The organism is Ruegeria sp. N4 (assembly GCF_056531425.1).
The window spans coordinates 57,283-113,231 of sequence record NZ_JBQFLT010000014.1; the positions used below are offsets into that span (position 1 = coordinate 57,283).

Annotated in this window: 57 protein-coding genes and 1 pseudogene (2 of these 58 only partly in view); 35 read left to right on the top strand and 23 right to left on the bottom strand. The window is 59.6% G+C overall.

The annotated features are described in order from the left end of the window. On the bottom strand, window positions 1-55 hold the start of the coding sequence (locus ACR0LW_RS18410; protein ID WP_170453322.1) for an SCO family protein. Its footprint begins 572 nt before the window's first position; the window shows 55 of its 627 coding nt (coding positions 1-55); the start codon lies at window positions 53-55; the stop codon falls past the left edge of the window. 90 nt (window positions 56-145) lie between these two features. On the opposite strand from ACR0LW_RS18410, the gene regB reads away from it, so the two are divergent. From regB to ACR0LW_RS18460, 10 genes and pseudogenes are all read left to right on the top strand, one after another. After that, on the top strand, window positions 146-1,543 hold the full coding sequence (gene regB, locus ACR0LW_RS18415) for a sensor histidine kinase RegB (RefSeq protein ID WP_170520841.1): 1,398 nt from the start codon (window positions 146-148) through the stop codon (window positions 1,541-1,543). Between the two features lie 68 nt (window positions 1,544-1,611). Beyond that, the gene (locus tag ACR0LW_RS18420; protein ID WP_480883819.1) at window positions 1,612-3,120 is read left to right on the top strand and encodes a PAS-domain containing protein; all 1,509 of its coding nucleotides are present in this window, start codon (window positions 1,612-1,614) and stop codon (window positions 3,118-3,120) included. A gap of 41 nt (window positions 3,121-3,161) precedes the next feature. Further along, entirely contained in the window at window positions 3,162-3,635 is a 474-nt protein-coding gene (gene tsaE, locus ACR0LW_RS18425; RefSeq protein ID WP_480583213.1) for a tRNA (adenosine(37)-N6)-threonylcarbamoyltransferase complex ATPase subunit type 1 TsaE, read from the top strand. Next, complete coding sequence (locus tag ACR0LW_RS18430) at window positions 3,632-4,636, top strand: aminoglycoside phosphotransferase family protein (RefSeq protein ID WP_480883822.1); 1,005 nt, start codon at window positions 3,632-3,634, stop codon at window positions 4,634-4,636. Before tsaE ends, ACR0LW_RS18430 begins: the two co-directional genes overlap by 4 nt. Continuing rightward, window positions 4,633-5,319 carry a nucleotidyltransferase family protein gene (locus ACR0LW_RS18435; RefSeq protein WP_480883824.1) on the top strand — a complete coding sequence of 229 codons (687 nt, stop codon included), beginning with the start codon at window positions 4,633-4,635 and terminating at the stop codon, window positions 5,317-5,319. The genes ACR0LW_RS18430 and ACR0LW_RS18435 overlap by 4 nt, the downstream gene beginning before the upstream one ends. Then, the gene (addB, locus tag ACR0LW_RS18440) at window positions 5,312-8,236 is read left to right on the top strand and encodes a double-strand break repair protein AddB (protein WP_480883826.1); all 2,925 of its coding nucleotides are present in this window, start codon (window positions 5,312-5,314) and stop codon (window positions 8,234-8,236) included. The genes ACR0LW_RS18435 and addB overlap by 8 nt, the downstream gene beginning before the upstream one ends. After that, window positions 8,233-11,592: a double-strand break repair helicase AddA gene (gene addA, locus ACR0LW_RS18445; RefSeq protein WP_480883828.1), complete on the top strand. Its 3,360-nt coding sequence runs from the start codon at window positions 8,233-8,235 to the stop codon at window positions 11,590-11,592. Before addB ends, addA begins: the two co-directional genes overlap by 4 nt. Before the next feature lie 42 nt (window positions 11,593-11,634). Further along, a pseudogene (gene trxA, locus ACR0LW_RS18450) lies at window positions 11,635-11,973 on the top strand (thioredoxin); the annotation flags it as partial. 75 nt (window positions 11,974-12,048) lie between these two features. Further along, window positions 12,049-12,399 (top strand): Lin0512 family protein, encoded by a 351-nt coding sequence (locus ACR0LW_RS18455; RefSeq protein ID WP_480883830.1) that lies wholly within the window; start codon window positions 12,049-12,051, stop codon window positions 12,397-12,399. After that, window positions 12,396-12,758 carry a Lin0512 family protein gene (locus ACR0LW_RS18460; protein WP_480883832.1) on the top strand — a complete coding sequence of 121 codons (363 nt, stop codon included), beginning with the start codon at window positions 12,396-12,398 and terminating at the stop codon, window positions 12,756-12,758. The genes ACR0LW_RS18455 and ACR0LW_RS18460 overlap by 4 nt, the downstream gene beginning before the upstream one ends. 61 nt (window positions 12,759-12,819) lie before the next feature. Here ACR0LW_RS18460 and ACR0LW_RS18465 read toward each other — a convergent pair whose 3' ends face one another. Next, complete coding sequence (locus ACR0LW_RS18465) at window positions 12,820-13,014, bottom strand: DUF1127 domain-containing protein (protein ID WP_170453333.1); 195 nt, start codon at window positions 13,012-13,014, stop codon at window positions 12,820-12,822. A gap of 197 nt (window positions 13,015-13,211) precedes the next feature. Between ACR0LW_RS18465 and hslV the strand changes: the two genes are divergently transcribed. Continuing rightward, complete coding sequence (gene hslV / locus ACR0LW_RS18470; protein ID WP_170453334.1) at window positions 13,212-13,769, top strand: ATP-dependent protease subunit HslV; 558 nt, start codon at window positions 13,212-13,214, stop codon at window positions 13,767-13,769. On the opposite strand, the gene ACR0LW_RS18475 is transcribed toward hslV, so the two are convergent. Further along, window positions 13,761-15,002, bottom strand: coding sequence for an MFS transporter (locus tag ACR0LW_RS18475; protein WP_480883834.1), 1,242 nt, complete (start codon window positions 15,000-15,002; stop codon window positions 13,761-13,763). The genes hslV and ACR0LW_RS18475 overlap by 9 nt on opposite strands. Before the next feature lie 105 nt (window positions 15,003-15,107). Further along, complete coding sequence (locus ACR0LW_RS18480) at window positions 15,108-15,506, bottom strand: DM13 domain-containing protein (RefSeq protein ID WP_480883836.1); 399 nt, start codon at window positions 15,504-15,506, stop codon at window positions 15,108-15,110. 203 nt (window positions 15,507-15,709) lie between these two features. Here ACR0LW_RS18480 and hslU point away from each other — a divergent pair, with 203 nt between their 5' ends. The 3 genes from hslU to ACR0LW_RS18495 all read left to right on the top strand — a co-directional run bounded on the left by hslU (window position 15,710) and on the right by ACR0LW_RS18495 (window position 19,431). Next, window positions 15,710-17,017, top strand: coding sequence for an ATP-dependent protease ATPase subunit HslU (gene hslU, locus ACR0LW_RS18485; protein WP_170453337.1), 1,308 nt, complete (start codon window positions 15,710-15,712; stop codon window positions 17,015-17,017). A 96-nt stretch (window positions 17,018-17,113) separates the two neighbouring features. Next, window positions 17,114-18,214 (top strand): alpha/beta hydrolase, encoded by a 1,101-nt coding sequence (locus ACR0LW_RS18490; RefSeq protein WP_480883838.1) that lies wholly within the window; start codon window positions 17,114-17,116, stop codon window positions 18,212-18,214. Next, window positions 18,211-19,431 (top strand): MFS transporter, encoded by a 1,221-nt coding sequence (locus tag ACR0LW_RS18495; protein ID WP_480883840.1) that lies wholly within the window; start codon window positions 18,211-18,213, stop codon window positions 19,429-19,431. The genes ACR0LW_RS18490 and ACR0LW_RS18495 overlap by 4 nt, the downstream gene beginning before the upstream one ends. On the opposite strand, the gene ACR0LW_RS18500 is transcribed toward ACR0LW_RS18495, so the two are convergent. From ACR0LW_RS18500 to ACR0LW_RS18510, 3 genes are read right to left on the bottom strand one after another with little or no spacing between them, the layout of a single operon-like run. After that, window positions 19,428-20,015 carry a Smr/MutS family protein gene (locus ACR0LW_RS18500; protein ID WP_480883842.1) on the bottom strand — a complete coding sequence of 196 codons (588 nt, stop codon included), beginning with the start codon at window positions 20,013-20,015 and terminating at the stop codon, window positions 19,428-19,430. The two genes, ACR0LW_RS18495 and ACR0LW_RS18500, sit on opposite strands and share 4 nt — an antisense overlap. Beyond that, complete coding sequence (gene mltA, locus ACR0LW_RS18505; protein WP_480883844.1) at window positions 20,015-21,055, bottom strand: murein transglycosylase A; 1,041 nt, start codon at window positions 21,053-21,055, stop codon at window positions 20,015-20,017. The genes ACR0LW_RS18500 and mltA overlap by 1 nt, the downstream gene beginning before the upstream one ends. Next, window positions 21,052-21,711 (bottom strand): Tim44/TimA family putative adaptor protein, encoded by a 660-nt coding sequence (locus ACR0LW_RS18510; RefSeq protein ID WP_170453342.1) that lies wholly within the window; start codon window positions 21,709-21,711, stop codon window positions 21,052-21,054. The genes mltA and ACR0LW_RS18510 overlap by 4 nt, the downstream gene beginning before the upstream one ends. A 108-nt stretch (window positions 21,712-21,819) precedes the next feature. Here ACR0LW_RS18510 and ACR0LW_RS18515 point away from each other — a divergent pair, with 108 nt between their 5' ends. Next, window positions 21,820-22,320, top strand: a complete 501-nt coding sequence (locus ACR0LW_RS18515) for an FxsA family protein (protein WP_480626471.1) — start codon at window positions 21,820-21,822, stop codon at window positions 22,318-22,320. Between the two features lie 54 nt (window positions 22,321-22,374). Next, window positions 22,375-22,875 carry a protein-export chaperone SecB gene (secB, locus tag ACR0LW_RS18520; protein WP_170453344.1) on the top strand — a complete coding sequence of 167 codons (501 nt, stop codon included), beginning with the start codon at window positions 22,375-22,377 and terminating at the stop codon, window positions 22,873-22,875. 24 nt (window positions 22,876-22,899) lie between these two features. Here the strand turns inward: secB and dnaQ are convergent, their stop codons facing one another. From dnaQ to ACR0LW_RS18540, 4 genes are read right to left on the bottom strand one after another with little or no spacing between them, the layout of a single operon-like run. Further along, window positions 22,900-23,622: a DNA polymerase III subunit epsilon gene (gene dnaQ, locus ACR0LW_RS18525; RefSeq protein ID WP_480883848.1), complete on the bottom strand. Its 723-nt coding sequence runs from the start codon at window positions 23,620-23,622 to the stop codon at window positions 22,900-22,902. Beyond that, the gene (gene coaE / locus ACR0LW_RS18530; protein ID WP_480883850.1) at window positions 23,615-24,208 is read right to left on the bottom strand and encodes a dephospho-CoA kinase; all 594 of its coding nucleotides are present in this window, start codon (window positions 24,206-24,208) and stop codon (window positions 23,615-23,617) included. Before coaE ends, dnaQ begins: the two co-directional genes overlap by 8 nt. After that, window positions 24,205-25,038, bottom strand: a complete 834-nt coding sequence (locus ACR0LW_RS18535) for a shikimate dehydrogenase (protein WP_480883852.1) — start codon at window positions 25,036-25,038, stop codon at window positions 24,205-24,207. The genes coaE and ACR0LW_RS18535 overlap by 4 nt, the downstream gene beginning before the upstream one ends. Next, window positions 25,035-25,634, bottom strand: coding sequence for a Maf family protein (locus tag ACR0LW_RS18540; RefSeq protein ID WP_480883854.1), 600 nt, complete (start codon window positions 25,632-25,634; stop codon window positions 25,035-25,037). Before ACR0LW_RS18540 ends, ACR0LW_RS18535 begins: the two co-directional genes overlap by 4 nt. 404 nt (window positions 25,635-26,038) lie before the next feature. Between ACR0LW_RS18540 and ACR0LW_RS18545 the strand changes: the two genes are divergently transcribed. From ACR0LW_RS18545 to ACR0LW_RS18575, 7 genes are all read left to right on the top strand, one after another. Further along, the gene (locus ACR0LW_RS18545) at window positions 26,039-26,488 is read left to right on the top strand and encodes a CopD family protein (protein ID WP_480780826.1); all 450 of its coding nucleotides are present in this window, start codon (window positions 26,039-26,041) and stop codon (window positions 26,486-26,488) included. Between the two features lie 122 nt (window positions 26,489-26,610). After that, complete coding sequence (gene rho, locus ACR0LW_RS18550) at window positions 26,611-27,882, top strand: transcription termination factor Rho (protein ID WP_170520887.1); 1,272 nt, start codon at window positions 26,611-26,613, stop codon at window positions 27,880-27,882. A 30-nt stretch (window positions 27,883-27,912) separates the two neighbouring features. Beyond that, a complete protein-coding gene (gene mnmE, locus ACR0LW_RS18555) occupies window positions 27,913-29,199 on the top strand; it encodes a tRNA uridine-5-carboxymethylaminomethyl(34) synthesis GTPase MnmE (protein WP_480883857.1) in 1,287 nt (428 codons plus the stop codon). Between the two features lie 12 nt (window positions 29,200-29,211). Continuing rightward, window positions 29,212-31,080 carry a tRNA uridine-5-carboxymethylaminomethyl(34) synthesis enzyme MnmG gene (mnmG, locus tag ACR0LW_RS18560; protein ID WP_480883859.1) on the top strand — a complete coding sequence of 623 codons (1,869 nt, stop codon included), beginning with the start codon at window positions 29,212-29,214 and terminating at the stop codon, window positions 31,078-31,080. Beyond that, window positions 31,077-31,697, top strand: coding sequence for a 16S rRNA (guanine(527)-N(7))-methyltransferase RsmG (rsmG, locus tag ACR0LW_RS18565; RefSeq protein WP_480883861.1), 621 nt, complete (start codon window positions 31,077-31,079; stop codon window positions 31,695-31,697). The genes mnmG and rsmG overlap by 4 nt, the downstream gene beginning before the upstream one ends. Beyond that, complete coding sequence (locus ACR0LW_RS18570) at window positions 31,690-32,493, top strand: AAA family ATPase (protein WP_170453354.1); 804 nt, start codon at window positions 31,690-31,692, stop codon at window positions 32,491-32,493. Before rsmG ends, ACR0LW_RS18570 begins: the two co-directional genes overlap by 8 nt. Window positions 32,494-32,513: 20 nt before the next feature. Continuing rightward, a complete protein-coding gene (locus ACR0LW_RS18575) occupies window positions 32,514-33,410 on the top strand; it encodes a ParB/RepB/Spo0J family partition protein (RefSeq protein ID WP_480883864.1) in 897 nt (298 codons plus the stop codon). Here the strand turns inward: ACR0LW_RS18575 and ACR0LW_RS18580 are convergent. From ACR0LW_RS18580 to rph, 4 genes are read right to left on the bottom strand one after another with little or no spacing between them, the layout of a single operon-like run. Next, window positions 33,400-33,753, bottom strand: a complete 354-nt coding sequence (locus ACR0LW_RS18580) for a YbaN family protein (RefSeq protein ID WP_170520898.1) — start codon at window positions 33,751-33,753, stop codon at window positions 33,400-33,402. The genes ACR0LW_RS18575 and ACR0LW_RS18580 overlap by 11 nt on opposite strands. 3 nt (window positions 33,754-33,756) lie before the next feature. Further along, complete coding sequence (gene hemW / locus ACR0LW_RS18585; RefSeq protein ID WP_480883866.1) at window positions 33,757-34,911, bottom strand: radical SAM family heme chaperone HemW; 1,155 nt, start codon at window positions 34,909-34,911, stop codon at window positions 33,757-33,759. Beyond that, window positions 34,901-35,515: an RdgB/HAM1 family non-canonical purine NTP pyrophosphatase gene (gene rdgB, locus ACR0LW_RS18590; RefSeq protein ID WP_480883868.1), complete on the bottom strand. Its 615-nt coding sequence runs from the start codon at window positions 35,513-35,515 to the stop codon at window positions 34,901-34,903. The genes hemW and rdgB overlap by 11 nt, the downstream gene beginning before the upstream one ends. Next, window positions 35,512-36,225 (bottom strand): ribonuclease PH, encoded by a 714-nt coding sequence (rph, locus tag ACR0LW_RS18595; RefSeq protein ID WP_480883870.1) that lies wholly within the window; start codon window positions 36,223-36,225, stop codon window positions 35,512-35,514. Before rph ends, rdgB begins: the two co-directional genes overlap by 4 nt. Before the next feature lie 112 nt (window positions 36,226-36,337). On the opposite strand from rph, the gene hrcA reads away from it, so the two are divergent. Beyond that, complete coding sequence (hrcA, locus tag ACR0LW_RS18600; protein WP_480883873.1) at window positions 36,338-37,402, top strand: heat-inducible transcriptional repressor HrcA; 1,065 nt, start codon at window positions 36,338-36,340, stop codon at window positions 37,400-37,402. 10 nt (window positions 37,403-37,412) lie between these two features. After that, complete coding sequence (locus ACR0LW_RS18605; RefSeq protein ID WP_170453361.1) at window positions 37,413-37,976, top strand: nucleotide exchange factor GrpE; 564 nt, start codon at window positions 37,413-37,415, stop codon at window positions 37,974-37,976. 58 nt (window positions 37,977-38,034) lie between these two features. Here the strand turns inward: ACR0LW_RS18605 and mutS are convergent, their stop codons facing one another. Beyond that, window positions 38,035-40,650, bottom strand: coding sequence for a DNA mismatch repair protein MutS (gene mutS / locus ACR0LW_RS18610; protein WP_170453689.1), 2,616 nt, complete (start codon window positions 40,648-40,650; stop codon window positions 38,035-38,037). 161 nt (window positions 40,651-40,811) lie between these two features. Between mutS and ACR0LW_RS18615 the strand changes: the two genes are divergently transcribed. After that, window positions 40,812-43,067: an NADP-dependent malic enzyme gene (locus tag ACR0LW_RS18615; protein ID WP_480883929.1), complete on the top strand. Its 2,256-nt coding sequence runs from the start codon at window positions 40,812-40,814 to the stop codon at window positions 43,065-43,067. Window positions 43,068-43,070: 3 nt separating this feature from the next. Then, complete coding sequence (locus ACR0LW_RS18620) at window positions 43,071-43,943, top strand: ribokinase (protein WP_480583289.1); 873 nt, start codon at window positions 43,071-43,073, stop codon at window positions 43,941-43,943. Here the strand turns inward: ACR0LW_RS18620 and msrA are convergent. Both msrA and ACR0LW_RS18630 read right to left on the bottom strand, forming a co-directional pair. Beyond that, window positions 43,940-44,611 carry a peptide-methionine (S)-S-oxide reductase MsrA gene (gene msrA, locus ACR0LW_RS18625; protein WP_480883876.1) on the bottom strand — a complete coding sequence of 224 codons (672 nt, stop codon included), beginning with the start codon at window positions 44,609-44,611 and terminating at the stop codon, window positions 43,940-43,942. The two genes, ACR0LW_RS18620 and msrA, sit on opposite strands and share 4 nt — an antisense overlap. A gap of 100 nt (window positions 44,612-44,711) precedes the next feature. Beyond that, window positions 44,712-45,461 (bottom strand): creatininase family protein, encoded by a 750-nt coding sequence (locus ACR0LW_RS18630; RefSeq protein WP_480883878.1) that lies wholly within the window; start codon window positions 45,459-45,461, stop codon window positions 44,712-44,714. Between the two features lie 55 nt (window positions 45,462-45,516). Between ACR0LW_RS18630 and ACR0LW_RS18635 the strand changes: the two genes are divergently transcribed. After that, window positions 45,517-46,125, top strand: a complete 609-nt coding sequence (locus tag ACR0LW_RS18635; RefSeq protein ID WP_480883880.1) for a helix-turn-helix domain-containing protein — start codon at window positions 45,517-45,519, stop codon at window positions 46,123-46,125. A 33-nt stretch (window positions 46,126-46,158) separates the two neighbouring features. Here ACR0LW_RS18635 and ACR0LW_RS18640 read toward each other — a convergent pair whose 3' ends face one another. Further along, window positions 46,159-46,929 (bottom strand): transporter substrate-binding domain-containing protein, encoded by a 771-nt coding sequence (locus ACR0LW_RS18640; RefSeq protein WP_480883882.1) that lies wholly within the window; start codon window positions 46,927-46,929, stop codon window positions 46,159-46,161. A 121-nt stretch (window positions 46,930-47,050) separates the two neighbouring features. Here ACR0LW_RS18640 and ACR0LW_RS18645 point away from each other — a divergent pair, with 121 nt between their 5' ends. From ACR0LW_RS18645 to ACR0LW_RS18660, 4 genes are read left to right on the top strand one after another with little or no spacing between them, the layout of a single operon-like run. Continuing rightward, window positions 47,051-47,791: an amino acid ABC transporter ATP-binding protein gene (locus tag ACR0LW_RS18645; protein WP_480883884.1), complete on the top strand. Its 741-nt coding sequence runs from the start codon at window positions 47,051-47,053 to the stop codon at window positions 47,789-47,791. A gap of 9 nt (window positions 47,792-47,800) precedes the next feature. Continuing rightward, window positions 47,801-48,562, top strand: a complete 762-nt coding sequence (locus ACR0LW_RS18650) for an amino acid ABC transporter permease (protein ID WP_170520919.1) — start codon at window positions 47,801-47,803, stop codon at window positions 48,560-48,562. A 14-nt stretch (window positions 48,563-48,576) separates the two neighbouring features. Further along, window positions 48,577-48,912 carry a carboxymuconolactone decarboxylase family protein gene (locus ACR0LW_RS18655; RefSeq protein WP_170453370.1) on the top strand — a complete coding sequence of 112 codons (336 nt, stop codon included), beginning with the start codon at window positions 48,577-48,579 and terminating at the stop codon, window positions 48,910-48,912. A 5-nt stretch (window positions 48,913-48,917) separates the two neighbouring features. After that, entirely contained in the window at window positions 48,918-49,970 is a 1,053-nt protein-coding gene (locus ACR0LW_RS18660; protein WP_480883887.1) for an aromatic ring-hydroxylating dioxygenase subunit alpha, read from the top strand. Here ACR0LW_RS18660 and ACR0LW_RS18665 read toward each other — a convergent pair. Continuing rightward, window positions 49,959-51,065, bottom strand: coding sequence for a hypothetical protein (locus ACR0LW_RS18665; RefSeq protein WP_480883889.1), 1,107 nt, complete (start codon window positions 51,063-51,065; stop codon window positions 49,959-49,961). The genes ACR0LW_RS18660 and ACR0LW_RS18665 overlap by 12 nt on opposite strands. A 139-nt stretch (window positions 51,066-51,204) precedes the next feature. Here ACR0LW_RS18665 and ACR0LW_RS18670 point away from each other — a divergent pair, with 139 nt between their 5' ends. Next, entirely contained in the window at window positions 51,205-51,786 is a 582-nt protein-coding gene (locus ACR0LW_RS18670; protein WP_170631544.1) for a peroxidase-related enzyme, read from the top strand. 17 nt (window positions 51,787-51,803) lie between these two features. On the opposite strand, the gene ACR0LW_RS18675 is transcribed toward ACR0LW_RS18670, so the two are convergent. Together ACR0LW_RS18675 and ACR0LW_RS18680 are read right to left on the bottom strand one after the other, a co-directional pair. Beyond that, entirely contained in the window at window positions 51,804-52,085 is a 282-nt protein-coding gene (locus tag ACR0LW_RS18675; RefSeq protein ID WP_170520927.1) for an SCP2 sterol-binding domain-containing protein, read from the bottom strand. Between the two features lie 153 nt (window positions 52,086-52,238). Further along, entirely contained in the window at window positions 52,239-53,465 is a 1,227-nt protein-coding gene (locus ACR0LW_RS18680; protein WP_170520929.1) for an argininosuccinate synthase, read from the bottom strand. Window positions 53,466-53,754: 289 nt separating this feature from the next. Here ACR0LW_RS18680 and ACR0LW_RS18685 point away from each other — a divergent pair, with 289 nt between their 5' ends. Together ACR0LW_RS18685 and ilvA are read left to right on the top strand one after the other, a co-directional pair. After that, window positions 53,755-54,375: a threonine dehydratase gene (locus ACR0LW_RS18685; protein WP_480883892.1), complete on the top strand. Its 621-nt coding sequence runs from the start codon at window positions 53,755-53,757 to the stop codon at window positions 54,373-54,375. A 58-nt stretch (window positions 54,376-54,433) separates the two neighbouring features. Further along, on the top strand, window positions 54,434-55,660 hold the full coding sequence (gene ilvA, locus ACR0LW_RS18690; RefSeq protein WP_480872942.1) for a threonine ammonia-lyase IlvA: 1,227 nt from the start codon (window positions 54,434-54,436) through the stop codon (window positions 55,658-55,660). Here the strand turns inward: ilvA and ACR0LW_RS18695 are convergent. Then, on the bottom strand, window positions 55,657-55,949 hold the 3' portion of the coding sequence (locus ACR0LW_RS18695) for an Hpt domain-containing protein (RefSeq protein ID WP_480883894.1). 37 nt of this gene lie beyond the right edge of the window; the window shows 293 of its 330 coding nt (coding positions 38-330); its start codon lies beyond the right edge, outside the window; the stop codon is at window positions 55,657-55,659. The genes ilvA and ACR0LW_RS18695 overlap by 4 nt on opposite strands.

Below are 55,949 nucleotides of genomic sequence, written 5' to 3' on the forward strand. Positions count from 1 at the left end.
CCCCAAGGCCAATAGCCAGAACAACGGTTGCGAGAACAGCATACAGGCGGGTCATGGCGATTATCCGTGCGCAAGGGGTTGTTGAACGTTTTGGCCGGGACACCTATCAAGATGAACAGCCGATGCAACAGGACATAATCGACCGATGGCAGATTCCAACCAGACGTTTTGGCGCGGCCAGGAGCGCAGCAGCTGGATCCGGCTGCGCACGCTGATCCTGCTGCGTTGGGTGGCCATCGTGGGACAGATCACCGCGATCACCGTGGCCCAGCAAACCTATCATGTGCAGCTTGAGGTCGGGCTGTGCTATCTGGCCATCGGTGTTTCGGTCATGGGCAACCTGACCGCGATTTTCCTGTTCCCGCAGAACAAGCGCTTGACCGAGTTCGAAAACTTCCTGATGGTGCTGTTCGACCTGATGCAACTGGCGTTTCTGCTGTACCTGACCGGCGGTCTGAACAATCCGTTTGCCCTTCTGTTGCTGGGGCCCGTCACGATCTCGGCCAATGTCATGAGCACGCGGTCCACTTTGATCGTTGGTGGCGTTGCCATCATACTCGCCACCTTGCTGGCCGAATTTCACCTGCCCCTGCGCACCGATATCGGGCTGATTCTGCGCATTCCGGATATTCTTCTGTTCGGCAACTGGGCCGCGATCCTGATCGCCATCGTGTTCATCGGCGCTTATTCGCACCGCGTCAGTTCCGAGGTGCAATCCATGTCCGAGGCGCTGTCGGCCACCCATATGGCGCTGGCGCGTGAGCAGAAACTGACCGATCTGGGCGGTGTGGTTGCCGCTGCCGCACACGAATTGGGCACGCCACTGGCCACGATCAAACTGACCAGTTCCGAGTTGATCGAAGAGCTGGATGACCGACCCGATCTGAAAGAAGACGCCGCGTTGATCCGCGAACAGGCCGACCGCTGCCGCGATATCCTGCGCGATATGGGCCGGGCCGGGAAGGATGACCTGCATCTGCGGCAGGCCCCGATCTCGACCGTGGTGCATGAGGCCGCGGAACCGCATATCGAGCGCGGCAAGATGGTTCACTTCACCGAAGGCCCGGCACAGGATGGGGACGTGCAACAGCCCTCGATCCTGCGCAAACCCGAGATCATTCATGGCCTGCGCAACCTGATCCAGAACGCGGTGGATTTCTCGCGCGCCAATGTCTGGGTCGAGGCGCATTGGACCACGGATCAGATCACTGTCAGCATCATGGATGACGGTCGCGGCTACCCCTCACACTTGATTGGGCGGATCGGGGATCCGTTCATGCGCCGTCGCCGGGCCGAGACCGATCAGCGCGCCCGCCCGGAATACGAAGGGATGGGGCTGGGCCTGTTCATCGCCAAGACCCTGCTGGAACGCAGCGGGGCCGAACTGGAATTTGCCAACGGATCGGACCCCTATCAGCACCTGTCCGACAATCCCGCCCACAAGGGCGCGATTGTGCGGGTGTCCTGGCCGCGCAAGCTGATTGACGCGCAAAAGGGCGACACGCCGGTGCCTTCGGGCAGCAACCAGCACATCCAGGTCTGAATTAACAGACCGTTAACCAATCAGAGCCATAGTCTGATCCCAGCATTTGTTCTGGCATGGGGTTTTCTATGGCTGACTGGATCATCCTGGCCACAATCAGCCTTGTATCGTGCTGTCTGGCCATTCAATGGCTGCTTCCGCGCCGCGCGCGCCGGGATGACAGCTATGGGATGTTTTCGAACGCCTCGCTGTTTGACGCGGTGTTTCTGTTCGACGGGGACCGGCTGATCAGCCATTCCGATATCGCGCTGGCAGGGTTCGAGCAGGTGGGGGATTGGGACGGGCTGCGCCGCTTGTTGCAGCGGGACTTCCCCAACTTTCCGGAAACGCCGGATATCGTGCGCGATCAGGGCAATCTGGTGGTCTCTGCCATCGATTGCACGGTTGAGCGAGAGGTTCTGTGCGAATGGATCGACGGAATCGTACGGGTGCAGTTGCACGAACCTGCGAAATCATCCGAAAGCCAACTGCGCGATCCGAACGATCCGATCCGTCTGGCGATGGATCAGGCCCCCTATCCGGTCTGGCTTTGGGGCCACAAAAACCGGGTTACGTGGTGCAACGCCGCTTATATCGCGCTGGCCCGCAAGGCGCGCGGTCAGGATGTAGATCTGACTGCGCCGCTGTTTCCGACCCAAAAGGGTGACCCAAGACCCGCCGGGAAAACCCGCATCCCGATTGATGTTGTCGGCAGCGACAGTCAGTTATGGTTCGACCTGACCCAGATCGAACATGACGAGGGCTGCCTGTGCTATGCCATGGACGTCAACGCGATTGTCGAGGCGGAAACCGCCCAGCGCAAATTCGTGCAGACGATGACCAAGACCTTTGCTCAGCTGTCCATCGGTCTGGCCATCTTTGACCGCAACCGTCAGCTGGCCCTGTTCAACCCGGCCCTGATCGACCTGACCACCCTGCCCCCGGATTTCCTAAGCTGCCGTCCCAGCCTGTCCAGTTTCTTTGACCGGCTGCGGGATCAGCATATGATGCCGGAACCCAAAAATTACCGGTCTTGGCGCAAGCAGATGAACGATCTGCTCGAGGCGGCAGAGGATGGGAATTATCAGGAAACCTGGTCGCTGCCGTCCGGCTCGGTCTATTCCGTCAGCGGCCGTCCACACCCCGATGGGGCCGTCGCCTTTCTGTTCGAAGATATTACAGCCGAAATCACCCTGACCCGCCGGTTCCGTGCGGAAATGGACCTGATGCAATCGATTCTGGACAAGCTGGCAGATGCCATTGCCGTCTTTGCGGATGATGGCACGCTGGCGCTGACCAACTACGCCTATCAAAAGCTTTGGGGCGATGCCGAGGATGCAGGATTCCACAGCGACTCGGTCATGGATGTGACCCGCAAATGGCAGGAGCGTTGTGTTGCCACGCCCATTCTGGGCGAGATCCGGGATTTCGTTGAAATGCGCGACAACCGGGCCGAATGGTCGGCTGAGATTGGGATGCGCGACGGCACCAAGCTGGATTGCACGGTAACCCCAATGCAGAACGGCGCGACCATTGTGCGCTTTGCCTGTGACGCCGCCGTGCTGGACCGAACTCCAATCCAGCAAATCAGCGCCTGAACCGGGTTGCAGCCGCGCGGGCGCGAGGCCATTGTGGCGCCATGACGACGCCGCCTGTTTCCCTTACCCTGACATCCCCGGACGACACCGCCGATTTTGCCACCCGATTGGGCAACACCCTCGGCCCCGGGGATATTGTGCTGCTTGAAGGACCCATTGGCAGCGGCAAGACGCATTTCGCCCGCAGCCTGATCCAGTCGCTGATGCAGGTGCCCGAGGATGTGCCCTCACCCACATTCACTCTGGTTCAGGCCTATGACACGCAGGCCGGTGAGGTCTGGCATTGCGATCTTTACCGGCTGAGCATGGTCGAAGAGGTCGAAGAACTGGGTCTGATCGACGCGTTTGAAACCGCGATCTGCTTGGTTGAATGGCCCGATAAACTGGGCCCTCTGACGCCGCAATCCGCGTTAAGTCTTGTGTTCGAAACAGACCCTAACGCGGAAGAAACCCGCCACCTGACGCTTAAATGGTCCGACCCGAAATGGTCGCAAAAACTGGAGACGACCACATGACCAACCGGGCCATACTGACCGAGGCGCTGATCGCGCAGACCCCATGGGCCGGGGCCCGCCGCGCGCCTTTGGCCGGGGATGCCTCGAACCGCAGCTATGAGCGTCTGACCGATCCCGCGACCGGTCGCACCGCCGTTCTGATGGATGCGCCGCCCGAAAAAGGCGAAGACGTCAATGCGTTTGTGCGGGTGGCAGAATACCTGCGCTCGGTCGGGCTGAACGCCCCCGAGATCTACGCCGAAGACGCCGAGTTTGGCATTCTGCTGCTGGAGGATCTGGGCGATGACCTGTTCGCCCGCGTTCTGGACAAAGACCCCGGCAAGGAACGCAAATTGTATGAGGCCGCGACCGATGTGCTGCTTCACCTGCACAATGCGCCCTCGCTGTCTTTACCGTCCTACGACCCGGCGCTGATGACCGAGCTGTCATCGCTGTCTTTCACCAAATATGCCCAAGGTATTCAGGGACACCACGACACCGATGCGCTGGCTCGGTTCGAAAGCCGGTTTTCCGATATTCTGCACCGCGAAACGTCCGGAACAAAAGTGGTGGTTCTGCGCGACTACCACGCCGAGAACCTGATCTGGATGCCGGATCGTGACGGGGTGCAGCGGGTCGGGTTGCTGGACTTCCAGCTCGCGATGCTGGGGCACCCCGCCTATGATCTGGTGTCCTTGCTGCAGGATGTCCGCCGGTCGGTTTCGGTGGGGACCGAGATGCAGATGATCAACCGCTATGTTGCGGCCTCGGGCATGAATGATCACGATTTCCGCACCGCTTACAGCGTTCTGGGCGCGCAACGAAACCTGCGTATTCTAGGCGGGTTTGCACGGCTGGCCACGGATTATGGAAAACCGCATTATGTCGACCTGATCCCGGCCACCTGGTCGCACCTAATGCGCGATCTGGAACATCCCGCCCTGCTTTCAGTTGCGGATGTGGTGCGGGAGGCACTGCCCGATCCGACTGCAGAAAATCTGGCGAGGCTGAGGGCGGTATGACCAATGCTCCGACAGCGGTCATGATGTTTGCCGCCGGGTTTGGAACCCGCATGGGCGCGTTGACCAAAGACCGGCCCAAACCCTTGATCGAAGTGGCAGGGAAACCTCTGATCGATCACGCTTTGGACCATGTGGAAGGTTTAAATCCCGAACGCGTGGTCGTAAACCTGCACTACCATGCCGATCAGCTTGCGGCGCATCTGACGCCCAAGGGGGTGCTGCTATCGCGGGAAGAGCCCGAGATTCTGGAAACCGGTGGCGGGTTGCGTGCCGCCCTGCCCCTGCTGGCGTCAAACCCGGTCTTCACCCTGAACACCGACGCCATCTGGGCCGGGCCGAACCCATTGACCTTGCTGCAAAACGCGTGGGATCCGCAAAGGATGGATGCCCTGCTGATGTGCATCCCCATTGCCCGCACGGTGGGTCACAACGGCACCGGCGATTTCACCGCGGATGCCGAAGGCCGGATCACACGCGGGCCGGGCCTGGTTTATGGCGGCGCGCAGATCATCAAAACGGATCGCTTGGCTGAGTTTTCGGAACAGGCGTTCTCTCTCAACCTGCTTTGGAACCGGATGCAGGACCAAAATCGGCTATTTGCAACCGAATACCCCGGTCGATGGTGCGATGTCGGACGACCCGAGGGGATTGCGCTGGCCGAAGGGTTGCTAGCCGATGTTTGAACCCAGCGCCCTGCCCCGCGTATTCGCCGTTCCGCCCGGCACCGACTTTCCCAAGGCGCTGTTCGACGGGCTGCACCAACGCTGCGATGGCCCGCCCGAGGCGCTGGCGCGGGTGCAACTGGTGGTCAATACCCGCCGCATGGCGCGCCGCGTGCGGGACCTGTTCGATCAGGGCCCGCCCTGCCTGCTGCCCCGCCTGTCTCTGGTGACCGATCTGGGGGAAAGCGTCGATCTGGCGCAGATCCCGCCCGCCATTCCGCCCCTGCGGCGGCGGTTGGAACTGACGCAGCTGATCTCGAAACTGTTAGAACAACAGCCCGATCTGGCTGCGCGCGCCTCGCTGTTTGATCTGTCTGACAGTCTGGCGGCGCTGATTGATGAGATGCAGGGCGAAGGTGTCTCACCCGACGCAATCCGGCAATTGGATGTCAGCGACATATCTGGCCATTGGGCGCGGGCACAGGCGTTTATCGGCATCGCAGATCATTTTGTCGACGCAGGCGATCAGGCGATGGATGCGCAGGCCCGCCAACGTCGGGTGGTCGAGAACCTGATTGCCCGCTGGCAGGACGCGCCGCCTGAGCATCCCGTAGTCCTAGCCGGATCGACCGGATCGCGCGGTACGACGCTGATGCTGATGCAGGCCGTTGCGCGCTTGCCGCAGGGCGCGTTGATCCTGCCGGGTTATGATTTTGACCAGCCGGATGCCGTTTGGGATCGTCTGGATGAGGCGCTGACCTCAGAGGATCATCCGCAATACCGCTTCCGCAAGCTGATGCACGCGCTGGAACTGACCCCCGATCAGATTCAGCCCTGGACGGACAAGCAACCACCGTCACCCGCGCGTAACCGGTTGGTTTCGCTCGCTTTGCGCCCTGCCCCGATCACCGACGCCTGGATGTCCGAAGGCCCGCAACTGGCGGATCTGGACCGTGCGACCAAGGACCTGACACTGATCGAGGCGGACTCGCCCCGGTCCGAGGCGTTGGCCATCGCCCTGCGCCTGCGACAAGCGGCGGAAACCGGCCAGACCGCCGCCCTGATCACGCCGGATCGGATGCTGACCCGTCAGGTCAGCGCGGCGCTGGACCGTTGGAACATCCTGCCCGATGACAGCGCAGGCCTACCCTTGCAACTGTCGCCTCCGGGCCGGTTCCTGCGCCATGTCGCGGGGTTGTTTGCCCGTCGGCTGGATGGTGAGGCTTTGCTGACCCTGCTGAAACACCCGCTTTGTCATGATGGAGCCGAGCGTGGCGCGCATCTGCTGCACACCCGCGATCTGGAACTGGATCTGCGCCGCAATGGCCCCCCGTTTCCCGATCATGCCAGCCTGACAACCTCGGCCATTCGCACCGACGCACCTGCGGATTGGCTGAATTGGGTCGGAACGCATTTCTGCGATCAGCAAATCACCGGTGAACGCCCGCTGACCGACTGGGTTGATCGCTTGCGGAAGTTGGCTGAGGCCATTTCAGCCGGCAGCGCAGGCGAACAAGGCACGCTCTGGGACAAGAACGCGGGACAAAAGGCGCTGGCCGTTCTGACCGCCCTGCAGGATGAGGCGCACCATGGCGGGCCCATGACCGCCCATGATTTCGCCGACTTGCTTGGTGCGCTTTTAGCCGGGGAAGAGGTCCGCGACCGCGATGCCCCGCATCCCAAAATCATGATCTGGGGAACGCTTGAGGCCCGCGTGCAGGGGGCCGATCTGCTGATACTGGGCGGTCTGAACGAGGGCAGCTGGCCCGAGGCCCCTGCGCCCGACCCCTGGCTGAACCGTCAGATGCGCGACAAGGCGGGGCTGTTGCTGCCCGAGCGCCGGATCGGCCTTTCGGCGCATGATTTCCAGCAGGCCATCGGCGCGCCCGAGGTCTGCCTGACCCGCGCCACCCGCTCGGACGATGCGGAAACCGTGCCGTCGCGGTGGCTGAACCGCCTGACCAACCTGCTGCAGGGTTTGCCCGATCAGGGAGGCCGAGAGGCTCTGAAAGACATGCGCGCGCGGGGTCAAACATACCTAAGCTGGGCGAAAACGCTGGAACAGGCCCCCCGGATCGATGCGGCGCAACGCCCGTCCCCGCGCCCTCCGGTCGCGGCGCGGCCTCGGCGTCTGTCGGTGACCGAGATCAAGCGACTGATCCGCGATCCCTATGCGATCTACGCCAAGCATGTGCTGCGGCTGAAACCGCTGGACCCGCTGGTGCAGGCCCCCGATGCCGTGCTGCGCGGGATCGTGATCCACGAAATCCTCGAACATTTCGTCAAGGACAGCGTGTTGGACACCGCCTTGCTGACCCGCGAGAATTTCCTGAAACGCGCGCAGGATTTGCTGGAAACCCATGTTGCCTGGCCGACCGCGCGCAAATTGTGGCTGGCACGGCTGGAACGGATTGCCGACGCTTTCCTGTCCGCCGAAACCACACGCCGGGGCGATGGTGGGCCGGTGGCCTTTGAGGCCGCGATGAAGCTGGTGCTTGCGCCGTTGGATTTCACCATTGTCGGGCGCGCTGATCGGATCGACCGCAACAGCCGGGGCGCGTTGCGGATCATCGATTACAAAACCGGCGCGCCGCCGACCGAAAGCCAGCAGGCCAAGTTCGACAAACAACTGCTGATCGAGGCCGCCATGGCCGAGCAGGGCGCTATCGAAGGGATCGACCCCGTCAGCGTGGCCGAGGCGATCTTTATCGGCATGGGCGGCACCTACAAAGAGGTCGCCGCACCGCTGAACAAGGAACCCGCCGACAAGGTTCTGGCCGAGCTGAAAGAGCTGATTTCGGCCTATTTAGAGCCTTATCAGGGCTTTTCATCTCGCCGGATGCTGCACAAGGACACCGACATTGGCGACTATGACCATCTGGCCCGGTTCGGCGAATGGGATCGCACCGCCGAAACCCGCCCTGAGGACCTGACATGACCCCCCGCAACGACGCGACCGAGCGGCAGGTGCAGGCCGCGCGCCCCGATGCTTCGACCTGGCTGGCGGCCAATGCGGGGTCGGGCAAAACGCGGGTGTTGACCGACCGCGTGGCGCGGCTGTTGCTGGACGGGGTGCAGCCGCAGCATATCCTATGCCTGACCTACACGAAGGCCGCCGCCAGCGAGATGCAGAACCGACTGTTCAAGCGGTTGGGAGAATGGGCGATGCTGGGCGACGCATCGCTGTTGCAACAACTGACCGATCTGGGTGTCGAGGGCGTAATTGATCCCAACCGGCTGGCGCAGGCACGCACCCTGTTTGCCCGCGCGATTGAAACGCCGGGCGGGCTGAAGATCCAGACCATCCACTCGTTTTGCGCCTCGCTGCTGCGTCGATTTCCTTTGGAGGCCGGTGTCAGCCCGCAATTCACCGAGATGGAAGACCGCGCCGCCGCCTTGTTGCGCGAAGAAATCATTGAGGATTTCGCCGAAGGCCCCCAAGCCGGGTTTATCGAGGATGTTGCACGCTTCGTCACCGATACAGATTTTGACAAGGTGACAGCAGCGGTTGCGCAACGGCGCAACCTGTTCGCACAGCCGTTACAACACACCGACCTGTTGCAGCGTTTTGGGCTGTCCGAAGGGTTCGACGAAGACCAGTTGCTGGCCCAGGTGTTTCTGGGTGGCGAGGTCGAGCTGATTCAATCCATGTTGCCCGCGCTGATCGAAAGCGGCGGCAACAACGCCAAGGCGGCGGCGAAACTCTCTGGCTTCACCGAGGCGCGGTTGACACATCTGCCCATGCTTGAGGCTGTGTTTCTGACCGGCAAAGGCGCAAAAGAACCCTTTACCGCCAAGATCAACGGCTTCCCGACCAAGGCCCTGCGCGAAGGCGCGTTGGCTGACCGGATGCCGCAACTCGAAGCGTTGATGTTGCGGGTCGAGGCCGCGCGCGAACAGCGCCTCGCACTGGTGGCCTCGCAGAAAACGGCCGTTCTGCATCGCTTTGCCGCCGCTTTCCTGCCGGAATACGAGCGGCGCAAGCAGCTGCGCGGTTGGCTGGATTTCGACGACCTGATCCTGCGCGCACGACAGGTTTTGAACGACCCGGCGGTGGCCGAATGGGTGCTGTACCGACTCGATGGTGGCATCGACCATATTCTGGTGGATGAGGCGCAGGATACCAGCCCGGATCAATGGGATGTGGTCGAAAAGCTGGCTCAGGAATTCACCAGCGGGGAGGGGGCCCGATCCGGAGTCGAACGCACGATTTTCGTGGTCGGGGACAAGAAACAGTCGATCTACTCGTTTCAGGGCGCGGACCCGCAAGCCTTTGATCGGATGCAGGCTGAGTTTGGGCGAAAGCTGACAGAATCAGGCTCTAAACTTTGGGATTCTACGCTGGAATACTCGTTCCGATCCTCCAGCGCGATCCTGTCGCTGGTCGATATTCTGTTCGAAAACCGCACCGATGCGGGGTTTCACAAGGACAGCCAACACCGCGCGTTCAAGGCGGATCTGCCGGGGCGCGTCGATCTGTGGCCGGTGGTCGAAAAGGTCGAAGATGACGAGGATGGCGACTGGACCGACCCCGTTGACCGGCCCGGTTCGCGCCACCACACCGTCATTCTGGCCGAGCAGGTGGCAGGGTCGATCAAGCGCATGATCGAGCAGGGTGAGACGGTCCCCGAAGATGGCGAAACGCCCGGTACGTTTGTCCGCCGCAAAGTACGGCCGGGTGATTTCCTGATCCTGGTCCAGCGCCGCTCAGACCTGTTTGCCGAGATCATTCGCGCCTGCAAGGCCCAGGGCCTGCCCATTGCCGGGGCTGATCGCCTGAAAGTCGGCGCTGAGCTGGCGGTCAAGGACCTGGCCGCGCTGCTGAGTTTCCTTGCCACACCCGAGGACAGCTTGTCGCTGGCCACCGTCCTGAAATCACCGATGTTCGGATGGAGCGAACAGGCGTTGTTCGATCTGGCCCATCGGCGGAAAGAGAAATTCCTGTGGGCCGCGCTGCGCAACCGGGCCGAGGAATTTCCTGAAACGCTGGCCATGCTCAACGACCTGCGCGGGCAGATCGATTTCCTGCGCCCTTATGACCTGATCGAACGCATTCTGACCCGCCATGACGGGCGGCGAAAGCTGTTGGGGCGGTTGGGGGCCGAGGCCGAGGATGGGATCAACGCGCTGCTATCGCAGGCTTTGGCTTATGAGCGCACGGATATTCCCAGCCTGACCGGGTTTCTGGTCTGGATGCAGACCGACGATCTGGAAATCAAACGGCAGATGAGCGGTGTGGGCGACATGATCCGGGTGATGACGGTGCATGGCTCAAAAGGGTTGGAAGCGCCCATCGTGATCCTGCCAGATACCGGAAAACGGCAGGCCCCGCGCGATGCCGAGATCATGGTCGCGGATGGAACGCCGTTGTGGAAGGTGCCTGCGGATGTGTCGCCCAAGCTGATCTCTCAGGCACGGGATGAGGCCCGAAGCCGCGAGGAAAACGAACGGCTACGCCTGCTCTATGTGGCTCTAACACGGGCTGAAAAGTGGTTGATCGTGGCGGCCGCGGGGGATGTCGGCAAGGATGGGACCAGTTGGTACCAGATGGTCGAGACCGCGATGGAACGGGCAGGGGCGACCCAGCTTGAAGGTTCGGGCAAGCGGCGATTGGCGCATGGGGATTGGGATGCCCTGCCATGCGTTGAACACCACGCCGCGCCGGAAACGGCGTATGATCTGCCCGCGTTCTGCGCGCAAGCCGCCCCAGATGCACCGCAGATCGAGGAAGCCATCAGCCCGTCGGAACTGGGCGGGGCAAAGGCGCTACCCGGTGATGCCGGTCAGGATGAAGAGGCCGCAAAGCTGCGCGGCACTCGGCTGCATCTGTTGCTGGAGCACCTGCCCGGTACCGCACAGGACACATGGGCACAGCTTTGCGCCCGGCTTCTGCCCGGTATGCACGACGCGGATCGAACCGAGTTGCTGAACGAAGCCGTGGCCGTTCTGACGGCGGCCCCCCTCAGCCCAGTGTTCGCCCCGGATATTTTGGCCGAGGTGCCCGTGTCCGCCGACCTGAACGGGCAGCGGATGCACGGTGTTATTGACCGGCTGATCGTGACGGAAACAGAGGTGCATGTGATTGATTTCAAATCAAATGCCACCGTTCCGGATAGTGCCGAGTCCTGCCCCGAGGGCCTGCTGCGCCAGATGGGGGCCTATGCGCAGGCGCTGGCGCAGATCTATCCTCACAAGACCGTCCGCACGGCGATCCTTTGGACCCGAACGGCGGACCTGATGTGGCTGCCACACGATCTTGTGACGGATGCACTGGCCCGCACCCAGATATCTTGACCTTACCCGAACCGGCACCTACGTTCTGTTCCCGAGTTTACCCCATTCAGGAGACAGAATATGTCGACCGTTGCCGTTACCGACGATACCTTTGATGCCGAAGTCAAGAACTCGGCTGTTCCCGTAGTTGTGGACTTTTGGGCCGAATGGTGCGGCCCCTGCAAACAGATCGGCCCCGCGCTGGAAGAACTGGCTGCCGAATATGGCGACAAGGTGAAAATCGCCAAGGTGGACGTGGACAGCAACCCCAACGCCGCCGCCGCCATGGGCGTCCGTGGCATCCCGGCGCTGTTCATCTTCAAGGACGGTCAGGTCGTTTCGAACCGCGCGGGCGCGGCACCGAAGGCGGCGCTGCAAAGCTGGATCGAAGAATCCATCTGATCCGGTTGGGATTGATGAAAGATCAAAGGCGCCTGCAACCGGGCGCCTTTTTTATTGAGAAACCGGAGGGGGCAGATGGCCAGAACACGGGTATTGGTGGAATTCGGCATGGGCACATCGCTGCGCCGGATGGATTATACCGAAGCAGCACTGCGCGCGATCAAGGATGCGTTGTGGCATAACTCGATCAACATGGCCGAGCTGTTCGGCTTTCCGAAAGAGGCGATGATCATCGATGTCGAGATCGGGGTGCAACAGCCCGATCAGGTGGATACCAGCAAACTGGTCGAGGTATTTCCCTATGGCTCACCCAGTGTCACCGTCACCAAGGGCGGTCTGGACATCGACAAGCCCGGCGGCACCGGTCGCACGGTCATTGCCAATGCCGCGCTTGCGGTTTCGTTCGACATGGAGGCGGTGCAATGAGCGAACAGCGCATCATTCTGGAAATGGGGATGGGCAATGACCTCTATGGTCAGGACTATACCAAGGCCGCGCGGCGTGCGGTGCAGGACGCTCTGCATCACTCCTCGATCACGCTGTTCTCGAATCTTGGCGTCGATCACGGCGATATGCGGGTGCAGGTGACAATCGGCGTGCAAAACCCCGATCAGGTCGATTGTGCCCAGGTGGCGGCCGACCTTCCGCGCGGACAGGCCGAAGTACATGCGGTGCTGGGCGGGCAGGACGTGGTGGATCAGGCGGCTGGCACCCGACACATCGTGGCAACGGCTGCAATCGAGGCATTTGTGCCGTCTCAGGTCGGTAAATACGCTTTGAAATGACAAAGAAAAAGCCGCTCGGGGATCCGGGCGGCTGTTCCGATTTGACGATCCGGTCGATGGATCAGAGCTTCGCGATATCCGCGCGAACCAGACCGATATCTTCCAGCTGTGTGTCGCTCAGTTCCGACAGAAGCTTGCGGGTCTTACGGCTCTCGTTCCATTCGACAACGGTTTCGAAAGCGTTGGTGAACGCGTCCACTACGTGCAGGATGGTAGCTGCTCCGAGCGGCGCATGAATATTTGCAGTGGTTGCCATGTGCGCAGTCCTTTGATGTGAAACAGCCGACCCGTTGTCGGTTGTGAGGCCCATGTAGGGTCTTCATCTGAGACTCACAATTGCTGGTTTGGCAGTCCTGATTTGCATTTACTGCATATCTTTTGGGCAGTTTCACAACGGGTTGCGCCGATCCCGCGCCCGGCCCATATATAACGCCGACAAGAACGGAGGCTTTCATGGCAGACAGCGATTTTCCCGGTTGGCATGGCACAACGATCATTGGCGTCAAAAAAGGCGGGCAGGTCGTCATTGCCGGGGACGGGCAGGTCAGCCTGGGTCAGACCGTGATCAAAGGCACCGCCCGCAAGGTGCGCCGCTTGACACCGGGCGGGTTCGAAGTGGTCGCCGGCTTTGCCGGTTCGACTGCCGATGCGTTTACGCTGCTGGAACGTCTGGAGGCCAAGCTTGAGGCTACGCCCGGCCAACTGGCCCGCGCCTCGGTCGAGCTGGCCAAGGACTGGCGCACCGACAAATACCTGCAAAAGCTAGAGGCGATGCTGATCGTCACCGACGGCAAGGACCTGCTTGTGATCACCGGGGCAGGGGACGTGCTGGAGCCCGAGCATAACGTGGCCGCAATTGGATCGGGCGGAAACTTCGCCTTGGCCGCAGCCCGCGCGATGATGGACAGCGACAAAGAGGCCGAGCAGGTGGCGCGTGAGGCGATGGCGATTGCCGCCGATATTTGCGTCTATACCAACGGCAATCTGACGGTTGAGACCATTTCAGGCTAACAGCGCCTTGATCTCTTTCCCTTTCCAGCGGCGGTGCATTCCGATCAGGCCGAAGATCGCGGCGATGACGACGATGTAGTAGGGCACGCGGATGTCGATGCTCATCAATCCGCCGCCGATCAGGGACATGATGCCACCCGCCAGACAGAAAACGGCGGTGGTCACGCCCATGACCCAACCTTGATCCGCCTCGCTGACGCTGGATGAGAACAGCCCCAGCAGGGTCGGGTAGGCGACGCCGAACAGGAAATAGAACAGGAAAACCGGCACATAGCTGAGTACTCCGCTGGGGCTGAAGGCAAATGCCAGCCCGCAGATCACCATGGCGATCAGCGACGTGTAGATGATCGAATGCTTGCTGAACCTCTCTTGCGCGGGTTTGACGAGGAAGGTGCTGGAGAACGCCAGCGCGACGCCGATCACCACCATGGCCATGCTGCCCCCGATCACGCCATAGCCAAAGCGGCTGGTCAGGAAATTGTCGACAAAGACATAGAAGGTCACGTTGGCGATCATGAAGAATGAATAGACCGGCAGGATTTTCAGAACCATCGGATGACCGCGCACGGCAATCAGACTGTCGGTGATGTCGCGCGGGCGGAAGACAAAGGGTTCGCGGTCGGTGCGGGTGTCCTTGAAGAATGTCGTCACGAGGAAGATGGCGACCAGCACCAGAACGAAGGCCCCGTAGAATGGGGTTTTCAGGGTGGCATAACTGCCCAGCAGGGCGGCATCGGACAGGATCGCTCCGATAATCGGGCCACCGACAAGCCCAAAGCTGACACCGGTCACGATATAGCCCATGTTGCGGTCGCGGTCGGCGGCATCGGTGCTGCCATCTATCATCGCCGCCTGCGCGATAGGTTGGTTGCCCGCCGTGAACCCGGTGATCGAGCGCCCGATGATCAGCATCAGCAGGCTGTTCATATACAGCGCAGCGATGGTCAGCGCATAACCGACCAACGCGCCACCCAGACAGACCAACAACGCATTCTTGCGCCCGATGGAATCCGAGACTTTCGAGACGTAAACGACCCCAAGAAACCAGGACAGAAAGAAACACCCGATTACGAGGCCATAGTAGAAATGCCTGCGGCCTTCGGGGGTGCTGTCGGGCAGGAAGCCGGATTTGGTTTCCATGATCAGGGAATTGATGATCGGAAAGACCAGCCCTTGCCCGATCAGGTCGACAAACACCACGAACAGCAAGGTGATCTTGGCAATCTTGGTCATAAAAACGCCCTCGGTTCCAATACCTTGGGGCGAGTGTAACAGACAGTTGTCCTGTTACCTAACCGAGTGTCAGAGGTCGGTTGGCCCGACCTCTGACCAGAGTGGTTACTTCAGCGCTGCAACGCCCAGCGGTACACCGGCAACCTCGCACCAGATGTAGACTTCGTTGTAGCCCGACACATCCATGGTCGGCGGTACGGCGTAGGATTGCTTGCCGGTCAGGTTCAGCAGCGCGCCCAGCTTGCTGTCGGGGGCGTAGGTGCCGTCTTTACCAAAGGCCACGCGCGGGTCGGGGCCACCATCCAGCGAGAAGTCGTCGCCCAGCTCAACGATGTAACGGTCGCCATCCTTGACCAGTTTCACCGAACCGCTTGTGATGTGGTTCGAACGGCCTTCGAAATTGCCTTTCTTTTTGGCGCCGCCGGCCAGGGCAGTGGTGGTGCCGGCCAGGGTCAGGGCCGCGCCGGTGGCTGCAGCTTTCACAAAAAGCGAACGACGAGTCATCATGATGAGGTATCTCCATAAGATTGACGCGGGCTGGCTTGCCCGTCGCGCATGGTTATGCCGCAGCCCATGCCGGTATGGCGATTCACATCACCACGAAAATCCGTGTGCTTTCTGTGAGTTGGCGTGATGTTTTCGTGATCGGCTTGTGTTTTCGCCCGGTATGATTAGGTTCCGCTGCGAAACAAACGGATAGAACGCATATGACCGACCTGACCCCGCGCGAGATCGTCTCGGAACTGGACCGCTTTATCATCGGGCAGAAAGACGCCAAACGCGCCGTGGCCGTGGCGCTGCGCAACCGCTGGCGGCGCAAGCAACTGGCCGACGATATCCGGGATGAGGTCTATCCAAAGAACATCCTGATGATCGGCCCCACCGGCGTCGGCAAGACCGAGATCAGCCGCCGTCTGGCCAAACTGGCCCGCGCGCCCTTCATCAAGGTCGAGGCCACCAAGTTCACCGAAGTCGGTTATGTCGGTCGCGACGTCGAACAGATCGTGCGCGATCTGGCCGATGCGGCCATTGTCCAGACCCGAGAATACATGCGCGAGGATGTAAAGGCCCGTGCCCATGAGGCCGCCGAGGATCGCGTCATCACCGCCATTGCAGGCGAAGACGCCCGTGAAGGCACGCGTGAGATGTTCCGCAAGAAGCTGAAAGCGGGCGAGCTGGACGATACGGTGATCGAGCTGGAATTGTCCGATACCTCGAACCCGATGCCCATGCTGGACATTCCCGGCCAGCCAAGTGGCCAGATGGGGATGATGAATCTGGGTGACATTTTCGGCAAGGCCTTTGGCGGGCGCACTGTCAGAAAGCGCATGACCGTGGCCGAAAGCTATGACGCGCTGATCGGGGAAGAGGCAGACAAGCTGCTGGACGATGAAACCGTCACCAAGACTGCGCTGGACTCGGTCGAACAGAACGGCATCGTGTTTCTGGATGAAATCGACAAGGTCTGTGCCCGCTCGGACGCGCGCGGCGGCGATGTCAGCCGTGAAGGGGTGCAGCGCGACCTGCTGCCTCTGATCGAAGGCACCACTGTCAGCACCAAACATGGCCCGGTGAAAACCGACCATATCCTGTTCATCGCGTCAGGCGCGTTCCACATTGCCAAGCCGTCAGATCTGCTGCCCGAATTGCAGGGCCGTCTGCCGATCCGCGTCGAGCTGCGCGCCCTGACCGAAGAGGATTTTGTTCGCATCCTGACCGAAACCGACAACGCGCTGACCCGCCAATACACCGCCCTGATGGGCACCGAAGAGGTCACGGTCAGCTTTACCGAAGACGGGATCGCGGCACTGGCGCGGATTGCGGCGGATGTGAACCAAAGCGTCGAAAACATCGGCGCGCGGCGGCTTTACACGGTGATGGAGCGGGTGTTCGAAGAGCTTTCGTTCAACGCACCGGATCAGGCCGGGGCCGAGATCACCGTGAACGCACAATTCGTGGAAGACAATCTGGGCGAGTTGACCAGGTCCACCGACCTCAGCCGTTACGTTCTGTAACAGGTTCAGCCGAAACTTGCCGTCGCACAGGCGGCATGTTGCTGGACGTGGGGCCAGAATTCGATAGCTTAGCGCCAAACGTTCCGGGGGCAGGTCGTGTTGCGCTATTTCATCTTATTGTTTCTATCCCTGTCTCTGGGGGCCTGCGTCGACAGGACGATATCGGAAATCGTTCCGACCGCGCTGTCGGTTGGCACGCCCAAGACCGTCTTTGCCAGCACGACCCGCGCGCGTGAACCTGACGGATCCTTTGGGTTCCGGCGCGGCGAGTCTCTGCAATTTCTTGAGACCACCGTGTCCATCCCGCCCTCGCATACGCCCGGCAGCCTGAAATTCTCTTACGCCAACCCGAACCCGCAAAAGGAGTTTGTACTGGCGGAAGTCGAGCAGCTGAACGGCGCCCAAGGGTTGCGGCAGCATCTGCGGGGTCAGGATGATGTGACGATCTTTGTCCACGGCTATAACTCGACCCAGACCGAGACCATTTTTCGCGCGGCTCAGCTGTCTCATGACATTGGCATTCCCGGAACGACGCTGGTCTATTCCTGGCCCAGCCGGGCGACCGGCTATGGTTATGCATATGATCTGGACAGCATGTTGTTTGCCCGCGACGGATTGGAACAGACCATTCGCGAGTTGAAGTCCATGGGGGTCAAACGCGTGATCCTGCTGGCGCATTCCATGGGCAGCGCCTTGTCGATGGAGATGATGCGACAGGCCGAACTTCAGGAACCCGGCTGGTCGAAACGCAACCTTGATGGGGTTGTCCTGATCTCACCCGATCTGGATGTGGATCTGTTCCGCTCGCAGATGAGCCGGATCGCGACCCCGCCGGACCCGTTCATCGTGATGGTGTCGCAGAAGGACAAGATCCTGAATGTCTCGGCCCGGCTGCGCGGCACGGCCGAGGGCGAACGGCTGGGCAATATCAGTTCGATCGAGACTTTGCAGGAGTTTCCGATCAACGTGATCGACACGACCGCCTTTAACAGCGATGCGCAATCTTCGCATTTTGTGGCCGCGACCTCGCCGGCGCTGTTGGCCATTCTCAGTTCGCTGCGACGGGTCAGCAACACGTTCGGGCCGGATGAGAGGCCGGGCATCGATATTCTGGTTCCGCCCAGCGAGCGCAATCCAACAGGCGCGACCGAGATTGTTCTGACCGAAACCGGACAGGCCGAGGTGTCGACCCCGTGACGCGGTTCAGCCTGCGTCAGTTTCTTTTCGACAACGCATCCTGGCTTGGCACGGGATTATTGCTGACCTTCCTGTCCAGCTTTGGGCAGACTTTCTTCATTTCGATCTTCGCAGGGGAAATCCGGGCGGATTACGGGCTAAGCCACGGGGCCTGGGGCGGGCTTTATTCGCTGGGTACGCTGGTGGCGGCAGGCGTGATGATCTGGGCCGGGGGGCTGACCGACATCTTCCGCGTGCGGGCACTGGGCCCGGTTGTTCTGGCAGGTCTGGCCTTGGCCGCGATGGCGATGGCGCTGAACAGCTGGATCGTTCTGTTGCCGCTGGTTGTCTTTTTCCTGCGCCTGTTCGGGCAGGGGATGAGCGTCCATCTGGCGCAGGTAGCGATGGCGCGTTGGTTCACCGCATCGCGGGGCAAAGCCCTGTCCATCGCCTCGCTGGGCTATTCGATTGGCGAGTCGCTGCTGCCTTTGACCTTTGTCGCAGCGATGGCGTTTTTGGACTGGCGCTGGCTTTGGGTCATTGCGGCGGGTCTGATCCTGCTGGGCATCCCGGTCCTGATCCGCTTGCTGCGTCAGGAACGAACGCCCCAAGCCCTTGCGGACGAATACGCGGCAATCGGCATGCAGGGGCGTCACTGGACCCGACATGAGGCGCTGTTTCATCCGCTGTTCTGGTGCATGGCCCCGGCAATTCTGGGGCCGTCAGCGTTCATCACCGCCTTCTTCTTCCATCAGGTACATCTGGCCGAGGTCAAGGACTGGCCTCATATCCAGCTGGTTGCCTTGTTTCCGATATTCACCGGGGTTTCCATCCTGGCCATGTTTGCGGCGGGCTGGGCATTGGACAAATGGGGCACCGCGCGGATCATGCCGTTTTATCAGATCCCCATGGCCATCGGATTTGGTGTGTTGGCCTATTCGGACACCATCGGCAATGCTCTGATCGGATTGATCTTTCTGGGCATCACCGCAGGGGCACATAACACCCTGCCCAGCGCCTTCTGGGCCGAGTTCTACGGCACCCGGCATATCGGCGCGATCAAGGCATTGGCGACGGCGCTGATGGTTCTGGGATCCGCCATCGGCCCGGTTCTGACCGGCGTGCTGATCGACCTTGGTGTTTCGCTCAGCGCGCAATTTCTGTGGGTCGCCGGATTTTTCCTGCTGGTCTGCGCGCTGATCTGGCTGGGCATTCACCGTGCCAAGGCCGATTTCTAACGACTGCGCCGTAGATAGACATAATATGCCCCATCCCCGCCATGGCTGATATGGGCGGGCGTCACCTGCATCACCGCCTGCGCCAGCGGAGGGATCGACAGCCAATGCGGCACCTGATTGCGCAGTACGCCACGTGGTGTGGGGATCGGACCGGGCTCATCGCGATCTTTGCCCTTACCGGTGATCACCAGCACCAGCCGCTTTCCCTGCGCCTGCGCGGTCAGCACGAAGCGCACAAGCGCTGGATGCGCCGTATCGATCCGCATGCCATGCAAGTCCAGCTTGCCCTCGGGCTTCAACTTGCCGCGCTTCATGCGACCGAACGCCTTGGTGTCCATCTGCACCGGCGCAGACCGCAGCGTTTCCGTGATCGACGGCTTCAGCGCGTTCCCGGACGGCTTGCCCTGATGGCTCTGACCCAGTTCAAAGGCCTCGATCCGCGGTTTCGGCAGTTTCTTGGGCGTTGGTTTCGGCAAGGTCGTCGGGTGCACGGTCTGAGGGATCTCGGGGTGCAGCCGCTCAGCCTGCTTGGCGACCTTGCGCCACAGATCGATCTCTTCACTGGTCAGTTTGCGCCGGGTCATCAGAATTCATCCGGCAACAGGGCGTAGGCGCGTTGGATCGGCAGCAGCACAACCATGCGGCCGGGATCCTTCAACCGCCCAGCCGCCTGACCTGCATCATCCCCGGTTCCAAAGAAAATGTCGGCCCGCTGCGCGCCTTTGATCGCCGCGCCGGTGTCCTGCGCGATCATCAATCGGCGCAGCGGGGCCTTCCCGTCTTTTTCCACCCAGACAGGGGCACCGAGCGGCGTATAGGCCGGATCGGCGGCGATACTGCGCATGGTGGTGATGGATCGATTCATGGCCCCCAGCGGCCCCAGTTCGGGCGCGACGCGGCTGACTTCGCGGAAGAACACGTAAGATGGGTTATGAAACAGCAATTCTGCCCCGGCTTCGGGGTTCTTGCGCACCCAGGCGCGGATCATCTGAGCGCTGACCTCATGCGAGCCCAAAATCCCGCGCCGGACCAATTCCACGCCAATCGACCGGTAGGGATGACCATTCGCGCCGCCGTATCCAACACGCAATGCACCACCATCCGGCAGACGAACCCGGCCCGAGCCCTGAATTTGCAGAAAGAACAGCTCGACCGGATCATCGACCCAGGCGATCTCAAGCCCGCGCCCCTGCATCACATCGCCGGTCAGGATGTCCCTGCGGCTCAGCCACGGCCCCTCGGCCCGCGCTTCGGGGGGTATCTTGTAGATCGGGTATTTGAAACGATCGGTGCGGGTTTTCGATCCGTCCAGTTCGGGCTCGAAATACCCGGTGAACAGCGCATCTTCGCCGTCTTCCACCAGAACCGGGCGAAAGAACAGTTCAAAGAACGCCCGGGCGGCATCCGGCTCATAGGTCCGGGCCACGCCACATAGCGCGCGCCAGTCGGGGTCTTTCAGATCGCCGCAGGTGTTGAGAAAAACGGAAAGGGCCGTGCCGTGGTCATCCTCGGCCCAGCCCTGCAGATCGTCAAACGACAGGATAGATCGTGTCGCCTCGGCTCCGGCGGCGCTGGCGGTGGTCATGACGCCCACCAGTAAAAGCGACCGGAGCGTGGCAATCATGCGTCCGTGGCAACAAGCAGCCAGTTCGGATCGTCCTTGCCCATCACACGGGCAAAGGTCCAGCTGTCCTTTTGGCGTTTCACGGTGTTCGGGTTGCCCTCGATGATGTCACCCCCGCGATCGCGCACGACCGAGGTCAGCTCACCAATGAATTTCATGGTGATCTCGGCCTCATTGGTGTCCTTATCGAAGGACACATCCGCAAGCGTGGTTTCGCGCACACCGATGAACTCGGCCTCGATGGTCAGGCCCTGATCTTCGCGGGCCGCGACAACCGAGACGAAGGTGTCAAACACATCTTCCGCCAGGAAGGGCTGGATTTCGTCCAGATTGCCCTTTTCGAACCCCATCACGATCATCTCATAAGCACCGCGCGCGCCCTGAACAAACTCGCTGACGGAAAAGCTGGGCTCGACCCGCTTCATCGCAGCAAGGGTTTGCGCCTGTTCGCTGTCTTCGGGGACGTGGTCGGTGATGTCATGATCGGGGCCACCTTCGATCACCTCGAAATCACGACGGGATGCGCCCGTATCGGGCTGATGCGGAACAGGAGGTTTCTCGAAACCTTCACGCGAACCCAATACGCTTTTCAAGCGCAGGATCAGGAAAATGGCAATTCCGGCCAGGACCAGCAACTGGATCATGGGTTCGTTCATTTCATCCTCTTTTCAGAACCGAGACTTTGTGTACGCGGCCTCCTGCCACTATGTAGGTGACAGTTGGTGGCAAGTCCACAGCCCGGCCATATGGAAAGGATAACGCAAATGTATCTGTTCTTGGCATTTTTGTTGGTTCCGATCATCGAAATCGCCCTGTTTATTCAAGTGGGTGGTCTGATCGGCCTATGGCCAACGCTGGGAATTGTAGTCCTGACAGCGGTTTTGGGCACTGTTTTGGTGCGGACACAAGGTCGCATGGCGCTGGGACAGTTGCAGCAATCCTTTGCCAAGCTGGACGACCCGACCGAGCCTTTGGCCCATGGGGCCATGATCCTGTTGTCCGGCGCATTGCTGCTGACACCCGGATTTTTCACCGATGCCATTGGTTTTGCCCTGCTTATTCCGGGCGTTCGGGTGGCCGTGTTCCGGTATCTGAAATCCAAAGTCAAAGTCACCCAGTTCCAGATGGGCACGGGTGCCGGGTTTCAGGCCGGGCGCAGCCCCTTCGATCAGGGCGATGTGATTGACGGAGAATTTACCGAGGTGCGCCCCCGGAAAGAGCCCTCGAAGCCTTCAAAATGGGTCGAAGGCCCGCCCCAGCATTGAGGTACCGCCCTCAAGTTGCTAAGCAGTGTCGAATTTCATTTTTGGAGTAGATCCATGGCCGAAGAAAACGCTGCAGAAAACACTGCGGCCCAAGCTGCCCCGCAGGTTCAGATGCGTGTTCTGGGACAGTTCATCCGTGACATGTCCTTTGAAAACGTCATGGCGCAAAAAGGCGTGTCGGGTGACGTACAGCCCGAGATTCAGGTTCAGGTTAACCTGGACGCGAAGAAGCGCCCGACCGAGCATCAGTACGAGGTTTCGGTCAAGCTGAAGCTGACCTCGAAAGCCAAGGGCATGGACGATGTTCTGTTCCTGTGCGAACTGGACTATTGCGGCCTGTTCCACGTGGAAGGCGTGCCAGAGGATCAGATCCATCCGTTCCTGATGATCGAGTGCCCCCGGATGCTGTTCCCGTTCCTGCGCCGCATCGTCAGCGACATCACCCGCGACGGTGGCTTCCCGCCGGTGAACCTGGACAATATCGATTTCGTGGCGCTCTATCGCAACGAATTGATGCGTCGTCAGGCCGCGCAGGCCGAAAAGACCGACGCCTAAGGGTTTGACCCGTGCCTGACCGGTTCAGGCGCGGGTCCACAGGGCGCTGTCGCCCAGTTTTTCAACAAAAGCCTCATGCGCTGCGCGTTCCTCATCGGTGATCCGAGGGGGCAGGGCCGTTGCGCGTGGCGTCGGACGCCAGTCATCCGCACCACCTGCACCTGATGCAGCCGAGGTGGACAGGCCAAAATCAGGCTGCCGACCGCCGATCAGTTCCAGATAGACCTCGGCCAGAATTTCCGAGTCGAGCAACGCCCCGTGCAGCACCCGATTGGTATTGTCGATGTTGAACCGGCGGCACAGCGCGTCCAATGACGCGGGTGAGCCTGGAAACCGTTTGCGCGCTATGGCCAGCGTATCCAGCGCCTGATCCATGGGAATCTGCGGCAGATTCATCCATCTGAGTTCCGCATTCAGGAATTTCATATCGAAGGATGCGTTGTGGATCACCAGTTTTGAATCCCTGATGAAATCCAGGAAGCCTTGCCCGATCTTGGCAAAAACGGGCTTGTCTTTCAGCGTCACCTCACCCTTTTCGGGCGGGCGCGGGGTGTCCAGCAGGTCGGGGCCAATTCCATGCACACCAAACGCCTCTTCGGGCATCGACCGTTCGGGGTTGATATAGACGTGATAGGTCTCACCCGTGGCCACATGGTTCCACAGCTCTACCGCGCCAATTTCGACAATCCGGTCGCCGCTTTCAGGATCAAAGCCTGTGGTTTCGGTATCGAGTACAATCTCACGCATCTGCCAACCCCGCCCGTATCTGCCTGACCACATCCTGCACCTGCGCGCGCGCGTGGTCCAGAGTGTCGGTCACGATCACATAATCCGACCGGGCGCATTTTTCGTCATTTGGCATTTGTTTGGCTCTGATCTGCTCAAACTGCGCCTCGGTCATCGTGCCGCGCGCCATGACGCGGCGCTTTTGTTCTTCGGCCGGGATCGAAACACAGGCGACCGCGTCCATTGCCGCATCTCCGCCGGTTTCGAACATTAGGGGGATGTCGAACACCAGAATGTCTACCGTTGCGCCTTCGCGAAAAGCCGCCCGGTCCGCCGCGACCAACGGGTGGACAATTGCCTCAATGGCTTTCAGCGCGGACCCGTCCTGTGAAATGATCTGTTTCAACGCCTCCCGGCTGACCGATCCGTCGATGATGGCGTCAGGATAGGCCGCACCCATCGGCGCAACAGCCGCGCCGCCCGGCGCATAAAGCCGATGCACGGCCGCATCCGCGTCCCACAGCGCGCAGCCTTCATCGACAAACATCTGCGCCGTGGTGCTTTTCCCCATACCAATCGAGCCGGTCAGGCCAAGCGCAAAGCTCATGCCAATGCCGCCGCGCGGGTGTCGGCGTCAACCTCGGGGCGGACACCGAACCAACGTTCGAACCCAGGAACGGCCTGATGCAGCAACATGCCTAGGCCATCGACCGTGGTACATCCGGCCTCTTCTGCTGTTTTCAGAAGGTTGGTCTTTAGCGGCGCATAGACCAGATCGGTCACCACCGCACCGGGCTGCAATCCGTCCAATGGCACCCTCAACTCTGGCTGACCCTGCATGCCCAGCGAGGTCGTGTTTACCACGAGCTCGGCATTTTCCACGACATTTCCGGCCTGAACCCAATCGACCACGGTGATACGCTGGCCGAATTCCTCTTTCAGATGGTCCGCCCGCGTGCGGGTGCGGTTGGTCAGCAGAATCTCGGGCACACCAGCATCGGCCAAGGCCTGCAGAACCGCGCGCGCCGCCCCCCCGGCCCCAAACACCACGGCTGGCCCGTCCTGAGCGTTCCAGTCCGGTGCCCCGCTGCGCAGGTTCTCCATGAACCCGTACCCATCGGTGTTGTCGGCATGGATCGCGCCATCCTCGCGGAACACCAGCGTATTCGCGGCCCCGATCACCGTTGCCCGGTCAGAGACATGATCGGCAATCCGTAAAGCGGCTTCTTTATGGGGCACGGTCACATTCGCGCCCACAAACCCGGCCATGGGCAGGGTTCGCAACACGGTCTCAAGATCCGCAGGGGCCACGTCCATCGGAATGTAATGCCCGGACAAGCCATAAGTCTTCAGCCAATGCCCATGCAGCTTGGGCGACCGGGAATGCCCGATCGGATGCCCGATCACCCCGGCCAGAGGTACCCGATAGTCCGTCATAGATCGATCACCCCTTTGACAGCCAGATAGTTGAGCAGTTCCAACAAGGGCATACCCAAAACGTTAAAATAGTCGCCGTCAATGGTTGCAAACAGGCGCACACCTTCTTCTTCCAGCTTGTAGCCCCCGACCGAGTGGCGAATGCTGTCCCAGTTCCGGTCGATGTAATCACGCAGATAGGTATCGGAACTCATCCGCATCCGCAGGCGGACCTGTCCTATATGCCGCCAGATCGGCTCACCATCCTGATAGATCACAGCTGCCGACAACAGCATATGCCGCTTGCCACGCATCGCCTTGAGCTGCGCAAACGCGTCCTCGGGCGTTTTCGGTTTCGACAGCAACTGGCCCTCGAAATCCAGCACCTGATCGCAACCCAGCACCATCGCGCCGGGGGACTTGTCGCTGATCTTGCGCGCCTTCATCTCGGCCAGCGCATCTGCGATGTCGCGGGGCGAGGCCTCTTCAGCCAGCAGTGCGCGCTTTATGGTATCCTCATCCACGCGCGCCACCTGCACGGTGAAAGGCACGCCTGCATTTTCCAGCAGCTGCGCGCGAATGCTTGAGCCCGAGGCCAGGATGATGGGGACAGACATGTGGACAACCCCGTGTGCAAATCGTTGAGCGTTCTTGGACGCTTTGTATGGTTTTCCGATTGACACGCAAGCCCGGGAAATCTGCTCGAAACTTCCCCGAGTCGCCCGAACGCTGTCCATCCGGTACAAGGATAACTCGGAACCAAGGGATAACTGAATCCCCCACAGATATTCAGGCAGTTATCCCCAGAAGGCGCAAGATGATATAGTGATAAGTGTCTGTTATTTAATATCTATTTCTGAAACTCACAAAATCGGCCTGCGTCTCGTCAAAACTGTCCACCTGGGGAAAACCAAGGGGCAAAAAAGTAATCCACGGAAATTACGCACCCTACAAAACCATCTTCCTTTCTTCTTTCTTATTTTTTTATTAGGGAGAGTTCCGAGCAACGACCGGAGCCGGAATGACTGATCTGCTTTTCACGATCTACCCATGGGTGAAGGCACTGCATATCATGGCCGTGATCTCATGGATGGCTGGCCTGTTCTATTTGCCCCGATTGTTCGTCTATCACGTTGAAAAGGCGCAGGCTGTCGATGGCGCGCAGGAGATCTTCTTTGAAATGGAAGAAAAGCTGCTGCGCGTGATCATGCGTCCCGCGATGATCGTCGCCTGGGCGTGTGGCCTGATCATGGTGTTCACGCCGGGCATCGTCGGATGGGATTTTACCTGGCCCTGGCTGAAAGGGGCAGCCGTGATCGGGATGACCTGGTTCCATCACTGGCTGATGGCGCGGCGCAAGGACTTCGTTGAGGGACAAAATACGCTCACAGGGCGGCAGTATCGCATGATGAACGAGGTTCCGACCGTTTTGATGGTAATCATCGTCCTGGCGGTCGTTCTGAAGTTCTGAGGCACCGTTTGACTCTGCTTAAGTAAGCGCTTATCTAAGCCGTAACACGCCCGTCCGGGCGGCGTATCTTCCGTACTGAAATTCCACTTCGTGCCGCGCTGTCAGCGGTGAAGGTATTTATCATGTCCACTGACTCCCTGAATCTGGCCGACCTGAAGGCCAAAAGCCCCAAAGACCTTCTGGCGATGGCCGAAGAGCTGGAAATCGAAAACGCCTCGACCATGCGCAAGGGCGAGATGATGTTCCAGATCCTGCGCGAACGCGCGGATGAGGGCTGGACCGTTGGCGGCGATGGTGTGCTTGAGGTTCTGCAGGACGGCTTCGGCTTCTTGCGCTCGCCCGAGGCGAACTATCTGCCGGGTCCCGATGACATCTATGTCTCGCCCGACATGATCCGCCTGCATTCGCTGCGCACCGGCGACACCGTTGAAGGCGAAATCAAAGCGCCTGATGATAGCGAGCGGTATTTTGCGCTGACCAAGGTCACCAAAATCAACTTTGAAGACCCCGAAAAGGCCAAGCACAAAATCCTGTTCGACAACCTGACGCCGCTCTACCCAGATGAGCGGCTGAAGATGGAGATCGAAGACCCGACCATCAAGGACAAATCGGCCCGCGTGATCGATCTGGTCTCGCCCATCGGCAAGGGTCAGCGGTCGCTGATCGTGGCCCCGCCGCGGACCGGTAAGACAGTGATCCTGCAGAACATCGCCCATTCCATCGAACAGAACCACCCGGAGTGCTATCTGATCGTCCTGCTGATTGACGAACGCCCCGAAGAGGTGACGGACATGCAGCGCTCGGTGAAGGGTGAGGTTGTATCCTCGACCTTTGACGAACCGGCGACCCGTCACGTGGCCGTGTCCGAGATGGTGATCGAAAAAGCTAAGCGTCTGGTCGAACACAAACGAGATGTTGTTATTCTTCTCGACTCAATCACAAGACTTGGTAGGGCGTTCAACACCGTGGTGCCATCCTCAGGTAAGGTTCTGACCGGCGGTGTGGACGCAAACGCCCTGCAACGGCCCAAGCGGTTCTTTGGCGCGGCACGGAACATCGAAGAGGGTGGCTCGCTGACCATCATCGCCACGGCGCTGATCGACACTGGCAGCCGGATGGACGAGGTGATCTTCGAAGAATTCAAAGGCACCGGTAACTCGGAAATCGTCCTGGACCGCAAGATTGCCGACAAACGCGTGTTCCCGGCGATCGACATCCTCAAGTCCGGTACAAGGAAAGAGGACCTGCTGGTCGACAAGGGCGATCTGGCCAAGACCTTCGTTCTGCGTCGTATCCTCAACCCGATGGGCACGACCGACGCGATCGAGTTCCTGTTGTCCAAGTTGAAACAGACCAAGACAAACGGCGAGTTCTTCGATTCGATGAACACCTGACACAGGTCTTAACCCACGCGAGGCCTTCGAATGGATACGATATTCGCCTTGGCCAGCGCGCAAGGCAAAGCAGGGGTGGCGGTCATCCGCCTCTCTGGCCCTGTCGCCCGTACCGCTGCGGAAAAGATAACCGGTGGCCCTCTTCCGCCACGGGGTATGAACCTGCGCACCCTGCGGGACGCAGATGGCGCGCGTTTGGATGATGGGCTGATCCTGACCTTTCAGGCCCCGGCCAGCTTTACTGGTGAAGACGTCGCCGAGTTGCAAATCCACGGCAGTACCGCCGCCGTCAATGCTGTGATGCGATGCCTGTCTGAGACTGACGGGCTGCGTCTGGCCGAACCCGGAGAATTCACCCGTCGCGCCCTTGAAAACGGCAAGATGGACTTGACTCAGGTCGAGGGTCTGGCAGACCTGATCGACGCCGAAACCGAAGCGCAACGCAAACAGGCACAGACGATTCTGGCCGGAGAGTTGGGTAATCTGGCCGAACGCTGGCGGCGCGATCTGATCCGGGCTGCATCCCTGTTGGAGGCTGTGATTGATTTCGCCGATGAAGAGGTTCCCACCGATGTGACCCCGGAAGTCCGGCAGTTGATCTTAGGCGTGAGCACAGAGTTGCAACGCGAAGCAGACAGTGTTCGGATCGCAGAACGCATACGAACCGGGTTCGAAGTTGCCATTGTAGGCCTGCCCAATGCAGGCAAGTCCACTCTGTTGAACGCTTTGGCCGGGCGCGAGGCTGCAATCACGTCGGAATATGCGGGTACAACGCGGGATGTGATCGAAGTGCGCATGGATCTGGCCGGGCTGCCGGTCACTCTGTTGGATACAGCCGGGTTGCGCGACACCGAAGATCATGTCGAAAACCTGGGTATTGCGCTGGCGAAGAAGCGCGCGGAAGCAGCTGACTTGCGTGTTTTCCTCACCGACGATCCATCAGAGCTTGGCGTCGAAATGCGGTCCGGTGACATTCAGGTCAGGCCGAAAGCGGATCTTCAGCAAGGTGGTACGCTCGGTGTCTCGGGTAAAACCGGGCAAGGGATAGATGAGCTGATTTCCAACATATCGTGTGTTCTAAGTGAACGAACCACTAGCCATGGTATAGCTACCCGTGAACGGCACAGGATTGCGCTGATCAACGCCAAAGAGGCGTTGACCGTTACCATGTCGGTTCTGGAATCAGGCCCGGACCTGTATGATATTACAGCAGAAGAACTGCGCACCGCGATCCGCGCGCTTGAGGTTTTGGTCGGCAGAATTGGGGTCGAAGATTTGTTGGACGAAATCTTCTCAAGCTTCTGTCTTGGAAAATAAGGAGTGTTTCACGTGAAACATTCGGACTTCGATGTTGTAGTCATAGGCGCCGGCCATGCCGGAACCGAAGCCGCTCACGCCGCAGCCCGTATGGGAGCGGCGACAGCACTGGTCACGTTGTCCGCATCAGACATCGGGGTCATGTCCTGCAACCCGGCCATTGGTGGGTTGGGGAAGGGCCACCTTGTGCGCGAAATCGATGCGCTGGATGGCGTTATGGGTCGAGTCGCGGATCAGGCGGGTATCCAGTTTCGTCTTTTGAACCGCCGCAAAGGCCCGGCGGTGCAAGGGCCCAGAACCCAAGCCGACCGCGCCCTGTACCGCGCGGCGATGCAGAAAGAGACAGAACGCCAGAGCAATCTGTCAGTCATTGTCGGTGAAGTGATCGATTTTCTGATGGATGGGGAGCGCGTGGCCGGAGTGAAACTTGGCGACGGTTCAGAGGTCAAAGCGCGCGCTGTCATCCTTACATCCGGCACCTTCCTGCGCGGCGTTATTCATATCGGTGACGTGTCCAAGCCTGGAGGCCGCATGGGCGACCGCCCCTCTGTCAAACTGGCAGAGCGGCTGGACAGCTACAACCTGCAGGCCGGACGCCTGAAAACAGGTACGCCACCTCGGCTGAACGGGCGAACCATCGACTGGACTGGGTTAGAACGGCAGGACGGGGATGATGAGCCAACCCTGTTTTCGTTCTTGTCGACTTCGGTTGTCGCGCCCCAAATCTCTTGCGGAATCACACATACAAACGCGCGGACCCATGAGATTATTGAGAAAAACCTAAGTAAATCGGCAATGTATGGCGGTCATATCGACGGTGTTGGACCTCGGTATTGCCCGTCAATCGAAGATAAGATTGTTCGGTTCGCGGATAAGGACTCGCATCAGATCTTCCTGGAACCGGAAGGCGTGAATGATCATACAATCTACCCCAACGGAATCTCAACCTCGCTGCCGCAAGACGTGCAGCTGGACTATGTCCGGTCGATCAAGGGGTTGGAACAGGCCGAGATTCTTCAGCCTGGATATGCGATTGAATATGATTACGTCGATCCGCGTGTGCTGACGGCAAGACTGTCTCTGCCGGATGTTCCCGGCCTATATCTTGCGGGTCAGATCAATGGAACTACAGGATATGAGGAGGCGGCAGCCCAAGGCATGGTCGCGGGCCTCAACGCGGCATTGGACGTGCAGGGCAAAGATCCGCTGCACTTCACGCGGGCTGACAGCTATATCGGCGTCATGATTGATGATCTGACGACCCGAGGGGTGGCTGAGCCGTACCGTATGTTCACCTCACGCGCCGAGTTTAGGCTGTCTCTGCGGGCGGACAATGCGGACCAACGCTTGACCCCGCTGGGGGTGCAGACTGGATGTGTTGGTCAGGAACGCCGTGCCCATTTTGAAGCCAAAATGGACAAGCTAGATGGCGCTAAGTCACTGCTGACCCAGCAGACATACACCCCAAAACAGGTCAGAGAGGCTGGAATCAACGTCAATCAGGACGGAAATCGCCGGGATGGGATGGCGATTCTGGCGTTTCCAGACGTCTCTTTTGAAGATATGTTGCCGCTCATTCCTCAGTTGACCTCGGTGGAACCTGATATCCGGCTTCAGATTGCGCGGGATGCGCTGTATGCGAATTACATCGCACGACAGAAGCGCGACGTCGAAGCCATGAAGCGCGATGAATCCTATGTTATTCCGCGCGAATTCGATTTCTTTTCGCTCGATGGGTTGTCATCAGAGATGAAACAGAAACTCTCGCAAGCCAAACCAGCAAATATCGCCCAAGCCAGCAGGGTTGAAGGCGTGACTCCGGCGGCTTTGACACTGGTGCTGGCCAAGTTGCGTCGGGACGAAAAAGCGCGAAAAGCATGACTCTGGACCATTCAAAACTCGATGCGCTCGATGTTTCACGTGAAACATTCGAGCGGCTGAGCCTCTATGTTGACCTGGTGAAGCGCTGGAATCCAAGGATCAACCTGGTATCGCGAAACAGCCTGAATGACATCTGGAAACGGCACATTTTGGATTCAGTTCAGGTTTTCCGGTGCGCTGAACCCTTTGAAAACTGGGCTGATCTAGGTAGCGGTGGCGGTTTTCCCGGGATGGTCTGTGCGATCATTGCTGTGGAAGAGGCGCCGAACGCTCATTTTCAGTTTGTCGAAAGCGATCAAAGGAAATCTGCTTTTCTGCGGAATGTTGCGCGGGAATGCGGGGTTTCCTGCCAGGTGATCTCCAAAAGGATCGAAGCGATTGATCCATTGGGTGCTGACATCCTATCAGCCCGGGCCCTGGCGGACTTGAATACGCTTTTGTCATTTTGTGACAGGCATTTAAGCGAATCCGGCACGGCCTTGTTGCCGAAAGGCGCGAACTGGAAAAAAGAACTGGCCGAGGCACAGGAAGAATGGAAATTCGAAGCCGAGCCGATTACAAGTTTAACAGAACCCCAGGCTGTCATCCTTAAGATCAAAGGAGTATCACGTGGTTGATCTGTCTCGTCCTTCCGGGCCCCGGATAATTGCGGTTGCCAATCAGAAGGGCGGAGTTGGAAAGACAACCACGGCGATCAATCTGGCAGCAGGGTTGGCCGAGGCCGGATGCCGCGTTTTGGTGGTTGATTTGGATCCTCAGGGTAATGCTTCAACCGGGCTGGGTGTCGAAGATCGGGATTGGACCACCTACGACCTCATTCTTGACGATGCGCCCTTGGAAGCGGTTGTGCAAGAGACCGAGATTGATGGGCTGTTTGTCGTTCCGGCCACAGTTGACCTGAGTTCCGCCGATATCGAACTGATTTCCAACGAAAAACGCAGCTATTTGTTGCATGATGCGCTGCGTCAAACCTCGATCGACAGTTTTGAGCTAGATTTCGTTCTGATCGACTGTCCCCCATCCCTGAATTTGTTGACTGTGAACGCCATGGTTGCCGCCCATTCGGTGCTGGTTCCATTGCAAAGCGAGTTCTTCGCGCTGGAAGGTCTGTCGCAGCTTATGCTGACGATCAGAGAGGTTCGGCAAACCGCGAATCCGGACCTGAGAATCGAAGGTGTTGTGTTGACCATGTATGACAACCGCAACAACTTGTCTCGTCAGGTCGAAAAAGATGCGCGTGACAATCTGGGAGAGATGGTTTTTAAAACCAAGATACCGCGGAATGTCCGGGTCAGTGAGGCCCCGTCTTATGCGTTGCCTGTTTTGCAATATGATTCAGGTTCGCTTGGGGCGATGGCGTATCGGCATCTGGCCCGCGAAGTCATGCACAAGAACAATAAAGTCGCCGCTTAAGCGGCAGTGAGGAGGGCGACGTGAGCGCCAAGAAAGCAAAACCAAGGGGGCTGGGACGCGGGTTGTCTGCCCTGATGGCGGATGTAACTCAGGAAGCTGATGGTCTGGCACCGACTCAGCCGCGTCGACCTGACCTGACGGTTCCGATTGAAAAGCTGCAAGCCAACCCAAATCAGCCGCGCCGGACGTTTTCGCCAGAGCAGTTGGATGATCTCGCGGCCTCGGTCAAGGAAAAGGGCATCATCCAGCCCCTGATCGTGCGGTCCATTGGTGAAGGCGCCTATGAAATCGTCGCGGGCGAGCGTCGTTGGCGCGCGGCGCAAATGGCGCAACTGCATGATATTCCAGTCATAGTTCGGGATTTCGACGATACCGAGGTTCTGGAAGTTGCAATCATTGAAAACATTCAGCGGGCCGATCTGAACGCGGTGGAAGAAGCCGCCGGATATAAACAATTGATGGACCGGTTTGGTCACACGCAGGAAAAACTGGCCGAGGCCTTGGGTAAAAGCCGCAGCCATATTGCAAACCTTCTGCGTCTTTTGTCCCTGCCGTTGGACGTGCAGACATTGGTGATCGAAGGCAAACTGTCCGCAGGGCATGCGCGGGCGCTGATCACGGCCGAGAATCCGTCGGAACTTGCCAAACAGGTTGTTAAGGAAGGTCTGTCCGTCCGCGCCACCGAGGCTTTGGTGAAGAAGCAACAGCAGGGTGATACTGACCGCCCCGCGCCGAAGTCGCGAAACCTGAATGCGGGCAAGGATGCGGATACGCGGGCGCTGGAGAAGGATCTTTCGGCTATTCTGGCGATGAAAGTGTCGATCAATCACAAGCCGGGAACCGAGACCGGGCAGGTTGTTCTGACCTATGAGAATCTGGATCAGCTGGACGATTTGTGTGCCAAACTCAGCCGCTAGGCCGGGTCCAGATAAAGACCATGACGCCGCCCAGAACGACGGCTTGAATGATCAGGACATGGGGCGGCGCGGATAGCACGACCGAGAGGCCGAACACGGCGGCGACCGACAAGGTGGCCGCCTTTTTTGCGGCTGGACGAATGGCACCGGATCGCTGCCAGTCCAGGATCATTGGCCCGAACAGCCTGTGCGTGATCAGCCAGTTATGAAGGCGGGAGGAGGATCGGGCGAAAAAAAACGCAGCCAGCAGCAGAAAAGGCACCGTAGGCAGCAACGGCAGAACAACGCCGACCATTGCAAGCGCAACGCAAACAAGTCCCAGCCCGGCCCAGAGAAACTGCATCCGCTACTCCAAAAGCTCTCGGATCACCGCATTCAAAACCGCGCGCCCATCCGCTGTTGCCATAAGTCGCCCGTTTTGATGGCGGATCATGCCAATATCGGTCAGGTGATCCAGTACGTCCGAGGGCAGGGGCAGGCCAGATAATCGACTGTATCGATCAACATCTAGTCCTTCAGCTACGCGCATACCCATCATAAGGTATTCTTTGGCTTGATCCGTCGGGGATAACGTTGTGCGCTCTTTTTCCCCGTTGCCTTGTGTGGCCGCTTTCAGCCAGCGGTCCGGGTTCAGGTAGGTCTCGGTTGCGTGTTTCTGGCCGTTCAACGTGACCCGCCCATGGGCACCGGGACCGATCCCGACATAATCGCCATAGCGCCAATAGATCAGATTGTGCCGGGATTCCGCACCGGGGCGTGCGTGGTTGGACACTTCATAGGCAGGCAGGCCGTGGGCGTCGCAGATGTCCTGCGTGGCCAAGTACATATCGGCGGCGCTGTCATCTTCGGGCAGGCCGCGCAACTTGCCGATGGCGTAACGGTCCCCAAAGGCGGTGCCGTCTTCGATGGTCAGTTGGTACAGCGACAGGTGGTCGACAGCCATCGACAATGCATCAGACAGTTCCGCGCGCCACGCGTCTAATGTCTGGTGTTGTCGGGCATAGATCAGATCGAAACTGACCCGGTCAAAGCAATTGCGCGCGATGTCATAGGCGGCGCGGGCCTCGGCCACCGTATGGATACGGCCCAATCGGCGCAGATCGTCGTCATTCAGGGCCTGAACCCCCATCGAGATGCGGTTCACCCCGGCGTCGCGATAGGCGGCAAACCGTCCAGCCTCGACCGAGCCGGGATTAGCCTCAAGCGTGATTTCCATATCGTTTGAGGGGCGCCACAGGGCGCGTGCCGTGTCGATCACCGCGGCGACGGTGTCGGGGTCCATCAGCGATGGGGTGCCGCCGCCAAAGAAGATCGTATCAAGAACGCGATTCGGGGTTTCGGCGGCGCTGCGGTGCAATTCACCCAGATATGCGTCAAGCCATTGTTTTTGATCAATATTTCTGGAAACGTGACTGTTGAAGTCGCAATAGGGGCATTTGGCCTCGCAAAAGGGCCAATGCACATACAGGCCAAAGCCCCCGTTGCGCCAATCATCCGCCAAAGCAGCCTTTCACGAACATCTCCACCGCGCGGCCGCGATGGCTGATCTTGTTCTTTTCCCAGCGATCCATTTCGGCAAAGGTAATGTCGTGGCCTTCAGGGACAAACATCGGATCATAGCCGAACCCGTCCTTACCACGGATCGGCCAGGTCAGATGGCCGGGGGCGATGCCCTCGAACACCTCGTCATGGCCGTCGGGCCAGGCCAGAACCAGCGTGCAGCGGAATTGCGCGGTGCGGGGATGCGGGGCGTTTTTGGCTTCAAGCTCAGTATGGGCGCGGGTCATCGCCATCAGAAAATCGCGGCCCTCGCCGGTTTCGGCCCAATCGGCGGTGTAAACGCCCGGCGCACCGTCCAGCGCGTCGATGGTGATCCCGGAATCGTCCGACAGGGCAGGCAGGCCGGTGGCCTTTGCAGCGGCATGAGCTTTGATCCGGGCGTTGCCGACAAAGGTATCCTCGGTCTCTTCCGGTTCCGGCAGGTTCATCTCGCCTGCGCCGACAACGGTCACACCAAAGGGCTTAAGCAGATGCGCCATCTCCTCAAGCTTGCCCTTGTTATGCGTGGCCACCAGCAGCCTGTCCCCGTCGAACTTGCGGGTCATGCGGTGGCGGCTTTCTGGGCCGCGGCCAGTTCACCCACGCCTTTTTCGGCCAGATCCATCAGTTGATCCATCTGCGCGCGGCTGAACACGGACCCTTCGGCGCTCATCTGCACTTCGATTAGTTTGCCCGATCCGGTCATGATGAAATTGCCATCGACGCCCGCTTCGCTGTCCTCGGGGTAGTCCAGATCCAGAACCGGCTGACCGGCGTAAATCCCGCAGGACACGGCGGCTACAGGATCGACCAGCGGATCGGAAATTACGTCGCCCGCCTTCATCAGCTTGTTCACCGCCAGACGCAGCGCCACCCAACCGCCGGTGATCGAGGCGCAACGGGTGCCGCCATCGGCCTGGATCACATCACAGTCTACTGTGATCTGACGTTCACCCAAGGCAACCCGATCCACACCGGCACGCAGGGCGCGGCCGATCAGGCGCTGGATTTCCACGGTGCGCCCGCCTTGCTTGCCACTGGCCGCCTCACGCCGCATCCTTGTGTTGGTCGCGCGGGGCAGCATACCGTATTCGGCAGTGACCCAACCAAGGCCCGAGCCCTTGATGAACGGCGGCACGCGATCCTCGATGGTGGCGGTGCACAGTACATGGGTGTCGCCCATCTTGATCAGGCAGGAACCTTCGGCATGTTTGGTAAACCCGGTCTCGATTGAAACCGTGCGCATTTCGTTTAGATCACGTCCTGAGGGTCGCATGGAAAATCCTTTGTTTGCTGGGTTGGGGATAACGCCCCGCAGCGTTACGATGCAACCCCGATTGACCTTTCATTTGCCTGCGATTTAATGGCGATCCAGCAAAGGAACGCGGATGAGCGAAGCAAGCAAAATTCTGAGCGAGATGAACGACCGGTCGCGCGAGGTGTTTCGGCTGATCGTCGAAAGCTATCTGGACAGCGGTGAACCCGTTGGCAGCCGGACATTGACGCGCACCCTGTCGGAAAAAGTCAGCGCCGCAACTGTGCGCAACGTGATGCAGGATCTGGAATATCTCGGCCTGCTCGACAGCCCCCATGTCAGCGCGGGGCGGATTCCGACCCAGCAGGGGCTGCGGATGTTTGTGGACGGCTTACTTGAAGTTGGCGATCTGGGGGCTGATGACCGGCAGAAGCTGGACGAGTCATTAGGCTCTAACGCGGGCGATGTGGGCGGGATGCTGGACCGCGTGGGGTCGGCCTTGTCACACGTGACACATGGGGCCTCGCTGGTTCTGACCCCCAAACATGAGACCGAGATCAAACATATCGAGTTTGTCTCATTGGCGCATGATCGCGCGCTGGTGGTCCTGGTGTTCTCGGACGGGCATGTGGAAAACCGCCTGTTCACGCCGCCTCCGGGGCAAACGCCCAGTTCGATGCGCGAGGCGGCGAATTTCCTGAACGCGCTGATCGAGGGGCGCACGCTGAGCGAAGTGCGCCGTCAGATGCAAAGCCAGATCGACGCGCGCAAACAGGAAATCGACGTACTGGCACGCGAGATGGTTGAAAGCGGCATGGCCGCCTGGGACGGGGACGGGGGCGACTCGGCCCGTTTGATCGTGCGGGGGCGGGCGAATCTGCTGGGTGACTCGGGCGAGGCCGAGGAACTGGACCGTATCCGCACCCTGTTTGACGATCTGGAACGCAAGCGGGACATCGCGGAATTTCTGGAATTGACCGAAGAAGGCGACGGTGTGCGCATTTTTATCGGCTCCGAGAACAAACTTTTCTCACTTTCGGGTTCCTCTTTGGTGGTGTCTCCATATATGAACGCTGATCGAAAGATAATCGGTGCGGTTGGGGTCATCGGGCCCACGCGTCTGAACTATGGACGGATCGTGCCGATCGTGGATTATACGGCGCAACTGGTCGGCAAGCTGATATCCGACCGGAGCTAGAGGGTAAGAGATGGCAGAGCCCAAGAACGAAGATTTTCTGGACGATATCGCAACCGCCGAGGCGGAAGAGCTGGCCGAAGAGCTGATGGATATCAGCGAAGAGGCGCTGGAGATCGACGCGCTGCGTGCCGAGCGGGACGATTACAAGGACAAGTTCATGCGCGCGCTGGCGGATGCCGAGAATGCGCGCAAGCGTGGCGACAAGGCGCGCCGCGATGCCGAGCAATATGGTGGATCGAAATTGGCGCGTGACATGCTGCCGGTCTACGACAACATGAAACGCGCGCTTGAGGCGGCGACGGATGAGCAGAAAGAAGTGGCTGCCGGTTTGCTGGAAGGTGTTGAGCTGACCATGCGGGCGCTGAAGGATGTGTTCCAGAAGCACGGGATCGAGGTGATCACGCCCGAAGTTGGCGACCGTTTCGATCCGAATGTGCATGAGGCGATGTTTGAGGCTCCGGTGCCGGGGACCCGCGCGGGCGATATCATTCAGGTTTCTGCCGAAGGGTTCATGCTGCATGACCGGTTGCTGCGTCCGGCGCAGGTTGGGGTGTCGTCGACACCTGCGAGCTGATTGGCCTCTGCGAGGCCAAGCCTCCGGCGGAGGTATTTTTGAACAGAAGAAGGGGCGGTCAGGATTTGGCCGCCTCTTTCAGTTTGTAGATCAGGTCGAGGGCCTCGCGCGGGGTAAGCTCGTCCGGCAGAATATCCGCCAGCATGTCGGTGACAGGGGAAGCCTTGGGGGCTGGCGGCGGCGGGGGCGGCGCGGCGGAGAACAGGGGCAGGTCATCGATCAGGGCCTTTTGCTTGCCGCCTTCGCGTTCGGTTTTTTCCAGCTGGTCCAGTACGATACGGGCGCGATCCACCACCGAGGCGGGCAGGCCTGCAAGCTGGGCGACCTGCACGCCGTAGGACCGGTCGGCGGCGCCTTTGTGGACCTCGTGCAGGAAGATCACCTCGCCTTCCCATTCCTTGACCGCGACGGTGGCGTTGTCGACGCCTTCCAGTTTTCCGGCCAGCGCGGTGAGTTCGTGGTAGTGGGTCGCAAAGAGCGCGCGGCATTGGTTGGCCGCGTGAAGATGTTCCAATGTGGCCCAGGCGATCGACAACCCGTCATAAGTGGCGGTGCCGCGGCCAATCTCGTCGAGGATCACCAGCGCGCGGTCGTCGGCCTGGTTCAGGATGGCGGCGGTTTCTACCATTTCCACCATGAAGGTCGAGCGGCCCCGTGCCAGATCGTCGGATGCGCCGACACGGCTGAACAACTGGCTGACGAGGCCGATATGGGCCTTCTCTGCCGGGACGTAGCTGCCCATTTGCGCCAATAAGGCGATCAGGGCGTTCTGGCGCAGGAAGGTTGATTTACCCGCCATGTTGGGGCCGGTCAGCAGCCAGATGGCGGCACCCTTGTCGGCGCTGAGGTCGCAGTCATTGGCGATGAAGGCATCGCCACCTTGCTGGCGCAGGGCGTGTTCGACAACCGGGTGGCGACCGCCCTGAACGTCGAAGGCGCGCGAGGTGTCGACCTGCGGGCAGCACCAGTTTTCGCCGCGTGCCAGATCGGCCAGCGCGGTGGTCAGATCGAGTTCGGCCAGCCCTCGGGCGGCTTGATTCAGATGCGCAGCTTTGGCCAGAATCTCACCAGAAATCCTTTGATAGAGCCTTTTTTCAATCTCCAGCGCCAGATTACCCGCATTCAGGATGCGGGTTTCGATCTCGGACAGTTCAACGGTGGTGAACCGCACCTGATTGGCGGTGGTCTGGCGGTGGATATAGGTCTCGGAGAACGGCGGGTTCAGCATCTTTTCGGCATGGGTTGCCGTGGTTTCGATGAAATAGCCAAGCACGTTGTTGTGTTTGATCTTCAGCGATGTGATGCCGGTATGTTCCGCGTATTTCTGCTGAAACCCTGCAATGACGGATCGGCCTTCGTCGCGCAGGGTGCGGGCCTCGTCCAACTCGCTGTCGAAACCGGGGGCGATGAAGCCACCGTCGCGGGCCAGCAGGGGCGGTTCGGCGACAAGGGCGTCGTCCAGCAGGGTCAGCAGGTCGTCGAAACCGGTCAGGTTCTGCACGGCGGTGGCCAGAAGGACGGGTAGGTCTTGCGGGGCGCAGAGTTCGGCGATGGTCGCCGCCTGCGCCAGACCGTTGCGGATGGCGGCGAGATCGCGGGGGCCACCGCGTTCCAGCGAAAGCCGCGACAGGGCGCGGTCCAGATCGGGGGTTTTGCGCAACGCCTCGCGCAGGTCCGAGGCGGTCAGGCTGTCTTCGGTGGCGAAGCTCACCGCGTCCAGACGGGCGTGGATGACGTCGAGATTGCGCGAGGGGCTGGAGAGGCGCTGTTCCAGCAGCCGCGCGCCGCCCGGTGTGACTGTGCGGTCGACCACCGACAGCAGCGATCCGGCGCGTCCGCCGGACAAAGATCGGGTCAGTTCCAGATTGCGCCGCGTCGCCGCGTCGATCTGCACAACGCGGTCTTCGGATTCCTTGAGCGGCGTTTGCAACAGGGGCAGTTTGCCCTTTTGCGTGATCTCCAGATAGTCGATCAAAGCGCCCATGGCCGAAATCTCGGCACGCCCGAAGGTGCCGAAGGCGTCCAAAGCGCCCACGTGAAACAACCCGCAGATGCGTTTTTCTGCCGCGGTGCTGTCGAAACTGGCGCGCCCGATGGGAGTGAGTGAAATGCCCAGATCGCGGACGGATTCCTGCAGAGGCTGTTCCGACCCGTCTGCCACGATCAACTCGGACGGGGCAAGCCGGGCCAGTTCGGGGCTGAGGCGTATGGACGTCAAAGGCATCACGTGAAACGCACCGGTGGAAATGTCGGCCCAGGCCAAAGCGGCCTCATCCCGGACCTCGGCATAAGCGGCCAGAAAGTTGTGGCGGCGGGCCTCAAGCAGCGCGTCCTCGGTCAGGGTGCCGGGCGTCACCAGACGCACGACATCGCGCTTTACCACTGATTTAGAGCCTCTTTTCTTCGCCTCAGCCGGGCTCTCCATCTGTTCGCAGACAGCCACGCGGAACCCCTTGCGGATCAGGGTCAGCAGATAGCCCTCGGCGGCATGAACAGGCACGCCGCACATGGGAATATCGGTGCCGTTGTGCTTGCCCCGTTTGGTCAGGGCGATATCCAGCGCCTCGGCGGCATTCACTGCATCCTCAAAGAACATCTCGTAGAAATCGCCCATGCGATAAAACAGCAGGGCATCGGCATGGGCCTCTTTGATCTCGAGATATTGCGCCATCATCGGCGTGACTGTGGACAAAAGCGGCCCCCTTCTGGCGTATTCCGGGCGCGACCTTACAAACGCGGCCCCCGCGACGAAAGGTGAAAACGTATTCCCGTTGAGGCGCAGCCCCGCCTGCGCTATGAGGCGTCAGCCCCGAAGTCATGGAACCGACGTTTAAAATGCCCAAAGCGAAGATCACCAAAGAAGAGGCGCTGGCCTTTCACCTGGACCCCACCCCCGGCAAGTGGGAGGTGCAGGCCACCGTTCCCATGACCACCCAGCGCGATCTGTCGCTGGCCTACAGCCCCGGCGTGGCGGTTCCCTGCGAAGCCATCGCCGAAGCGCCCGAGACGGCGTATGACTATACCAACAAGGGCAATCTGGTCGCCGTGATCTCGAACGGCACTGCCGTATTGGGTCTGGGTAATCTTGGCGCGCTGGGCTCCAAACCGGTGATGGAGGGCAAATCCGTCCTGTTCAAACGGTTTGCTGACGTGAACTCGATCGATATCGAACTGGACACCGAGGACCCAGATGAGTTCTGCCGCGCGGTCAAGCTAATGGGGCCGACATTTGGCGGCATCAATCTGGAAGACATCAAGGCGCCCGAATGTTTCATCATCGAGCAGCGCCTGAAGGAAGAGATGGATATCCCCGTCTTCCACGACGACCAGCACGGTACGGCGGTGATCTGTGCGGCGGGTCTGCTGAATGCGCTGCATATCTCGGGCAAGAAGATTGAGGATGTGAAGATCGTCCTGAACGGGGCAGGCGCTGCGGGGATTGCCTGTATCGAACTGCTCAAGGCGATGGGTGCAAAGCACGAGAACTGCATCGTCTGTGACACCAAGGGTGTGATCTATCAAGGTCGGACCGAGGGCATGAACCAGTGGAAGTCGGCCCATGCGATCTCGACCGATCTGCGCACGTTGGAAGAGGCAATGAAGGGCGCTGACGTGTTTCTGGGTGTGTCAGTCAAAGGCGCAGTGACGCAGGACATGGTCGCCAGCATGGCCGACAATCCGGTGATTTTTGCCATGGCGAACCCGGACCCCGAGATCACGCCGGAAGAGGCCCATGAGGTGCGCGTGGATGCTATCGTCGCCACCGGGCGCAGCGACTATCCGAACCAAGTCAACAACGTGTTGGGCTTCCCGTATCTGTTCCGGGGCGCTTTGGATATTCATGCTCGGGCCATAAATGATGAGATGAAGATCGCCTGCGCCCACGCTTTGGCCCGTTTGGCGCGCGAAGATGTGCCGGATGAAGTCGCCATGGCCTATGGTAAATCGCTGACCTTTGGCCGCGATTACATCATCCCGACGCCGTTCGATCCGCGTCTGATCCACCGTATCCCGCCCGCTGTTGCCAAGGCCGGAATGGACACCGGCGCAGCGCGGCGTCCGATCATCGACATGGACGCGTATGAGCTGAGCCTGAAATCCCGCATGGACCCGACCGCCAGCATCCTGCGCGGACTAAATGCTCGTGCCCGTGCGGCGCAAAGCCGGATGGTCTTTGCCGAGGGAGACGATCCCCGCGTGTTGCGCGCGGCGGTGATGTATCAGCGCTCGGGCTTCGGCAAGGCCATGGTCGTAGGCCGTCAGGATGATGTGAAGGAAAAGCTGGAAGCCGCTGGTCTTGGCGATGCCGTGCGTGAGTTGGAGGTGGTCAACGCGGCCAACACCACGCATTTGGATACCTACAAGGACTTCCTCTACCAACGATTGCAGCGCAAGGGCTTTGACAGCAAGGACATTCACCGTTTGGCCGCGCGCGACCGGCATGTGTTTTCGTCCCTGATGCTGGCCCATGGTCATGCCGATGGTCTGGTCACCGGGGCGACGCGGAAATCGGCGCATGTGCTGGATCGGATCAACCATGTTTTTGATGCCGACGCCGCGCATGGGGCTGCCGGGGTCAGTGCTCTGCTGCACAAGGGCCGGATTGTGCTGATCGGCGACATGCTGGTGCATGAATGGCCCGATGAGAATGATCTGGCGAACATCGCCGAACGGGCTGCGGCTGTTGCCCGCCATATGGGACTGGAGCCTCGGGTGGCCTTTGTCAGCTTCTCGACTTTCGGTTACCCGGTATCAGAACGCGCGGAAAAGATGCACCGCGCGCCAGCGGTTTTGGATCAGCGCGGTGTTGATTTCGAATACGAGGGAGAGATGACCGTGGATGTGGCGCTGAACGTCGATCAACAGGCCAGCTATCCGTTCCAGCGTCTGACCGGGCCGGCGAATATCCTGATCGTACCGGCACGGCACTCGGCCTCGATCTCAACCAAACTGATGCAGGAAATGGGCGGGGCCACCGTAATTGGCCCGATCCTCTCAGGTGTCGATAAACCGATCCAGATCTGCTCGACCGTCTCGACCGCGAATGACATTCTGAACATGGCCATCCTGGCCTCCTGCGATATTGGGTAAGCCATGACGATCTGGAACCTTGGCTCGATCAATGCGGATATGGTCTATGCCCTGCCGCATCTGCCCGCACCGGGGGAAACATTGGCGGCCAGCGGGCTGGAGCGGTTTCTGGGCGGTAAAGGGGCCAATATGTCGGTCGCGGGTGCGCGGGCCGGGTCGCGTGTCAGCCATATTGGTGCCGTCGGACCGGATGGGCGCTGGGCGAAGGATCGGCTGACTGAATATGGCGTCGATACGCGGTTCATTGCCGAGGTTGATGTACCCACGGGCCACGCGATCATAGCTGTCGATGCGCAGGGCGAGAACCTGATCGTGCTCTATCCCGGTGCCAATCACGCGCTTGAAGCCGGTCCTGTTGGGCAGGCTCTGGCGTCAGCCAATACCGGCGACCTTCTGGTTCTACAGAACGAAACCAACGCGCAGGTCGAAGCGGCGCGAATTGGGCATGAGCTTGGCCTGACTGTCTGCTACGCGGCGGCTCCGTTTCAGGCGCAGGCGGTGAAGGATATCCTGCCGTATCTGGATTTCCTGATCTTGAACGAGGTCGAAGCCGAGCAATTGCGGCAGGAAACCGGATTGGACGCAGCGGATCTGCCGGTGCGCCACGTGATCGTGACGCTGGGCGCAAAAGGCGCGCGCTACTTGCAACAGGGCTGCGATCCGGTCGAATTCGCAGCACATAAAGTTGAGGCGGTGGATACGACCGGGGCGGGTGATACGTTCACCGGCTATGTTCTGGCCGGAATGGACCGGGGGATGCCGATGGAACAGGCGATCCTGCAAGCAAATCGTGCCGCGGCCCTGATGGTCACGCGGCACGGTACGGCGGATGTCATTCCTGATCTGCGCGAAGTGCGCGACGCGTCTTTCGATTAAGACCCGGCAAAGGGCGCGTCCGTGCCCCAAAGCTGTTTCACACGCGCATCCCGACCGCAGGCATTGCGATAGGCCTTATAGGCGTTCTTCTGACGTTTCGGACCAAAGCGCGTGAAGACCAGTTTTTCGCCCTTGTAATAATCCTGATGGTAAGCCTCGGCCGGGTAAAAGGTGGATTCCTGCAAGACTGGCGTCACCACCGTCTGACCCAATGCGGCCTGCGCCTGTGCCTTGGCCTTTTCCGCCTGTGCCTTTTCGCCTGAGTTAGAGACGAAAATGGCGGTGCGATAGCTGTCACCCCGGTCGCAGAACTGACCGCCCGCATCGGTGGGATCGACCGAGCGGAAGAACATGTTCAAAAGCGTTTCACGGGAAACCCGGGCAGGATCGAAGGTGATCTGAACCGCTTCGTAATGGCCTGTACCGCCTTTTGAGACCTGATCGTAGGTTGGGTTGGCCGATTTGCCACCGGTATAGCCCGACACCGCGCCCACAACGCCGGGAACGGATTCGAAATCGGATTCGACGCACCAAAAGCACCCGCCTGCAACGGTCAGTGTCTCGGTGCCTGCTGCCTGAGCGGGCAGGGCCCGCAGCATCGCGGCCAGAGCCAAAAACGTCAGCAGCAGGGCAGGTTTCACAAATTCGAGATAGGCAGTTCGGGTCATGGCAGGTCTCCTTCCGAGACTGAAAGTGGCCCGAGAACCGACCCGTTGCAATCGCCTGACATCGATTGTCACGCGCTGGTGAGACGAGTTTATCCGCAGCCTAACGAACCTGTCTCGCCAGATCCTGAAACGCTGCAAACTGTTCTGCGATCGCCTGTGCGGCGGTGTCCAGCAGGCGCGCGCCATCCTCGGGCGTGGCCAGCGCGGAATGGGATCCGACGCGGCCATCCGGGAAGGCGGCCCGGTGTTCTTCGGGTGGGCCGTGACGGTCGCCGCTATGGGCGCGGATGTAATCAGGGCTGAGTTTCACGGGGGGATCGGCGGCCAATCCCGCTGGCAGAGCCCCCAACTGGCTTTGCGTGATCGCGATCTCGGACGGGGTGGCGTGCATCCCCTCCCACGCGCCATAAAGGTTCTGGCGCAGGGCGTTGACGCTGGGCGGCTCCCACCAGCTGACAATTTGAATCCGACCTGCGGGCAGGGCGTCAGCGATGCGGTTCAACGGTGCCAGATTGGCGCCGTGACCATTCACAACAAAAACACCGGTAAACCCTTGCGCCAGCAGGCCCGAGATGACCTCGCTCGCCATGGTTTGAAAAATCGGCTCTGACAGGGAGACCGTACCGGGAAAGGCCGTGTTGAACGGGGCCGGGGTGTAGGCCAGCGCCGGAGCCACGATGGCGTCGCACCGCTTGGCTGCGGCCAGCGCTATCGCTTCGGCGCAGATCGTGTCGGTTCCGATCCGGCCCATCGGCCCATGCTGCTCGGTCGATCCTACGGGCAGCAGGATTGCGGCCCCGGCCTTGATCCGTGCCTCGACCTCATACCATGTCATATGATCCAGTTTCATGGTTACAGCCTGACTATCGCTTTTCCTTTTGGCAACACGCCGATACGCTGAGCGCATGGAACAGCCACGTACCATTGAAACCCAGAAGCCGCCGCTTGATCATGTGATCGGGCTGGCCGTCAAAACCCATCGTATGCTTGCAGGTCTGACGCTGGCCGAGTTGTCGGGTCAGTCCGGGGTCTCGACCGCGATGATATCCAAGATCGAGCGCGGACAGGTCTCGGCCTCGCTTGGAACGCTGGAAGCGCTGGCAAACGGGATCGGTGTCCCCCTGATCAATTTCTTTGCCGCAACGGTCGAACGGTCCGACGTGTCCTTTGTTGCGGCGGGCGAGGGTGTGACGGTGCAGCGGCTGGGCAGTGGATACGGTCATAGCTACAAGCTGATCGGCCGCGCCGAGGCCAAGCATGTCAGTTTCGAAAGCTTCAGCGTAACGCTGGATTCGCCTCTGGGGCCGCGACCGTCATATCAACATCAGGGGATCGAGTTCATCCACGTCACCGATGGTGAGATGGTCTATGGCTGCGGGGATGAAACCTATCATATGCGCCCCGGCGACTCCTTAAGCTTTGATTCAAACGCAGCGCATGGGCCGGTTGAGCTGAAGACGGACAAGGTCAGTTTCATCACTGTTGTGGCCAAGGCCGTACCCAGCGGAAATTGAAAACGCCCGGCGGTTGGCCGGGCGCTGGTCAGGTCAGAGACCCCATTTTTTTCTGTTTTCTTCGAAGAAGCCCTGCGCCTCCTTCACCTCGATCCAGTTGTTAACGTAATTGATCCAGACCTGATCGTCCTGCGGCAGGATCATCGCGATGGGCGAGGGCGAACGGGGGCCCGCGTTCTTCACGCGGACAACCGGGAATTTGTCTTCAAGGGTCGAGCCTTCGATGTTCGATGTGATGAACACGTCCGCCCGTCCGGCGATAACCTCCTGAAAGCCACGGGCTGGCGCTTCGACAACCTTGATTTCCGCATTCGGGAACCATTCACGCACACGCTTTTCAAAGGTGGTGCCCAATGTGGTGGCAACCGTCACGTCGGGTTGGTTGATCGAGTCGTAGCCGTCGAATTTGTCGGCCTTGTCCTTGGTGGTGTAGGGAAACAACTCGACCGCGATATAGCTGTCCGAAAACCCGGCAACCTTCATGCGCGGCGGCGAGATCGAGGCCGAGCCGGTCAGGTGGTACTTGCCCGCAACCACACCGTTGACCAGGGTTTTCCAGTCGGTCGGGACATATTCGACCTCGACCCCCAGATCGGTGGCCAGTTCGTTCATGATGTCGATGTCATAGCCCTTGTAGCTATTCGTCGCCGGATCGCGCAGGGACATCGGGTTCCAGTCGCCGGTTGTGCCGACTTTCAGAACGCCCGAATCCAGCACTTCGTTCAGGGCCGATTGTGCATGTGCCGCGCCCGACAATACCAGTCCAAGCGCTGCGGCTGCCGCAGCTTTCCAAATCGTGTTCATTTATTTCTCCCGTTGGTGGCGGTTGGGTCTTGCTGCCATATTGTTCCTTGATTTAAGCGCGAAGGGGAAGATAACCTCAAGAAAATATTCCACTGTGAATAAAATAAGGGCAGGTCAGCCAATGCCAGACGCCGCCATCGAGCTTGTTGATGTGAACAAGTGGTTCGATACGTTTCACGTTCTCAAGGACATCAATCTAACGGTCAACAGTGGCGAAAAGGTGGTGATCTGCGGGCCTTCGGGGTCGGGCAAATCCACCGTTGTGCGCTGTATAAATCAGTTGGAGAAGCACCAGAAAGGCATCATCCGCATCGATGGGGTCGAACTGAAGGACGATGCCAAATCCGTGGCCACGATCCGGTCCGAGGTTGGCATGGTGTTTCAGCAGTTCAACCTGTTCCCGCATCTGACCGTTCTGGAAAACTTGACGCTGGGCCCGATCAAGGCGCGGGGCCTGAGCCGGAAAGACGCCGAAGACCGCGCGCGCCATTACCTTGAGCGGGTGCATATCCCCGATCAGGCCGACAAACGCCCGATCCAACTGTCTGGCGGCCAGCAACAGCGCGTGGCGATTGCCCGGTCCCTTTGCATGGAGCCTCGGGTTCTGTTGTTTGACGAGCCGACCTCGGCCCTCGATCCGGAAATGATTGCCGAGGTGCTCGATGTGATGGTCGAACTGGCGAATGAAGGCATGACCATGGTTGTTGTCACCCATGAGATGGGCTTTGCCCGCAAGGTCGCCGACAACATGATCTTCATGGATGCGGGCGAGATCGTGGAACAGGGCAAGCCGGAACATTTCTTCACCAATCCCACCTCGGATCGGTGCCGGAAGTTCCTGAGCCAGATTTTGCAGCACTGAGTGGGTATGATGAAAAAAACGCTCCTTCTTCTGATCCCGCTTTTGGCTCTGACCGGCTGTTCCTCGTCCCAGACCTGGGGCTGGTACGTGATCGACCCCACGACGGATACGGGCTGGACCAATGTGAAATTCCTGATTTCGGGCATGGGGGCGACGATACAGATCTCTCTGATCGCCGCCGTCCTGTCGATTGTGATCGGCTTGTTGGTCGCCTTGCCTGGTCTGTCCGAAAAACGCGGCTGGCGGTTGCTGAACAGGGTCTATGTTGAGTTTATTCGCGCCATTCCGCTGCTGCCCATGCTGTTTTGGGTGTTCTACGGCCTGCCGATTGTGTTCCAGTCGATGGGCATGAACATCCCAATCGATCCGTTTTGGGGTGCAATCATCACTCTGGCGATCTCGGACAGCGCCTTTACGGCTGAAATTTACCGCGCGGGCATTCAATCCATAGCACGCGGTCAGCGCGAAGCGGCGCAGACCATCGGGCTGAACTATGTGCAAACCATGCGCTACGTGATCCTGCCGCAGGCGATCCGGCGCATTCTGCCCCCGTTGGCAAATCAGTTCATCTACATCGTCAAGATGAGCGCCTTTGCCAGCGTCATCGGCATGCAGGAACTGACCCGCCGCGCGAACGAGCTGGTGGTGACGGAATACCGCCCGCTGGAAATCTACACATTGCTGATTTTCGAATACCTGATCCTGGTTCTGATCATCAGCGCCGGTGTGCGCTGGCTGGAACGCCGCATGGGCGCGGATGAACGCGGTTAAGACGGAGATTAAAAATGGACTGGAAAGACTTCATGGCCGAGACCGAGGCCAATATCGGCACCTTCTCGAAAGAAGTGCCCGAAACCGTGCGCGGTTTTGGCATCATGGGAAAGGCCGCCAAGGCCGATGGGGCGCTAAGCGAGAAGACCAAGGAATTTGTCGCGCTGGGCATTGCCGTTGCCACAAAATGCGACAGCTGCATCGGGTTTCACGTGAAATCGCTCGTCCGCCTTGGTGCCACGCGCGAGGAGTTGTGCGAGGCGCTCGCCATGGCAACCTATATGGGTGGAGGCCCATCCTTCGGATACAGCGCCAAGGCCCTGAAAGCCTTTGATGTGTTTTCGGAGTAACCCCCATGCGTCCTGATCTGGCCGGAGCCGAGGGCTTTATCCGAAACTGCTGGTATGTCGCAGGGCGCAGCGGGGATTTCGGTCGCGACCTCAGCCCGGTGCGGATGCTGAACGAAGAGATCGTGATCTACCGCGACACCAAAGGCGCGGCCATAGCGCTGGAAGATGCCTGTCCGCACCGCAAACTGCCCCTGTCGCGCGGAACGATCAAGGGCGATCATGTTGTTTGCGGCTATCACGGGCTGACCTTCGATTGCAGCGGCGAATGTGTGATCGCGCCAACGCAGTTGGACAACCCCCCGCGCCGCGCCGCTGTGCATTCCTACCCGGCCGAGGATCGCTGGGGGTTCCTGTGGCTATGGATGGGTGATCCGGCGCAGGCCAATCCGGATGACATCATCGACATCCCGAATTTCGACAACCCAAGCTGGGGCAAAACCCAGACCGGCGCGATGGAGATGGCGTGCCACTACCTGTACATCATCGACAATCTGCTGGACCCCAGCCATGTGGCCTGGGTGCATCTGACTTCATTTGCCGGGGCCGGAACCGACAACCGGCCCCTTGATCTGGAAGAGACCGAAAGCGGCGTCATCGTCTCACGCTGGATCGCGGACGAACCTGCACCGCCATACTATGCGCCGATCCTGCCCTTTGGCCCAACCTGCGACCGCAAGCAGCATTACGAATGCCGCCTGCCATCGACCGCGATCAACATGTCCGTCTATACGCCGGTGGGTGAGGGCGGGGCGGATCGTCCCATCTCGGACAATGCGTTCATCAATATCTCTTACAACTTCATCACGCCGGTGGATCACGAAAGCGCACGCTATTTCTGGTTCCAGCATCGCAACATGCATGCCGATGACGCGGCTATGTCCCAGCGGATGTTCGACGGCGCGGTTATGGCGTTCAACGAGGACAAAGAGGTGCTGGAATACGTCCAGACCGGTATGGCGCAGCGCAAATCCGGCTATATCAACCTTGGGCTGGATGCGGGCGCGATGCGGTTCCGGTCGCGGGTGGCGAAGATGATCGCGTCCGAATCAGTGGGCTGACAACCGGCCATTTGCGCCCTGACCGACCCGCTGTTCGGGCGCGTCAAAAACGGCTCTGATACAGGGGTATTCGTCCAGAACTGCCTGCCCGCCGGGGATCAGCTCGGGCCTGAAAATACCATTGTCCCAGATCGCCACACCATCCACGGCAATCGTCGGATCCAGTACGTTCAGCGAAATCTCACCCGGTGCGTAATGCCCGCAGGTGTGAAAATGCAACAGGCGGGGGTTGCCAAAAGCCGACCCGCTCCACCGTTCGAAATTCTCGAAAGCAGGCGCGGTATAGGCGCATCCCGGATGAATGCCAGCATGCCACGAGTGCATGGTCATCGGGTCCAGATCAAACATCTGCCCCACCTTCTGATAATGCATCTGTGCGCAGTGAACGTCCATGTCATGACCGGAAAACCCGGTCAAACGCCCGCTGTCAAAGTGAACCGCCAATGGCTCTCTCAGGTCGCAGCCATAAGGCTGATAGAATTTCGACCCAGTCCCCACAAGAAATCCATCCTGCATCACAATGCCGGAAAAGCCCTGGGCCGGGACGGGCGCAAAAACGGACATCGGAAAGCGCGCCACGCTGACATCCGCGGCGCCTTGCTTTGGATATGCGGCGCCCGGTCCGCTGAAATCCGTACCCAAGGGGCAGGTGACGCGGATGCGCTCGGCCCCGGCCATAACAGCGTTCACCGCGTTTTTCAGCGCAACAAACCCGGTATAGTTCGCCCGGCCAAAGCCCGAGGCCAGCATCTGCGCGTCCAACGCATAGGACATGATGGGCTGAATGCCCGACAAGCCCGTATCAAACCTGATCTGGTCGCCGGTGCGGGACAGGAACAGCGTTCGATCCGCAGCCTTCATATCGGCAATCAATTGATCGGACAGTTTGACTTCAATCGGGTCAAAAGGCACTGTTTGTACCGATGTGTCGATCTGCAGGGTGCGGGCGCAGTCCAGAATGGCCTGTCCGATCTCTTCATCGTAATAGGCGTTTCCGGGGTCTTCGCACAGAACAAGCAGGCGATCCCCCCGGGACAGGCCACCGCATCGCAGCAACAGGTTTTCAGCGCCTGAAAATAAATCAGACCGGTGCATTCCGTGTGCCCCTTACCAAGAATGATCCCAAGACTCGCTGGTCTGTTCACGATTTTGTTATAATCAAAAATCTCTTGCCAGTAAAAACTTTTACTGACACTCCCAAAAACACCGGCAATCAACCGCAGGAGAACCCCAGATGAGCGCCTGGATCGACATGATCCCCGATGAACAAGCCGAAGGTCGCCTGAAAGAGCTGTTGGACAAGGCGCGGACGCCGCACGGCACCGTCGACACCGTGATGCGGGTGCATTCGCTGCGGCCCGAGACGATGAACGGGCACGTCACGCTGTATCGGTCGGTCCTGCATTCACAGGACAACAAGCTGCCGTTCTGGTTTCTTGAGGTGGTGGCCAGCTATACCTCGATCCTGAACGATTGCACCTATTCGCTGACGCATCACTTCATGAATGTGCGCAATCTGCTGAAGGATCAGCCGCGCAGCGACCGGATTTTTGTCGCGCTCAAGGCGCATCGGCCCGAGGATGAGTTTGATGGCAAGGAACTGGCCTTGCTGCGCTATGCGGCCAAGCTGACTACGGATGTGGGAAAGATGGTGAAATCGGATTTCGAGGCGCTGAAAATCGCCGGGTGCGAGGATGGCGAAATCCTTGAGGTCAATCAGGTCTGCGCGTATTTCAACTATTCCAACCGGTTGCTGAACGGGCTGGGGGCCACGACCGAGAACGATGTGATCGGGTATTACAAAGGCGACGACTAGCCGGAGGTGGGCTGACCTCAGCCCAGCAACTGCCCCAGCTTCATAGCAACGCCCATATTGCCCGAGATCTTGAGTTTCCCCAGCGCAACGCCGGTCATCGGGTTCAGCTTGCCGGTCAGCAGTTTGCCCAGATTGTCTTTGGAAATCCGGATCGTGCAATCGGTGTCGCGATCCTGAGTGCTGGCGGTATTGTCGGCCAGAACGATCACCCCATCGTCGCCGCAATCGAATTTGAGCGAGCCATCAAAGCTTTTGCCGTTCAGGCCTTTTTGAATTCCGTCGGCAATCTCTTGCAGCATGATCTGTCCTTTCCAAGTTGAACTTTGCGTAAGGACAAACCCGGAGGTCAGGCAAGCCTGACGTGGCGGGAACTGACAGAGCGTTGATCGGATAAAGAAAACCCCGGCATCCTCAAGGGTCGCCGGGGTCGTAGGTTCAGTCTGTAGCGGCGGTTACTTCGCCAGGCGCTTGTCCCGCGCCGCCAGCAGTTTCAGGCGCAGCGCGTTCAGCTGGATAAAGCCTGCCGCATCGGTCTGGTCATAGGCACCGGCGTCTTCCTCAAAGGTCACATGCGCCTCGGAATAGAGCGAATGATCCGACCAGCGGCCCACGGTCGAGGCCAGACCTTTGTACAGCTTCACGCGGACGGTGCCGGTGACATGTTCTTGCGATTTGTCGATGGCGGCCTGTAGCATTTCCCGTTCGGGGCTGTACCAGAAGCCGTTATAGATCAGTTCCGCATATTGCGGCATCAACTGGTCTTTCAGATGCATCGCGCCGCGGTCCATGGTGATGGATTCAATGCCGCGATGCGCCTCCAGCAGGATGGTGCCGCCGGGGGTTTCATAGATACCGCGCGATTTCATGCCCACAAAACGGCCTTCGACCAGATCGAGACGTCCGATGCCGTGCTTGCCGCCATATTCGTTCAGCTTGGTCAGGATGGTCGCGGGGCTCATCGCCTCGCCATTGATGCTGACCGCGTCACCTTTTTCAAAGCCGATCTCGATGAACTCGGGCTGATCGGGTGCGTCCTCGGGGTGGACGGTGCGCTGATAGACGTAATCGGGTGCCATATCGGCGGGGTCTTCCAGAACCTTACCCTCGGATGAGGTGTGCAGCAGGTTGGCATCGACCGAGAACGGAGCTTCACCGCGTTTGTCCTTGGCAATCGGGATCTGGTTCTGTTCGGCAAACTCCAGCAGCTTGGTGCGGCTGGTCAGGTCCCATTCGCGCCACGGCGCGATCACCTTGATGTCGGGGTTCAGCGCGTAAGCCGCCAGCTCGAACCGCACCTGATCGTTGCCCTTGCCGGTCGCGCCATGGGCAACGGCATCGGCACCGGTCGCTTTAGCAATCTCGACCAGACGTTTCGAGATCAGCGGCCGCGCGATCGAAGTGCCCAGCAGGTACAGCCCTTCGTACTGCGCATTGGCGCGGAACATAGGGAAGACAAAGTCACGGACGAATTCTTCGCGGATGTCTTCGATATAGATGTTTTCGGGCTTGATCCCCAGCAGTTCAGCCTTTTGACGGGCGGGTTCCAGTTCCTCGCCCTGACCCAGATCGGCGGTGAAGGTGACGACCTCACAGCCATATTCGGTCTGCAGCCATTTCAGGATGATCGAGGTATCAAGGCCACCGGAATAGGCCAGAACAACTTTCTTGGGCGCGGACATCTGACTTCCCCTTATTCGTAAGACGATTGGCCCCTAACGGGTTTTGAACGCGGGGGCAAGTTATGTGCGTTGACCACGTCCGGGAATTAGGGTGAAACGAGGCGATAGAGAACAAGAATTGGTTGAGAGGCGCGGTTTTCGGATGTTGGGCTGGAAGATATTTGTGCATTCGGTGCGGATGGTTTTGGGCAATTTCAGGCAGGCCTTGCAGATCGGTCTCGTTCCTGTTGCACTCTGGTTTGGCGGTGCAATTGTCGTGTTTGTCGCGGCGAGTATTTTGCAAAGGATGATGTCCCCCGGGGGACCGGAAAACGATCTGTTCTCATCAGGGAATGCAACGATCTTCCTAGTCCTGATCGTGATCTGGATTGGCATGCTGATTACGGCATGCTGGATCGTTGTCGAATGGCACCGATTTGTATTGCTGGCCGAATACCCGACGGGATGGATTCCGCAGTTCCGGGTTGATCGCGTGTTGTCCTATGTCGGCCACGGGTTTTTGTTGGGTCTTGCCGCCGTTATCCTGTTGATACCAGTCGCGATTGCCTCTGGCATTGCCTCTTCGATGTCTCAGTCGTCGGGCATTGTTGTGCTGGGTCTTGGGGCGCTGGGCGTAATCGTCTGCCTGTACCGGCTGGTCGTGTTGCTGCCAGCTGCCGCGATTGGTCAGCCCCTGACGTTCAAACAGGCATGGGACGCGACCCGAGGTGCCGAGGGCGCGATCTTTGTTTTGCTGATCGTGTCCGGGCTTATTCAGGGTGCGGTGAACCTCATCACAGCGCCATTGATGGGTGTTTCGATTGTCGGAGCGCTGGTTGTTTTTGCAGTCACGTTGATCCTCTACCTTGTCAATGTCAGCATCCTGACCACGATGTACGGTGTTTTCGTCGAAAAGCGCGAGCTTTCCTGACCCGCGTACACATATGTATTCCTTGCCCTTTTAGTCGGGATGGGTCAGTGAAACGGTCATGAGTGATTTCATGACCCGCGCCCGCGCTGCCGAACAGGCGATGCGCACTGTTTTCCCTGCAACGCCGTTGCAGCGGAATGCGCATCTGTCTGACCGTTATGGCGCCGATATCTGGCTCAAGCGCGAAGACCTCAGCCCGGTGCGGTCTTACAAGATTCGCGGCGCGTTCAATGCCATGCGCAAGCAGCAGGGGCAGGACCTGTTCGTCTGCGCCAGCGCCGGCAATCACGCGCAGGGCGTGGCCTTCATGTGCAAGCATCTGGACGTCAAAGGCGTGATCTTCATGCCGGTGACAACCCCGCAGCAGAAGATCCAGAAGACTCGCATCTTTGGCGGGGACAATATCGAGATTCATCTGACCGGCGACTATTTCGATGACACTCTGGCCGCCGCGCAGGCCTGGTGCGCGCAAAAGGGCGGGCATTTCCTGTCGCCCTTTGATGATGAAGACGTGATCGAAGGGCAGGCCTCATTGGCGGTCGAGATCGAGCAACAGCTTGGTGATGTACCCGATCATCTGCTGTTGCCGGTGGGCGGCGGCGGTATGTCGGCGGGCGTAGCAACGTGGTTCGGCGATCGCACGCATTGCCTGTTTGTCGAGCCTGCGGGCGGGGCGTGCCTGCGCGCGGCTTTGGCGGCGGGGCATCCGGTGTCACTGGATCAGGTGGATACGTTCGTCGACGGGGCCGCCGTTGGCCGGATCGGCGCGAAACCCTTTGACCTGCTGCGCTCTCGCCATTTGTCGGATGTTCTGGTGATGTCCGAGGATCGCATATGCGCCACCATGATCGAAATGCTGAATGTCGAAGGCATCGTTCTGGAACCCGCCGGGGCGCTGGCGGTTGAGGCGGTGGGCGATGTGCAAAGCTTTGTCCGGGGCAAGACGGTGGTCTGCGTTACCTCAGGTGGTAATTTCGACTTTGAACGCCTGCCCGAGGTCAAGGAGCGGGCTCAGCGCTATTCCGGGGTCAAAAAATACTTTATCCTGCGCCTGCCGCAGCGTCCCGGCGCGTTGAAAGAGTTCCTGAACATCCTCGGCCCCGAAGATGACATCGCCCGATTCGAATACATGAAGAAATCGGCCCGCAATTTCGGCTCGGTCCTGATCGGCATCGAAACCCGCAAGCCCGAGAATTTCATGCGCCTGTTTGCGCACCTTGATGAGGCCGGGTTCACCTATACTGACATCACCGAGGATGAGACCCTGGCGCAGTTTGTGATCTAGGTCAGGTTCTGGGCCAGATCCGCCTGAAACACCGATTTGGATGCGTCATAGACGGTCAGGATTTCGGACAGATCCACCTCGGCCGCATGACCGGCTGCGGCGCGCCGCTCACCATCCTGACAGAGTCTTGAGAACTGGTCGAACCCAAGGCTCAGCGCGCTGCCTTTCAGGAAATGCAGGTTCTGTTCCAGCTCAAGCCGCCGGGTATCGGCGTGCAGGCGGGCGATGACCTCTTGCACTTCATCCAGAAAGATCTGGATAACCTCGTCAAACTCATCCGCGCCGACCT

Coding starts and splice junctions, on each gene's coding strand:
- regB (WP_170520841.1), top strand. CDS start 146: ATGGCAGATTCCAACCAGACGTTTTGGCGCGGCCAGGAGCGCAGCAGC.
- ACR0LW_RS18420 (WP_480883819.1), top strand. CDS start 1,612: ATGGCTGACTGGATCATCCTGGCCACAATCAGCCTTGTATCGTGCTGT.
- tsaE (WP_480583213.1), top strand. CDS start 3,162: ATGACGACGCCGCCTGTTTCCCTTACCCTGACATCCCCGGACGACACC.
- ACR0LW_RS18430 (WP_480883822.1), top strand. CDS start 3,632: ATGACCAACCGGGCCATACTGACCGAGGCGCTGATCGCGCAGACCCCA.
- ACR0LW_RS18435 (WP_480883824.1), top strand. CDS start 4,633: ATGACCAATGCTCCGACAGCGGTCATGATGTTTGCCGCCGGGTTTGGA.
- addB (WP_480883826.1), top strand. CDS start 5,312: ATGTTTGAACCCAGCGCCCTGCCCCGCGTATTCGCCGTTCCGCCCGGC.
- addA (WP_480883828.1), top strand. CDS start 8,233: ATGACCCCCCGCAACGACGCGACCGAGCGGCAGGTGCAGGCCGCGCGC.
- ACR0LW_RS18455 (WP_480883830.1), top strand. CDS start 12,049: ATGGCCAGAACACGGGTATTGGTGGAATTCGGCATGGGCACATCGCTG.
- ACR0LW_RS18460 (WP_480883832.1), top strand. CDS start 12,396: ATGAGCGAACAGCGCATCATTCTGGAAATGGGGATGGGCAATGACCTC.
- ACR0LW_RS18465 (WP_170453333.1), bottom strand. CDS start 13,014: ATGGCAACCACTGCAAATATTCATGCGCCGCTCGGAGCAGCTACCATC.
- hslV (WP_170453334.1), top strand. CDS start 13,212: ATGGCAGACAGCGATTTTCCCGGTTGGCATGGCACAACGATCATTGGC.
- ACR0LW_RS18475 (WP_480883834.1), bottom strand. CDS start 15,002: ATGACCAAGATTGCCAAGATCACCTTGCTGTTCGTGGTGTTTGTCGAC.
- ACR0LW_RS18480 (WP_480883836.1), bottom strand. CDS start 15,506: ATGACTCGTCGTTCGCTTTTTGTGAAAGCTGCAGCCACCGGCGCGGCC.
- hslU (WP_170453337.1), top strand. CDS start 15,710: ATGACCGACCTGACCCCGCGCGAGATCGTCTCGGAACTGGACCGCTTT.
- ACR0LW_RS18500 (WP_480883842.1), bottom strand. CDS start 20,015: ATGACCCGGCGCAAACTGACCAGTGAAGAGATCGATCTGTGGCGCAAG.
- mltA (WP_480883844.1), bottom strand. CDS start 21,055: ATGATTGCCACGCTCCGGTCGCTTTTACTGGTGGGCGTCATGACCACC.
- ACR0LW_RS18510 (WP_170453342.1), bottom strand. CDS start 21,711: ATGAACGAACCCATGATCCAGTTGCTGGTCCTGGCCGGAATTGCCATT.
- ACR0LW_RS18515 (WP_480626471.1), top strand. CDS start 21,820: ATGTATCTGTTCTTGGCATTTTTGTTGGTTCCGATCATCGAAATCGCC.
- secB (WP_170453344.1), top strand. CDS start 22,375: ATGGCCGAAGAAAACGCTGCAGAAAACACTGCGGCCCAAGCTGCCCCG.
- dnaQ (WP_480883848.1), bottom strand. CDS start 23,622: ATGCGTGAGATTGTACTCGATACCGAAACCACAGGCTTTGATCCTGAA.
- coaE (WP_480883850.1), bottom strand. CDS start 24,208: ATGAGCTTTGCGCTTGGCCTGACCGGCTCGATTGGTATGGGGAAAAGC.
- ACR0LW_RS18535 (WP_480883852.1), bottom strand. CDS start 25,038: ATGACGGACTATCGGGTACCTCTGGCCGGGGTGATCGGGCATCCGATC.
- ACR0LW_RS18540 (WP_480883854.1), bottom strand. CDS start 25,634: ATGTCTGTCCCCATCATCCTGGCCTCGGGCTCAAGCATTCGCGCGCAG.
- ACR0LW_RS18545 (WP_480780826.1), top strand. CDS start 26,039: ATGACTGATCTGCTTTTCACGATCTACCCATGGGTGAAGGCACTGCAT.
- rho (WP_170520887.1), top strand. CDS start 26,611: ATGTCCACTGACTCCCTGAATCTGGCCGACCTGAAGGCCAAAAGCCCC.
- mnmE (WP_480883857.1), top strand. CDS start 27,913: ATGGATACGATATTCGCCTTGGCCAGCGCGCAAGGCAAAGCAGGGGTG.
- rsmG (WP_480883861.1), top strand. CDS start 31,077: ATGACTCTGGACCATTCAAAACTCGATGCGCTCGATGTTTCACGTGAA.
- ACR0LW_RS18580 (WP_170520898.1), bottom strand. CDS start 33,753: ATGCAGTTTCTCTGGGCCGGGCTGGGACTTGTTTGCGTTGCGCTTGCA.
- rdgB (WP_480883868.1), bottom strand. CDS start 35,515: ATGACCCGCAAGTTCGACGGGGACAGGCTGCTGGTGGCCACGCATAAC.
- rph (WP_480883870.1), bottom strand. CDS start 36,225: ATGCGACCCTCAGGACGTGATCTAAACGAAATGCGCACGGTTTCAATC.
- hrcA (WP_480883873.1), top strand. CDS start 36,338: ATGAGCGAAGCAAGCAAAATTCTGAGCGAGATGAACGACCGGTCGCGC.
- ACR0LW_RS18605 (WP_170453361.1), top strand. CDS start 37,413: ATGGCAGAGCCCAAGAACGAAGATTTTCTGGACGATATCGCAACCGCC.
- mutS (WP_170453689.1), bottom strand. CDS start 40,650: ATGATGGCGCAATATCTCGAGATCAAAGAGGCCCATGCCGATGCCCTG.
- ACR0LW_RS18615 (WP_480883929.1), top strand. CDS start 40,812: ATGCCCAAAGCGAAGATCACCAAAGAAGAGGCGCTGGCCTTTCACCTG.
- ACR0LW_RS18620 (WP_480583289.1), top strand. CDS start 43,071: ATGACGATCTGGAACCTTGGCTCGATCAATGCGGATATGGTCTATGCC.
- msrA (WP_480883876.1), bottom strand. CDS start 44,611: ATGACCCGAACTGCCTATCTCGAATTTGTGAAACCTGCCCTGCTGCTG.
- ACR0LW_RS18630 (WP_480883878.1), bottom strand. CDS start 45,461: ATGAAACTGGATCATATGACATGGTATGAGGTCGAGGCACGGATCAAG.
- ACR0LW_RS18635 (WP_480883880.1), top strand. CDS start 45,517: ATGGAACAGCCACGTACCATTGAAACCCAGAAGCCGCCGCTTGATCAT.
- ACR0LW_RS18640 (WP_480883882.1), bottom strand. CDS start 46,929: ATGAACACGATTTGGAAAGCTGCGGCAGCCGCAGCGCTTGGACTGGTA.
- ACR0LW_RS18645 (WP_480883884.1), top strand. CDS start 47,051: ATGCCAGACGCCGCCATCGAGCTTGTTGATGTGAACAAGTGGTTCGAT.
- ACR0LW_RS18650 (WP_170520919.1), top strand. CDS start 47,801: ATGAAAAAAACGCTCCTTCTTCTGATCCCGCTTTTGGCTCTGACCGGC.
- ACR0LW_RS18655 (WP_170453370.1), top strand. CDS start 48,577: ATGGACTGGAAAGACTTCATGGCCGAGACCGAGGCCAATATCGGCACC.
- ACR0LW_RS18660 (WP_480883887.1), top strand. CDS start 48,918: ATGCGTCCTGATCTGGCCGGAGCCGAGGGCTTTATCCGAAACTGCTGG.
- ACR0LW_RS18665 (WP_480883889.1), bottom strand. CDS start 51,065: ATGCACCGGTCTGATTTATTTTCAGGCGCTGAAAACCTGTTGCTGCGA.
- ACR0LW_RS18670 (WP_170631544.1), top strand. CDS start 51,205: ATGAGCGCCTGGATCGACATGATCCCCGATGAACAAGCCGAAGGTCGC.
- ACR0LW_RS18675 (WP_170520927.1), bottom strand. CDS start 52,085: ATGCTGCAAGAGATTGCCGACGGAATTCAAAAAGGCCTGAACGGCAAA.
- ACR0LW_RS18680 (WP_170520929.1), bottom strand. CDS start 53,465: ATGTCCGCGCCCAAGAAAGTTGTTCTGGCCTATTCCGGTGGCCTTGAT.
- ACR0LW_RS18685 (WP_480883892.1), top strand. CDS start 53,755: ATGTCCCCCGGGGGACCGGAAAACGATCTGTTCTCATCAGGGAATGCA.
- ilvA (WP_480872942.1), top strand. CDS start 54,434: ATGAGTGATTTCATGACCCGCGCCCGCGCTGCCGAACAGGCGATGCGC.